Genomic DNA, 57,671 nt, shown 5'->3' with positions numbered 1-57,671 from the left:
CTGCCGGAGGACGCCTTGCCTCAAGGCCCAGCTCGACCTTGATGGAGTGGCCCTGATTGGCGCGTATGCGCTTGCCATCAGCGCTGAAGGAATAGCGTTGCTTGTTGTTGTCAGCCACCATGGTCTGCAAATCCACCAGACTGATGGGTCGACCGGAGCGTGCCAGGCAGGCCAGCAGCTCATCGGTCTGGGCCCAGCCCGCCTCGTCAAGCTTGAGTCCTATGGTCTCGGGACTGTGCCTGAGCACCAGGCTGAGGAACTTGCTGCGTGCGGTAGTGTTTTGGTTTTTCATTTTCTTTTTCTCTTGTTCTCTTTTTCTCTTTGTCTGAAGCCAGCCGACCTGGCTCATGACAGGCTCTAGCACGGCAGGGACCCGGCCTTGGCGTACTTTCCACGGTGCCAATACCTTGTGGCAAACCCAGACCAGGCTTTGTTGGCATGCGTCTGCATGCTTGGGCTGGGCTCCAGCTATAGGACATAAGTTGTATTGAGCAACTTATGAGAGTTGTACAATACAACTCAACATTCATCCAGTCAAGCCTGATTCATGACCGTTACACAGCGTCACTCCAAACCAGCGCCGGACTTTCCCCGTCCCTACACCACGGTGGATGTGGTGATCTTCACGATTGCCCAGGGCCGCCTGAATGTATTGCTGGTGCAACGCCCAAGCCATGAAGACGATCCGTTTCCCGGCCTCTGGGCCCTGCCCGGCGGATTTGTGAATGTGGATCTGGATGCCGATCTGCAGGCCTGCGCTGCGCGCAAGCTCAAGGAGAAGACGGGTGTGGACAGCCCCTATCTGGAGCAACTCGGCAGTTGGGGCGGCGCGGCGCGTGATCCGCGTGGCTGGTCGGCCACCCATGTGTACTTTGCGCTGATTCCCGCCCATGAGCTGCAACTGACCAAAGGCGCCAATGCGGCCGATGTGGCCTGGTTCGAAGTGGATGAATTGCTGCGCCGGCCCGCTCTGGCATTCGACCATGGCACCATATTGCAGGCGGCAGTGGAAAGACTGCGCAGCAAGGTCGAATACACCTCGCTGCCCGCTTTTTTGCTAAGCGAGCCCTTCACCCTGCCCCAGCTGCAGCAAGTCTATGAAACCGTGCTGGGGCGCAGCGTGGACAAAAGCGGCTTTCGCACCCGCATGCTGGCAGCGAACTTTCTGGTCGAGGCCGGCCATGTGGACGGTGTGTCGAACCGCCCCGCCATGGGCTACCGGTTGGCGGACCGCAGCGGGCCCGTGGTATTTCCGCGCACATTCAGCCCACGTGGCCATTGAGCAAGTCGATTACCCACCGCTGTGCCGAAACCGGGGCTTGCTGAGATAATCCTGCCCCTATGTCTCTCCTGCCCCACCAGCTCGAACTCCTGTCCCCGGCGCGTGATGCCGATATCGGCATCGAAGCCATCAACCATGGCGCGGATGCCGTCTACATCGGCGGCCCGGCCTTTGGTGCGCGCGCGACGGCAGGCAATGACATCCGCGATATGGAACGGCTCATCAAGCACGCCCATCGCTTTGGCAGCCGTATCTTCATCACGCTCAACACCATCCTGCGCGACGATGAACTCGAAGGCGCGCGCCAGATGGCCTGGGACATGTACAACCTGGGTGCCGATGCACTGATCGTTCAGGACATGGGCCTGCTGGAGCTGGATCTGCCACCCATCCAGTTGCACGCGTCCACCCAGACCGACATCCGCACGCCCGAAAAAGCACGCTTTCTGCAGGACGCTGGCCTGTCGCAAATCGTGGTGGCCCGCGAACTCGATCTGCAGCAGATCGCCGCCGTGCGCGCCGCCACGGACCCGGCCCGCACCACGATTGAATTCTTCGTACACGGCGCGCTGTGCGTGGCCTACTCGGGCCAGTGCTACATCACCCACGCCCATACCGGCCGCAGCGCCAACCGCGGCGACTGCAACCAGGCTTGCCGCCTGCCCTACGAGGTGATGGACGACAAGGGCCGCATCATTGCCCACGAAAAACATGTGCTGTCCATGAAGGACAACAACCAGAGCGACAATCTGCGCGCCCTGATCGATGCTGGCGTGCGCAGCTTCAAGATCGAGGGCCGCTACAAGGACATGGGTTATGTGAAGAACATCACCGCCCATTACCGCAAGCTGCTCGACGAAATCATCGAAGAGCGCGAGTTCTCCGAGCAGCCGCTGGCACGCTCGTCTTCGGGCCACACCACGTTCAACTTCGAGCCCGATCCCGACCAGAACTTCAACCGCGAGTTCACCGACTATTTCGTCAACGGCCGCAAAGACGACATCGGCGCCTTCGACACACCCAAGACTCCCGGCCGCTCCATTGGCTGGGTCACGCAAGTGGGCGACAAATGGTTCGAGATCGAAACCAGCGACAAGGCCACCGAACTGCACAACGGCGACGGCCTTTGCTACTACGACCTGCAAAAAGAACTGGTGGGCGTGCACATCAACCGCGTCGAATGCATGCATGCCAAGAAAGGCATCTGGCGCCTGTTCCCCAAGAACGAGATTGCCGAGTTCAAGGACTTGCGTAAAGGCCTGGAAATCAATCGCAACCGCGATATGGACTGGGTGCGCATGCTGGAGAAAAAATCCAGCGAGCGCCGCATCGGCCTGTGGGCCGAGTTCAAGCAAGCCGCCCAGGGCTTTGCGCTGACGCTGACCGATGAAGACGGTTTCAGCGCCACCGCATCCATCGCGCATGAGCACCAGCCAGCCACCGACGCGGCCAAGGCCGAAGCCACGCTGCGCGAGCAGCTGGGCCGCTTTGGTGCCAGCATCTTCTCGGTCAACGACATCAGCCTGCAGCTGTCCCAGCCCTGGTTTGTGCCGGCCTCGGCCCTGAACCAGCTGCGCCGCGATGCAGTGGCCGCATTGGAGCAGGCCCGCACTGACGGCTTTGTGCGCCTGCCCCGCGCCAAGCCCGTGGAGCCGCCCGCGCCTTTCCCTGAAGACACGTTGACCTATCTGGCCAATGTCTACAACCAGAAGGCCCATGACTTCTATGTGAAGCATGGCGTGAAGATCATCGACGCCGCCTACGAGAGCAAGGAAGAGGAAGGCGAAGTCTCGCTGATGATCACCAAGCACTGCGTGCGCTTTTCGATGAGCCTGTGTCCCAAGCAGGCCAAGGGCGTGATCGGCGTCAAGGGCACCATCAAGGCAGAGCCGCTGCAGCTGATCAACGGCAAGGAAAAGCTCACGCTGCGCTTTGACTGCAAGCCCTGCGAGATGCATGTGGTGGGCAAGATGAAGAAGTCAGTGCTCAACCAGCATGCCAAGGAAATGAAAGAGTCTCCCATGCAGTTCTACCGCACACGCCCCACGCCTCAGCAGCCTTCCTGAGCGCGCGCATGCCACCCCAAAAAGCCCGCCACCGGCAACGGTTGGCGGGCTTTTTTTACAGGCTGAGAACCACTGGTGAAAACCCTCGGTTTAATCCCTTCACGCAAATCGTCTATTTTTTAGGCAATCCGTGCAAAGCACCATCTGGCGCGGGTTTCAGGGCTTGAAAGCATAGTTTTCCACAAGAGCGTCCACATGATGCGGGGATAAAAACTGAGGCTTTCATCACACACAACTGTATGCATGAACAGTTGCGAGATTCAGGCCTGAGCAAGCCCCAAGGACTTGGCCTGGTGGAGCTTTGCACAAGCCTCTTCGAGCAACCTTGCCACCTCCGGCACCAGGGTGCTGAAGTTGGCAAACCCATGCAACATGCCTTGAGCCCGCAGGCAGGCCACCGGCACTCCGGCCTGCTCCAGCCGCAGACCAAAGGCCTCGCCCTCGTCACGCAATATGTCCAGCTCCGCAGTCACCAGCACCGCTGCTGGCAAACCAGCGAGATCGGGGTACTGCATGATGGAGGCCAGTGGATGTGCAGGCATGGCAGGGTGATAGTGGCGCCACATTGCGGCCATGGCTTCCGTGGTGAGAAACGGCATCTGCCCATAAAGTGCATGCGATGGCGCATCCATATGCGCATCGCAGACCGGATAGAGCAGCAGTTGCTGGGCTATGCCCCTCCAGCCGTCTTCTTTTGCGCGCAGGCAGGTGGCAATGGCCAGATTGCCCCCCGCGCTGTCACCCGCCACCAGCAGTTGCCGCGCATCGCAATGCAGCTCGGCCGCATGCAACGCCACCCAGCGCGTGGCAGCATAGGCGTCGTCCAGCGCGGCGGGAAAGACATGCTCGGGAGCCAGACGGTAATCGACCGACACAAGATTCATGCCGGTCAGGCGCGCCAGGTGGCGGCACAGGTTGTCATGCGTGTCCAGCGTGCCTATGCACCAGCCACCACCGTGAAAATAGACCATGACAGGCGCTGCCTGCGCGGTGCCGGGACGGTACAGGCGCAGCTTGAGCGGCTGGCCATCGCCACCGGGGATGTCGATCTCACGCACCTCATGCATGGGCAGGTCGGCAGGCGGGAAGGCCATGTGGTCCATGAGCTTGCGGATTTCGGGCACCGGAGTGGCCACAAAATCCATAGGTGGAGCATCCTTGAACTGCTCCAGCACGGCAGCCATTTCAGGGTGTATCTGCATTGGGACTCCTTGAAGTTGATGGAGCGCGCCCGACCAGGACGGGCGCGAGGTGGCACTCAGGCCACAAGCTCTTCGGTCTGGTGGTGGATATAGTCCTGCCACACCGGCGCACTCATCTCCTGCCTGAAGCGCGACTGCGACCAAGGCCAGGTGTTGGGCACACCGTTTCTGTCCAGATACCAGCTGTTGCAACCCGAGCCGAAGACCGAGCCTTTGGCGGCCTGCAAGCGCTCCTGGTCGTAGTGAGCCAGGGCTTCGGGACTGGCCGAAAGCCCTGCCACACCGGCTTGCTGGCCACGCTCTATCAGCTGCGAGATATAGCCCCACTGCATTTCCGAGGTATCGATCAACGAGAAGTTACCCACGGGAGAGGTCGGCCCGTTCATGAAGTAAAAGTTGGGAAAGCCCGGCACCGAGATGGACTTGTATGCCGTGGGCACATCGCTCCAGGCCTGCTCCAGCGTGGCTCCGTTCAGGCCCGTCACATTCATGGGGCGCACATAGCGGTCGGTCTTGAATCCCGTGGCCAGGACGATGACGTCCACCTCATGCAGCACACCGTCGCTGGTACGCACTCCCTTTTTCTCGACCTTGGCAATAGCTTCGGTGATCAACTCGGAATCGGGGTGCTGGATCGCCTTGTAGTAGTCGGGCGAGTAAATCAGGCGCTTGCAACCGGCCCGGTAATGCGGCTGTAGTTTTTCACGCAGGCCTGCGTCTGCAACAGAACCATCCAGGTTGTCCTGGCAGATTTTCTGAATTTCCTGAATCTGTTCCGAATTCGGATCCAGCACACCCTCGGTAAAGCGTTCAACATTGGCCACATAAGTGGGTTCGCGCTGCAGATAAACCAGCAGATCGCGGTTGCTGCGGAATTCGGCACGCTGCTCTTCGCTGAAAGCTGGATTCTCGACCGGGAAAATCCATTGGGCCGTGCGCTGAAAATGCCGCACCCTGGCACGCGACGCCAGTGCCGAGACAATTTGCACGCCCGTTGATCCGGTGCCGATGACGGCGATCCTTTTACCGTCCAGCGGTACCGAATGATCCCAGCGCGCACTGTGAATCGTGTTCCCCTCGAACTCCTCCAGGCCCTTGATCTGCGGATAGTTGGGGTGGTGCAGCACACCTGTGGCAGCAACCACCACCTTGCCCTGATATTGCTTGCCATGCTGATCCTGCAGCGTCCAGGCATCGCCCGTCCATTCGGCACGCGTGATTTCGGTGCCGAACCGCGAAAAATCGGCAATACCGTATTTCTGGAACACACCTTCGAAATACTGCTGAATCTCGGCTCCGGGCGGCAGCACCCGAGACCATTCGGGGTTGGGCTCGAAAGAATAGGTATAGGCGTGCGATGGCACATCGCAAGTCAGGCCTGGATAAGTATTATCCCGCCAGGTTCCTCCCAATGTCCCGGCCTTCTCCAGAATAATGAATTTCTTCCCGCTATTTTTCAGATGAATACCAGCCAGAATGCCGGACATTCCGCAACCAATCACTATGACATCATATTTCATTGGAATTCCTTAAATATTAATTACTTTGGCCGCAGAGAATCCACCATCCACTGGAAGATTGACCCCGGTAATAAATGAAGAAATATCGGAAAGCAAAAATGCCACGGCATTACCCACCTCTTGCGGCTTTCCGGCCCGCTTGAGCAAATGCATGGCCTCGAAAGCCTGGCCTACAGGCAGTTCATCAAGCATGGTGGTCATGGGCGTGTGGATATAGCCGGGGCTGATGCTGTTGACCCGCACACCGTAAGCACCGAGATCTGCTGCCAGACTGCGCACCATCTGGATCACCGCCCCCTTGGAGGTGCAATAGGCCAGATTGGTCGGGTTGCCCAGCATGCCGTTGATACTGGCGATGGTGACGATGGAGCCCTGACCGCGCTGCTTCATGTGGCTGGCCACGGCACGTGCACTGAGCATGGTCCCAGTCAAATTGACTTGCAGTACCTGCTCCCACTCCTGCAAGGGCATGCTCTGCAGATCACCCACGCGGGAAATGCCAGCCGAAGTCACCAGCCCATCAATCTGCCCATAGCGGTCCAGCATGTAAGCAACCAACTCATTGGTCAGCTTCTCGCTGCTCACGTCGAGCTTGCGAAATTCGCAGCCCTGCGGCAAATCCTGGCTTTGCTGCAGATCAGCGCACACCACCTTGGCTCCGCTGGAGGCCAGTGCCTGGGCACTGGCCAGGCCAATGCCAGAGGCACCACCTGTGACCAGAACCACTTTTCCTTCCAAACCACCGATGAATGAATTCATTTTCAAACCTCAATACTGACTGACCGCCACCAATTGGCGATGAGAATTGAGATTCTTTGCTCTTTTCAAATTCAAATCACTGTGACTTTTCCTCTTTACAAAATAAGTTTGTGTTTACAGTCCCTAGTGAAAACCATTAATCCATTCGGACGTACTGCGCCCAGGTTTTTTATATGTCAAGCAGGTATTTTTATTTAATAAATTAACAAAGACTGCAAACACCTTCAATAACTGTCAAGCGGGAATTCGTGAGAAATATAGATACGCTGGGAGTGCTTTAATTCATTCGTATTTAGCCAATGAGGAAATCATGAAAGTTGCAGTCATCACCGGCGCCGCCAGTGGAATTGGTGCAGGCCTTGCCAAAAAGGCAGTCTCTCTTGGAATGAAAGTCGTGGTTGCAGACCGCGACCAGACGGGCCTTGAAAAAGTCGCGCTGGAGCTGGGAGATCAGGCATTGGCCGTGGCCACCGATGTCACCAGCCAGGCGTCGCTGGATGCGCTGGCCGACAAGGCCTATGCAGCTTTCGGTCAGGTCGATCTGCTTTTCAACAACGCAGGCGTTCTCAGCACCGGCAATAGCTGGGAGATCAGCGATGCCAAGTGGCAGCAGGCCTGGCAGGTCAATGTCAACGGCATCGTCAATGGACTGCGCGCTTTTGTGCCGCGTCTGCTCAGGGCCAACCGGCCTGCCCGCATCATCAACACAGCATCGGTAGGCGGCTTTCTGCCCAGCGCCATGATGGCGCCCTACTCCGCCACCAAGTTCGCAGTGGTGGCGCTGACCGAAGGTCTGGCTGGCGAACTCGCGGCCATCAATCCGCAAATCAAGGTCTCGCTGCTGGCTCCTGGTCCTGTCAAGACCGCCATCTTCCGAGAAGCACCTGGCACAGCGTCGGCTCAGTTTCACGGCATGATGACCCATATGCTCGACGAAAACGGTATGGACACCGAGGAGTTCGCCAACCGCGTCTTTGCATCCATTGACCGTGGTGAATACTGGATCGTGCCTCAGCCGGAGATGCTGGACCCGCTGCTCAAGGCCCGCAACAAGCTCATCGAGACGCGCGCCGATCCGGTACTGTCCTGGACGCAAGAGACAGCAAAGTGAAACCAGGGCCTGCTTTTGCAGGCCCTGGCAGCATTTGCGGAGCAAGCCCGGATATCAGGTGCCCCAGAGCTCTCTGGCTACCTGCTCGAACTGGCGTCGCATCACGTTTTTCTGCACCTTACCCGTCGCCGTGGACGGGAAGGCCTCCACAAAATGGACCAGCTTGGGCACTTCAAAGCCGCTGAGATGATTGCGGCAATGGGCCAGTATCGCCTCCGAGTCCACTTGAGCCCCTGGCTTGCGCATGACAAAGGCACAGACCGCCTCGCTCCAGTGGGGGTGCGGTAGACCGAACACGGCAGCGGCAGCTACGTCCGGGTGAGCCAGCACGACGGCCTCAACCTTCACGCTTGCGACGTTCTCGCCGCCGGTCTTGATCATGTCCTTTTTGCGATCTATGAACTCCATGCGGCCCTGCTCGTCCCACATACCCAGGTCGCCGGTATGGTGCCAGCCAAACTTCTGTGCCTCGGCCGTCGCCTTGGGGTCCTTGAAATAACCCAGCATGGCATTGGGGCCACGATGCACGATCTCGCCGACCTGGCAGGATCCCAGCAGATTTCCATCGTCATCCATAACGGCGGTCTCGCAGGTGGTCAGAGAGCGCCCCCAGAAATTGGCATCGCATTCGGCATTGAGCAAGGGGTAGAAAGTCATGGTGGCCGGATATATCTCGGTCTGCCCTGTGGCTAGAGAGATATTGCGGCACATGCGCTGCGCAATCTGGGCAATCAAGGGTTTGGGAATGGGAGCCATGGCATAGATGCATTGCCGGATGGAGGTGGGCGCAAAGCCCGGATCGGCCAGCACCGCTGCATACATCAGGGGCAGCCCGACAAAGATCGTCACGCCTTCCTTCATCACCAGTTGCCCGACCTCCGCCGGCACAAACTGTCGCGTGAGCACGGTGCAAGCGCCTGCCGCCAGCGCAGTCTGCACCAGCGCATGCTGGGCGCAATGAAACAGAGGCAACCAGCCGCTGAGCACATCGGTTTCGCCATATTTCATCTCGTCGATATTGCCCTTGACCGCCGCATATACCGACAGATGGGAATGCACTACGCCTTTGGGATTGCCCGTGGTGCCGCTGGTGTACATGAGCAAGGCCGCCTGGTTGTCGTCAATATCAACCTCCGGCAAAGCATCGGACCGGCCGGCCTCGGCCTGTGTCAACGATATGCCCGGCAGTCCTTGCTGCACTTGCAGGCGCGTGATGATGAGCGGCACTTGCAATTGCTGCAGAATTTCAGCCAGTCCGGGCAGGGCCAGCAACTCCTGATCGAGCACCACTGCCGACACCTCGGCATGCCGCAGGATGTAGTCGATGCTCGATACCTCCAGCTTGATATTGACGGGCACCCACACCTGACCCGCTTTGTGAATGGCATTGCAGGCCACCACCATGTCTATGGAATTGGCGCACAACATGCCGATCTGCTTGCCCGTCCCCAGCGTCGACAGCAAATAATGCGCGAAGCGCGAGCTTCGCGCATCCAGCTCGGCATAGCTGATGCGCTCAGCACCATCGACCAGCGCCGTGCGGCTGCCAGACTTGCGCGCCGTGCGGTAGAGCAGGTCGCCCAGCGCAATGCGCCGGATGCGCCGTGCCTCCTTCGTCAGACTCATCTCGATCATGGTTTGTCTCCTTGATAATGTGCAACCCGGAACCCATAACCCACGCTTTTTCTTGTTGTGTCTCTAAGACTGCTGCGGCATTGCCATCGCCGCGGCGGCAACCATGGGCGAGAGCTGGCCCTGCGCACCGCCGTCGCAGGCAATGACCGTGCCGGAGATGTAGCTGGCCGCATCGCTGCCCAGAAACATCGCCAGCCGGGCAATATCCGCGGTCGTACCCATGCGCCCCAGCGGCACCATGCTGCGCACCAGAGCGTCTCCTTCTGTCCCCTGCGGGGCCAACCGGCGCATGCCTTCCGTGCCCTCGATGGGGCCGGGGGAAATGGCGTTCACACGAATGCCCCTGGCACCCCACTCCAGCGCCAGCACCCGCGCCAGATGGTCCACTCCAGCCTTGGCAGCGCAGACATGGGCCTGGTACATCATGGGCACGGTGGACTGCGGCGCGGTGATGAAGATCAGGCTCGCCCCGGGCTGCCGCAGGTGCACCAGAGCCTGACGCGCGACATGAAAGCTGCCCAGCAGATCGATGTCCACCACCACCTTGAAGGCGTTGGACGACATCTGCTCTACAGGTGCCAGGAAGTTGCCTGCCGCACCAGACACCAGCACGTCAAGCGGCCCATGGCAGGCTACGGCCTGCGCCAGCGCTGCGCCCACCGCTTGCTCATCGCGCACATCGGCCACCACGCCAAAGGCTTGCGCCCCCAGCGTCGCCAGGGCCGCATCCACATTGGCCTGCTTGCGACTGGCGACCGAGACCCTGGCACCTGCCATCGCGTAGTGCTGGGCAATGCCCAGGTTGATGCCTGTGGTGCCGCCAAACACCATCACATGGCGGCCCGAAAAATCAAATTGCACATTCATGAACAGCACTCCTCTGCTCGCAACAAGGCTTTCTGGATCTTTCCTGCCGGTGTCAACGGCAATTCGGTGCGAAACACCAGCTGGCGCGGCAGCTTGTAGTCAGCGAGCTGCTGGCGGCAATGCGCGAGCAGCTCCTCCTCGCTCACGCTGGCACCGGGTCTGATCACGATGTAATAGCGCCCCACCTCGCCCAGCACGGGGTCCGGCACGCCGATGCCGGCGACCATCAGCACGCCTGCATGACCGGCAATCACGCTCTCCACCTCGCTGGGATAGACGTTGAAGCCGCCCTGTATGAACATGTCTTTTTGCCGCCCCTTGAGGTGGACCAGGCCCCGCTCATCGACAAGCCCCAGATCCCCCGAATGCAGCCAGCCGCCGGCAAACGCCTCTTCGTCCCGCTGCTGCCCCACATAGGCTGGAATCGCCCCCGCACCGCGAAACCACAGCTCCCCCACCTCGCCACTCCTCAGCTCCTCTCCATCTGCCCCCGCCACGCGCAGCTGCGCCCCTTGCAGCGGCTTGCCTATGCTGTGCAGCAGGGCCTGCTGATCCGCCTGCCAGGGCGTCATCACGATGGCCCCCGAAGTCTCGGACAGACCGTAGAGATTCATGATGCTCACGCCTGGAAACTGCTGCTGCAGCCGCTGCAGCAACACCGGCTCCACATTTGATCCACCCACCACGATCAGGCGCAGCCGGCTCATATCAACCTCTGCCAGCAGCGGATGCATGAGCAGCAGCGTCAGCATGGTAGGCACGCCCACCAGCCAGGTCGGCGGATGCCGGCGCGCCATCTTCCAGACGGCCTCGGGGCTGAACATGGGCACCAGCTCGCAGCAGCCGCCCGCCAGCAGCATGGTCAGCACGCCGCAGGTAATACCGCCAACATGGTTGAGCGGCATGGCCAGCTGCACCATATCGTCCACCACAGCCTTCACATGCGCATGCTGCGCCAGCGCTGAGCCCAACTGGGAGCGATGCGTCAGACCCGCCGCCTTGGGCCTGCCCGTGGTGCCGGAGGTGTAGATGATCATCAGCAGGTCATCCGGTTCAGGACCGGTGCCTTCATACAAGGCTTTCGCGCCGGACCGCAGCGGTTGCTCGAATCCTTCATCCACCCACAGCAGGTGCTCCAGCGCCGCAAAACGCCGACGGGCCTGCGCCAGATAGCTCTGGTAGTCGAAACCGGCAAACTCGCGCGGCGCAAGCACGGCCTTGACCTGGCTGTCCTGCAGCATGAAGTCCAGCTCGGCGTCCCGGTATCGGACGCTGAGGCCCACCACGACCAGCCCCGTCTTCGCCGCTGCCAGATAGCTCAGCACCCAGGGCAGACCGTTGGGCAGGATGATGCCGATGCGTTCACCGGGCCGCAGGCCCAGCGAGGACAGATGGGCAGCCCAGGCGCTGGCCATGACATCCACCTGCTGCCAGCTGTAGCTGCGCCCCTGGTCGATATAGGCATCCCTGTGGGGATGGGCGGCCACGGTCTGCGCCAGCGCCTGAGCCACGGTCTGAGGAGGAGTGCAAGTGTTCATCTGCAACTTCTCCCCGATTCAGGCCGCCAGGTGCAGCATCTGCCTGGCCTCCCTGGGAGTGGCGACTTCACGGCCTACATCACGCGCATAGCGAGCCAGCTGCTCGATCAGCGGAGCGTTGGATGTGACCTTGCTGCCGTCCGGCAGATAGAAAGTGTCTTCCAGTCCGCTGCGCAAATGTCCGCCGAGCTCGGCCGTGCGCAGATGGGTGGGCCAAATCTCGCTGCGCCCGATCAGCGTGGTCTGCCATGGCGCATCCTTGATCTTGAGCCTGAGCAGGATAGGCAGCAGGTCGGGGTCTGCCGGCATGCCGGACTCCACACCCATCACGAAGTTGTATTCGGGCAGGCCTCGGTACATGCCGGTTTCCACATACATGCCCACGCAGCGCACAATGCCCACGTCAAAGCACTCGAACTCGGGCAGCGTGTGGGTCTCGGCCATCACATCGAGAAAGTCCTGCACCTTTGCGGGCTGGTTGTCGAACAGCATGGGCGGCCAGGCCCAGCTTCCATTGCTGCGGGTTTTGAGATAGTTGAGCGAGCCCGCATTGCAGGCCGCCATCTCGGGTCGCGTGGCACGCAGGCAATCCAGCGGTCCCTGGTAATCGGGGCCGACCACGCCGGTGGTCTGATTGATGATGAGTTCGGGGCAGGCTGCACGCATGGCATCCACGCAGGCCCTGGCCACTGCCGGATCCCAGCTGGGCAGATGACCCTTGCCCTCTTCCTGGCGCCTGAAGTGGACATGTACCACCGATGCGCCTGCGTCATAGGCTCGGCGTGCTTCCTGCGCCAGTTGCTCTGGCGTCACAGGCACATGATGCTGATTCGGGTCGGTCAGCACCCCGGTGATGGAACAGGTAATAATGGCTTTATCGGACATATTGCTCCTTAAATGGAAGCTGATAGCGCTTTACTCATAAGCGCTTCAGGCTGATCTCTGAAGTTCTCCTGCAAGGGCTGCCACAGATGCGCCCTAGATACGCCACTGGCGCGCGGCCAGCTCTTTCATGATTTCCTCGGTGCCGCCGCCAATCGTCAGCACCTTGACTTCCCGGTAAATGCGCTCGCTCAGCGTGCCGCGCATAAAGCCCATGCCGCCCAGAATCTGCACCGCCGTATCGGCGCAGAACTGCATGGTCTGGGTGGCGTGGTTCTTGAGCACGCAGACCTCTCCCACCCAGTCCGCACCGCTATCGCCACCATCGGCACGTGCGCAGACGGCGTTGATCCAGGCTTCGGTGCTGCGCAGGCGCTGCTGCATGTCCACCAGTTTGTGGCGTATGACCTGATGCTGATTGAGCGTCACGCCAAAGGTGTGGCGCTGCTGCGCCCAGGCCAGCGCCTCGTCATAGCAGGCCTGGGCAAAGCCCAGCGCAGCGCAGGCAATGCCCAGGCGCTCGCCGTTGAAGTTCTGCATGATGGCGCGAAAGCCCTCGCCCTCGACCCCGAGCAGATGACTGGCCGGCACGCGCACGCCATCAAAGAACAGATGGGCCGTATCCGAGCATTGCCAGCCCATTTTGTGCAGCTGGCTGCGGCGTAATCCCGCGCTGTCGCCGGGCACCAGGATCAGGGAGATGCCGGATGCACCTCTCTCCTCGCCCGTGCGCACTGCCACCGTGATCCAGTCGGCACGCATGCCCGAGGTGATGAAGGTCTTCTCGCCCTCGATCACATACTCGTGACCATCGCGCCTGGCCCTGGTACGAAGCCCCGCCACGTCCGATCCGCCGCCGGGCTCGGTAATCGCCAGCGCCGCGATCTTGCGGCCGGCCAGCACATCGGGCACCACCTGTTGCTTGAGCGCATCGCTGCCCAGAGCCACCACGGGCGGCAGGCCGATGTTGTGCGACAACAGGCTGGCCAGCACGCCGCCGCTGCCCCCGTAGCGGCACAACGCCAGCCACAGGGCGGCGCGCAGGCCGTGCGTGGCCGCAGTACCACCGAGCTCCTCGGGGTAGCCAACGCCGAGCAGCCCCAGCTCGGCGGCCTGGCGATAGAGCTGGCGCGGGAACTCGCCAGCTTCGTCCCAGGCCGTGACATGAGGAGCGATATGCTCGCGCGCAAAGCGGCGCACCATGTCATAGAGCATTTCACGCTCAGTGGCATCAGTCATGCAGTGCCTCCAGACATGGGCGCCAGTTTCAGCAGCACCTGACCCGGTGCCACCTGCTGACCGGCATTGACCAGCACGGCCTCCACCTGGCAGTCGGCCTTCACGCTCAGGCTGTGCTCCAGCTTCATGGATTCGATGACCACCACTACATCGCCGGCCTTGAGCGTCTGCCCGGCCACCACGTCCAGTTGCACCACACGGCCGTTGAACGGCGCACGCAGCTCTGCTGTCTGGCCCGCTGCAGCCGCATTTTCGGGCGGGGCATAGCTCACATCTTCGAGCCACCAGTCCACGTCGCCGGCCTGTAGATGCCAGCGCGAGCCGCCCTGCCCTGCGGGCAGTTGCACTGCCTGCACGGTTTGGGTCAGGCCCGCACATCTCGCTCGCCAGCCATAGGCCAGCAACTCGTCGACCTGCAGCAGCACAGGCTCAGCGCCGTGCCGGTGCAGCAGCCAGCTTTGGGCAGTCTCGGGCCGCAGCGCCAGCTCCTGCGTCCGGCCCCGGTGCTGCAGCTTGCGCAACTGGGCATAGCTGCAAGCCAGCGGCCCCGGCCTTTGGCCCACGACGCACAGCGCACCCCAGTGCTGGTGAGCCTGAGCTTCCTTTTCTCGCAGCAGCTGCTGCAAGCGTGGTGCATCGCCCGCCAGATAGGAGATCAGAGCCTGGCCCCGCCTGAACACCTCGTCGTTCAGGCATTCAATCAGAAAGGCACGGTTGGTCGGTAAGCCCAGCACCGTGAGCCGGCCCAGTGCATGAATCAGCCGGTCGATGGCTTGCTCTCGCGTTGGCGCATGGACAATCAGCTTGCCCAGCATGGCGTCGTAATAGGGAGTGACCTCGCTGCCGGTGTGCAATGCGTGGTCAAAACGCAGCGGTGCGCGGCTGAAGACAGCAGCCTCGGGGGCTGAGAAATGCCGCACCACACCGGCATGTGGCTGAAAGTTCTCGTCTTCGGCGCACAGCCGTACCTCGATGGCATGGCCGTCGAGCCGAACCTGCTGCTGCGTCAACGGCAAGGCCTCGCCGCGCGCCACGCGAATCTGCCACTCGACCAGATCAAGGCCCGTCAAGGCCTCGGTTACAGGATGCTCGACCTGCAGTCGGGTATTCATCTCCATCAGATAGAACTGCCGGCCTTCGACCAGAAACTCCACCGTACCCGCCCCCACATAGCCTGCGGCCTTGGCCAGGGCCACGGCACAGTTGCCCATGTGCTCGCGCTGCTCGGCGCTGACGGCCGGACTGGGGGCTTCCTCAATGATCTTTTGGTGGCGACGCTGAACCGAGCAGTCGCGCTCCCCCAGATGAATCACATGGCCATGCCCGTCGGCAAACACCTGCACTTCCACATGACGCGGGTGCATGACGGCACGCTCCACCAGCAAGTCACCGTTGCCGAAGCCAGCCACGGCTTCCGAACGTGCACTGTTCAGAGCTGCATGCAGATGTTGGGCACTTTCCACCAGCCGCATGCCGCGCCCGCCTCCACCGGCCACGGCCTTGACCATGACGGGGTAGCCAATCATGGCGGCTTCGTCGGCAAAGCGCGCATCGCTCTGGTCATCGCCCTCATAACCTGGCAGACAGGGAACGCCATGGGCCTTGGCCAGTTGCTTGGCGGCCGCCTTGCTGCCGAGCTGGCGAATCGCGGCCGGCGGCGGACCAATCCAGATCAGGCCCGCTTCCTGCACGGCCTGGGCAAAGCCGGCATCCTCGCTGAGAAAGCCGTAACCGGGATGAACGGCATCGGCCCCTGTTGCCTTGGCGGCCGTCAGCAGCTTGTGCATGTCCAGATAGCTCTGGGCCGATGTCAGCCCGCCCAGAGCATAGGCCTGTGTGGACTGTTGCACATGGAGGCTTCCCACATCCGCATCCGAGTACACCGCCACGGTCTCTATGCCCATGCGCCTGGCCGTAGCCATGATGCGCAGCGCAATCTCTCCACGATTGGCAATCAGAATGCGCTTCATGATGTGCCTCCTGCAATGCAGGTCCAGGGAGCGGGCTGCTTGCTGGCAAAGGCCTTGAGCCCCGCCCCCGCTTCAGCGCTGCGCAGTGCACTGGCAAAGGCCTGCGCGCCCTGGTTCAGCGACGCATCCAGGCTTTGCCCGCCAATGGCTGCCAGCAGCTTTTTGGTGGCTGCCACCGCCTGCGGTGCGGCTTGAGCGCAGATCTCGAGCTGCTGCTGCAGCTGGCTCTGCCAGTGGGCAGCGTCCGTAGCCTGGATCACGGCCTGCACCAGGCCGGCCTGCTGCGCCTGACTTGCGGACCAGCGCTGACCGCCCAGCAGCCATTGACGCGCAGAACCCTCGCCCAGCCTGCGCAGCACAAACGGCGCGATCTGCGCGGGCACAATGCCCAGCGTCACCTCGGGCGTGGCAAAGACGGCCTGCTGATCCGCCACCACCCAGTCGGCCACGCAGACCAGCCCCACACCGCCGCCCATGGCTGCGCCCTGCACGGCAGCGATCAGCAACTGGGGCAGCTCTGCCAGCTGCTGCAGCAGATGACCAAACTCGCGGTTGACCTCAACCAGCGGGTCCTGCGCACCCGCAGGCAGCGGCGAGCCTATGCTGCTGGCAAAGCCTCCCAGGCTCCCACCCGCACAGAAATGCCCGCCGTTCCCGCACAGCACGACCACGCGCAGCAGTGAATCCTTCTGCGCTCTTGTGGCCTGATCGCGCAAAGCCTGCACCACCTCATCGGTCAGCGCATTGCGGGTTTGCGGCGAGTTCAGTCGCCACCATTCCACAAAGCCGTTGCCCAAGGGAAGGCGTTCGATTTCAAGCAACTGGGTCATGCGCCGCTCCTCAGTGCGCCTGGCGCTTGATCAGCCCCATGGTCTTGCCGATGATGCCCAGCATGACCTCGTCGGCACCGCCGCCTATCGAGCCCAGACGCCCGTCGCGGTACAGGCGCGAGACACGGTTGTCCCAGGTAAAGCCCATGCCGCCCCAGAACTGCAGACAGGTATCGGCCACTTCACGCGTCAGCCGCCCCGACTTGAGCTTGGCCATGCTGGCCAGTTGCAGCGCATCCTGGCCCGCCATATATATCTGAGCGGCACGATAGGTCAGTGCTCGCAGCGCCTCGACTTCGGTCTGCAACTCGGCCAGCTTGAACTGCACCCATTGCTGATCGATCAGGGTGCTGCCGAACATCTGCCGCTGCTGTGCCCACTCAATGGTCTGCTGAATGCAGTCCTCCATGGCGAGCAGGCCGCTGGCCGAGGCCCAGAGCCGCTCCTCCTGAAACTGCTGCATCTGATAGATGAAGCCCTGCCCCTCCTGCCCAACCAGATAGCGCTGCGGCACGCGCACCTCGTCAAAGAACAGCAGGCCCGTGTCCGACGAGTTCATGCCGATCTTGCGCAGCTTCTGCGCGACTTCCACGCCCTTGGTCAGCTTGCCGCGCGGGCCGTCACGCAGCGGCACCATGATGAGACTTTTGTTCCTGTGCACCGGTCCATCACCGGTGTTAACCAGCATGCACATCCAGTCCGCCTGAATGCTGTTGGTGATCCACATCTTCTGCCCGCTGATGATGTAGTCATCGCCATCCTTGCGGGCATGGCTTTTGATGCCCGACACATCGCTGCCCGCACCGGGCTCGCTCACGCCTATGCAGCCCACCATATCGCCCGCGATGGAGGGCGCCAGAAACTGATCGCGCAAGGCGTCGCTGCCAAAGCGTGCCAGTGCGGGCGTGCACATATCGGTCTGCACGCCAATGGCCATGGGCACGCCGCCGCAGCGGATATGACCCAGTGTCTCGGCCATCATCAGGCTGTAGGAGTAGTCCAGCCCCGCACCGCCATAGGCTTCGGGCTTGGTCAGGCCCAGCAGGCCCAGATCTCCCAGACCCTTGAACACCTGATGCGCCGGGAAGATCTCCTCCTGCTCCCATTCATCGACATGAGGATTGATCTTCTCGTCGATATAGCGCTTGAGGGTCTTGCGCACTTCCAGATGTTCATGGGTCCATTGCATGGCTTGTCTCCGTCGGGTCCTGTTTGGAAGAAAAAGGGGGAAGAGGCGCGGCACTACATGCGCGCGACCCCGAACTGCATGGGGCGCAAGGTGCGCTGCTGCGCTTCGTGCAAGGTCTGCAGGCAAAACGAGAGCACTGCGCGGGTGTCGCGCGGATCGATCACGCCGTCGTCCAGCAGCAAGCCGCTGGTCACCAGCGCATCGGCCTGGGCTTCGAACATGGCCACGATCTGGTCGTACTGCTTTTGCATCAGCTCGGCATCGACAGGCAGGCCCTTGCGTGCCATGGCTGCCTCGGTGACCTGACGCATGGTGCTGGCCGCCTGCTCGCCGCCCATCACCGCCGTCTTGGCGCCGGGCCAGCTGAAAAGAAAGCGCGGCGCATAGCCTCGGCCGCACATGCCGTAGTTGCCTGCTCCGAAACTGGCGCCGCACTGGATGGTGATCTGCGGCACGGTGGCGTTGGTCACGGCCTGAATCATCTTGCTGCCGTGCTTGATCATGCCGGCCTGCTCGCTGTCCTTGCCCACCATATAGCCCGTGGTGTTCTGCAGATAGATGATGGGGTGGCCCAACTGGCACATCCATTGAATGAAGTGGGCGGCCTTGTTGGCACCTGCCACATCGATGGGGCCGTTGTTGGAGATCAGGCCCACGGCATGACCGCCGATATGCGCCTGCGCGCACAGCGTGGCCGCACCGTAGCCGGATTTGAACAGCAGCAGCTCGGAACCATCGACCAGCCGCGCCATGACTTCGTGCATATCCACCGGCTCGCGATGGTGCGCCGGCATCAGCCCCAAGAGCTCATCGGCGTCGTAACGCGGCTCGACGATTCCTGAATTAATAGCTTCCCGTGTAGATATATCAAGAGCTTCAGGCTTTTTCCATTGGGACAACTGAGACACTACGGTGCGTGCCAGGCCCAGGGCATGGCGGTCGTCCTCCGCCAGATACTCGCCCAGCCCCGAGATACTGGTATGCATTTCGGCACCACCCAGCTCTTCCTCGGTCGCGATCTCGCCGGTCGCCGCCTTGAGCAGGGGCGGCCCGGCCAGAAAGGCACGCGAGCGACTGCGCACCATGATGACTATGTCCGACAACCCTGGCATATAGGCTCCGCCGGCCGTGCCCGAGCCGTGCTGCACGGTGATGACCGGCAGACCTGCCGCGGACAACCGCGCCAGGTTGCGAAACAAGGCGCCACCCATCACAAAGCCCTCGACGTGGTAGCGCATGAGATTGGCACCCGCGCTCTCTACCAGATGGATGAAGGGCAGCTTGTTCTGCAACGCGATCTCCTGCACGCGCAGCATCTTGTCCAGGCCTTTTTCCTGGATGGCCCCGGCCTCGATGCCCGAGTCGCTGGCCACCACCATGCAGCGCACACCGCTGACAAAACCGATGCCCGCCAGCATTCCGCCTCCGGGAACCGACTTGGCAGGGTCTTCCTGGTCCAGCATGAAACCCGCCAGCGTGCAAAGCGGCAGCCATGGCGCTCCTGCATCCAGCAGCAAGGCCACTCTCTCTCGCGGCAGCAACTGGCCGCGCTTTTCAAACTGCGGCTTGGCCCGCTGCGATGCCTGGGCCGCCCGCTGCTCCAGCTCACGCAGCGCGGCGATGCGCGCCAGCGTGGCGGCCCGGCGCTGCTGCGCCTGCTCGCCAGCTGCATTCCATTGCGATGCAAAGACGCTCATGACTGAAAAACCTTGGGAGTCTGGTAGAGAGAAAATCCGTCAAATGCACGCACTGCGCCGCGTTGCTGCACCTCGGCACTGGCGGCCACCGGCCCCATGCCCATGCGCACCTGGGGACGGGCGCCGTCGACCCGCAAAACCGTTCCACTGATGAAGCTGGCCGCCGGACTGAGCAGAAAAACCACGGCGGCGGAGACTTCGGCCTCGTTCCCAAAGCGCCCTGCGGGCACGGTTTCCGGCATCTTGCGCAACATGACCGCAGCCTCGGGCGGGTAGTGGTCCATGCCGCTGGAGGCTATGTAGCCCGGCGCGATGGCATTGACGCGCACACCCTGGGCGGCCCATTCCACGGCTGCCGTTTCGGTAAAGCTGACCATGCCCGCCCGCGCAGCACCGCTATGTCCCATGCCCGGCATAGAGCCCCACATATCGGCCACCATGTTGACGATGGAGCCACCCTGCCGCGCCATGTGCTGTGCATAGCATTCGCGCGCCATGAGAAAGCCGCCGGTGAGATTGGTGTCCAGCACCGCTTGCCAGCCCTTGGCGCTGATGGACGCCAGAGGCGAGAGATACTGTCCGCCCGCGTTGTTGACCAAGGCGTGGATACGCCCGTGCTGGTTCAGTATCTCTTCGACCACGGCCTTGACGGCTGCCTCGTCGCGGATATCGCAGCTGTGACTGCTGGCTTGAGCTCCCTGCTGCGCCAGTTCATCCTGCACGCTCTGCAGCTTTTGCGCATCGCGCCCCACCAGTGCCACATGTGCGCCCAGCGTAGCCAGCTCATGCGCTATGCAGCGGCCTATCCCTGAGCCACCACCGGTCACCACCACCACTTGCCCGGCAAACAAATCCGGGCGAAAAACGGATTGGTACATCAGCTCTCTCCAATGAACAAGGCCAGAGATTGATCGGTCAGCGCATCCAGACTCAGGCTGCCGTCCTCGGAAAACCACTGCGCGGTCCAGTTCAGAGCGCCAAAGATCAGCAATCGCGCGATTTCGGGACGGGCCTTGAGCTTGCCCGTGCGCTGCAGCGCCTGCAACACGGGCATCCATTGCGCTTCGTAGGCATCCTTCTGTGCGCTCACATCCATGCGCTGCGCATCGCTGAGCAAGCGCCATTCGTAGAGCATCACGGGGATGAAGTCGCTCTCGCCGCCCACCATGATCTGCAGGTGATTACGTACCAGGGCGCGCAGTCGTTCCACTCCGTTGGCACGGGCCCCAAGCGCCTGCAGCGCGGCGTTCTGACTATCCGCAGCCTGGGCCATCCCATCCCGCATAACAGCATGCAGCATGGCTTCCTTACTCTCAAAAAAGTAAAAAATGGACCCCGGCTGCATGCCTGCAGCAGCGGCGATGTCGCGGGTACTGCTGCCATGAAAGCCTCGCAAGCGAAACTGCCTGGCTGCGACACGCACCAGCTCGCTGCGGCGCACGCTCTCATTGCGTTCCTCGGTGGACTTGGGCGGCCTGCCGCGTCCGCGTTTGACGGTCGGAATTTCTTCATGAACTGCTTGCATGAGATGCAGCATATCGACGTCTTATATTTTTACCAATCACTTGATTGGCAAAAATATTCAGTACTTTCACGCAAGGGTTTTCCGCAGCTCGAACGAACTACCGCGAGTGCACCCGAATACTGCTCATCTAAGCCGCTCTGACCCGGTATAGGCCCGGTGGGCTCCCAGTCCAGCCTTTGAAGGCACGCTGGAATGCAGCCGCATCGGCAAAGCCCAGATCCGCAGCCAGCGTGGCAAAGCTGACCGTGCTGGAGCCCAGACGGGAGATGGCGATATCGCGGCGCAGTCCATCCTTGATGACCTGAAACGAGGTGCCGGCCGCACTCAGCTTGCGTTGCAGGGTAGGGGCAGACATATGCAACGCCGCTGCCGTGGCCTCCAGCCCCACCCAGTGCGGGCGGCTTTGCTGCAGATAGGCATGCACCAGGGCAGCAACCTCATTGCCAGCGCGCGCAGGAATGACGGCTGCCGCAGGCCAGCTTGCGACAAAGCTGCGCAGAGCGCTCTCGTCGCGCCGGCACACACGCCGAAGCAGACCAGCCTCAAACCAGAACGCCGCTACCGTCTGCCCAAAGCACATGGGGGCTGGGAACGCCTCCCCATAGTCCCTGACGTAGTCGGGCCGTGCAAACACAAAATCAAACTGCCGCACCTTGAGCCCGCCCCCCATCAACCAGGAAGCAATACGCCACAGTATGCGCAGCAGGTACTCGTACAGAAAATTGGCCGGAGACTGGCTGCTCAGCGAACGCACGCAGATGGCGGCCTCATCTGCCCTTACCAGCAGACTCACTTCCACATCATCCTGCAGCAGATTGTGGACTTCGCACATGCGCTCCAGCGCCCCTTGCACCGTGTGCTCTGCAGAGGCCACACGCGCTATCAGCTCCAAACTGCCGCGCTTGAGCGGGCGCGAGAACAGGCCCAGCGCTTCGTCGTTGAGCGCCGAGATCACACGCCACATCAATGCGATGTATTGATCCGAGCTGACGCGCGCGCCCGCCTGCTCCAGCAGTTTTGGTGCTATGCCGGCCTGCAGCAGGAAAGTCTCCGGCGCATGGCCTTTGCGCTCGATGGATTGCACGATCCCTCGCACCAGCTCAATCGACACGGTATAGGGAATAGTCTTGCGGGTTTTCATTGAGTCATCATGAGGTCTTTTGACATGTCGACGATGTACTCCGCAATGGGCAAATGCAAGAGGTTTTCCTAGCATGGCTGCTGTACCAACCCTTTGCAGGAGCCCCATGAGTCGCGATGTGTTTGTTGCTGGTGTCGGCATGATTCCGTTTACCAAACCTGGCAAGAGCGATCCCTATTTCCAGATGGGCTCAACCGCGACGCAACTGGCGCTTGCCGATGCCGGCATTTCCTATGCCTCGCTGCAGCAAGCCTATGTGGGCTATGTGTACGGAGACTCCACTGCCGGCCAGCGCGCGCTGTACGAGCTCGGGATGAGCAGCATCCCCATCGTCAACGTCAACAACAACTGCTCCACCGGCTCCACCGCGCTGTTCCTCGCACGCCAGGCCGTCGCCAGCGGCGCTGCCGACTGTGTGCTGGCCCTGGGTTTCGAGCAGATGAATCCCGGCGCACTGGGCTCGGTCTACACCGACCGACCCAGCCCGTTTGACCGCTTCGATGAAGCCACGGACGCACTGGTCGGCAACGGCGAAGTGCCTCTGGCACTGCGTTATTTCGGAGGGGCAGGCAAGGCCCACATGGAGCAGTACGGCACCAAGCTGTCCACCTTTGCCAAGATTCGCGCCAAAGCCAGCCGCCATGCGGCACACAATCCATTGGCACTGTTCCGCACCGAGGTGTCGGAGGAGGAAGTCATGGCCGCGCCCATGATGTGGCAAGGCGTGATGACCCGCCTCATGGCCTGCCCGCCCACCTGCGGCGCAGCGGCCGCCATCGTGGTGTCCGAGGCCTATGCACGCAAGCACGGACTGGACCATAGCGTGCGCATTCGTGCCCAGGCCATGACCACCGATGGACCTGAAACCTTTGCAGCCCAGGATATGCGCGAAGTCGTGGGCTTCAGCATGGCCCGCAACGCGGCCCGACAAGTCTATGAGCAAGCCGGCATCGACCCTTCGGATGTGGATGTGGTGGAGCTGCACGACTGCTTTGCCCACAATGAACTGCTGACCTATGAGGCTCTGGGACTGTGCCCCGTCGGCGGGGCTGAGAAGTTTGTGCTCGATGGCGACAACACCTACGGCGGCAAATTCGTCACCAATCCTTCGGGCGGTCTGCTCTCAAAGGGCCACCCGCTGGGTGCCACGGGTCTGGCTCAGTGCACCGAACTGGTCCAGCAACTGCGCGGCAAGGCCGAGCAACGCCAAGTGCCAGAGGCACGCCTGGCCCTGCAGCACAACCTGGGCCTGGGTGGAGCCTGCGTGGTCACTCTGTATGAGCGCGTCTGAGGAAGACGGGACATGGTCGCCGAAACAAGGACCAGGCATGAGCTGCGTGCCACCGAATGCAGCCTGGACCGAAGCAAGAGCATGTGCGCTGCCAGCTTCATCGATTCACCCACATTGTCCAAAGTCGCAAGACGCCAAAGACCGTCTTGGCCTTCTTATGGACTCCATATGAAAGAAAGGTCGCCTGATGTCTGATCTGGTTCTCTGGGAGGTTCGCAACGGCGTAGGTCATGTGGTTCTGAACCAGCCCGAGCGGGGCAACGTGATCAGCACGGCCATGGCTCACGACCTGAAGGCAGTGGTACAGCAGGCCTGCAACGCAAATATCGGCGCCCTGCTCATTTCTGCAAGCGGTAAACAATTCTGCGTCGGAGGTGACATCAGTGAATTTGGCGTACATCGAGAGCGACTGGCACCGTTGATCGGCGCCATGCTGGATGTGCTCAATCCTGTCATGCATCAGCTGGCCAGCTTGCCGCTGCCGGTCATCAGTGCCGTGCAGGGCCCTGTCGGAGGCGGCGGCATCGGGCTCGCACTGTGTGCGGACCTGGTACTGGCCAGCCGTCACATGTTTTTACGCGGAGGGTATTCGGCCATCGGTCTGAGCCCGGATCTGGGTGTATCGAGCTATCTCACCCGCCGTGCCGGCGCTGCCAGAGCCAAATACATTCTGATGAGCAACCGAGCCATCGCGGCCGAGGACTGTCTGCGCATGGGCCTGGTCGACGAGCTGCACGAGCCCGAACAGCTGCTCACTGCGGCAACCGTACTGGCCGAGCAACTTGCCGGCGGCCCCACCAACTCCCTGGCGGACATCAAAAACCTCTGTGACTCGGCACATCGGCAGGACCTTCAGCAGCAACTGGGTGCCGAGCGCGAAGCCATGCTGGCCTGCGCCCGCTCCGGCAACAGCCTCGAAGGCGTGACTGCCTTTTTGCAAAAGCGCAAGCCCGTGTTTCAGCGCCGCTGAATCGATTGCCTGTTTTTTAGGCACAACATGCAAAGCCTTGCCAGTCAAGGCTTTGCGCATTTATTCCGATATTTACCCACAGGCCACACCACATGTTCTGGGGATAAGCACGAAGCTGGTGTGTAATCACCGGCATGCCCCGATTGATTGCACCCAGCAAGGACGAAAGTGCCCTGCTTCCGCCGTTTCTGGAATTGCCCGAACATGCAATCCACATTCCGCAGTCCGAAACCGAATTTGAAGCCGCCTTCAAGGCCATGAATGCCGAGCCCCTGCTCGGCTTTGACACGGAAAGCAAACCCATCTTCAATATCGGCCAGCAAGACAGTGGCCCTCATCTGGTGCAGCTCGCCACAGCCAGCCAGGTCTGGCTGCTGCAGCTGCACAAGCCCATGGCTCTGGAAGTGTCGCGCATGGTGCTGGCTGCAGAACATATCTGCAAGGTCGGCTTCGGGCTCGACAACGATAAACACTCCCTGCCCCGCAGGCTGGGAGCGCCGCTGATCAATATTCAGGATCTGGACAGCCGCTTCAAGCGGCTCGGCTATGGCCCATCAGTGGGAGTGCGTGCGGCCGCAGCGATGGTACTCCAGCAGAGCTTTCGCAAGTCCAAGCGCACTACCACCTCCAACTGGGCTGCCACAGAACTCAGCCCGGCCCAGCGGCGTTATGCCGCCAATGACGCCCATGCTCCGGTCGTGATCTATGCCCACCTGCCCGCCTGGGAAAGCACACAACCGGTCCTTCCCCGACGCGGCCCCTTGAGTCCGAGGTCGTGAACGTTCAGCCCTCAATCGCGAAAAGAAGCCAAATGGCAAAACACCATAGACTCTGCCCCCGACAGCAGGATTCAGGCAATCATTCCCCATTGCAGCTCGCTCTCGTCCTGCGCAGAGCTCATGACACAATCCCGCCCCGCCTTCTTGGCCTGGTATAGCAACGCATCGGCCCGAGCCAGTGCCTGCTCGAAATCCTGCGCGGAACTGAGTGCCGCAATGCCAAAACTGGCTGTCACCCTGAGTTGCGCAGCCAAACCTCCGAGCGCCTGGCTTTGCAAGCGCTCACGAACGCGCTCCACAACGGCTTGCGCTTCGAACAGCTGTACTCGCGAGAGCAGCAAGACAAACTCCTCTCCGCCGAAACGGGCAACCAGATCGCAGTCTCTGACCTGCTGAGTCAGCAACTGTGCCAGTTGCTGCAGCACCTGATCGCCGGCCGCATGGCCCCAGTTGTCGTTGATGTATTTGAAATGATCGATGTCCACGGCAACCACGGCCCAGGGCACCAGCCGCTGATCGGCCAGGCGCGACTCCGCGGCCTCCATGAAGGCGCGGCGATTGAGCAGGCGCGTCAAAGAGTCCCGGTTGCGCTCTTCGCGCAATGTCGTCATCACATCCCTGACCGAGCATGCCAGCAGTCCTACGGCAAACCACATCGCAAACAGAAGCGCTATAGCCTGCGTGAGCAGCCAGTATCCGGACCGGGTCAGCTCCTGCACTTCGTGCACAGGCAGCAGACTTACGGCCGCCGGCCTGAACAAGGCATAACAGACATTGAGCCCATAGGCCCAGCGCACTCCGCGCTCCAGCCAGTCCTTTGACGAATCGGCCTTGAGAAACGCCGGCATGGCCAGGGTCAGCTGCAAGGCCATGGCCAGAGCCAGGCACTGCACTCGGACCCACAAATCACTTTCGATCCGGGAAAAATAGAACAGCACGGACAAGGCGACGACGGCGACCAGAATGCCGCCCGGCACACTCGCCCCTGCAGACCCCAGTCGCAAGGAAACCCCTTGCGCCAACGACCAGGTCCCCAGCAGATACAGACATGCCGTGGCGATTGCAAACTGACTCAGCTGCGCATTGGTCATCAGGCTTTGCGCAGCCAGAGCCGTCGCGAGCAGCACATAACCGCCCACCAGCCAGAGCAGAAACAGCGCACGCGGCTGTCGGCGCTGCACATACCAGCAAGCCAGCAAGGCAAGCCCGAACAGCACCACGCAAGCTGGCGCAATCAAGGCAAAGTACAAATCTGCAGGCTGGCCCAAGTGAGGTTCTCCGCGCAGGAAACTGTGAATTCAACGTCATCCATTCTCCGGCGAGAAGTATCTCCAATATTCCAGTGCAGCGCTCGCTTTCGCTCTGGCATAAGCACATAGCCATTAGGTCGTTCGCCTGAGTCAGCGTCCTGCCCATAATCAATGACGCCAAAGCTCTGGCTGTGGCGTTCGAATAACTTGCCAAAGAGACACACACATGCGCATAGAGACACTCGCCGTACATGCCGGCTATTCCCCCGACCCCACCACCAAGGCTGCAGCCGTTCCCATCTACCAGACGGTGGCCTACGCGTTTGACAGCGCCCAGCATGGCGCCGATCTGTTTGATCTGAAGGTCCCGGGCAATATCTACACGCGCATCATGAATCCCACCACCGACGTGCTGGAAAAGCGCGTCGCGGCGCTCGAAGGCGGCATTGCCGCACTGGCCGTTGCATCAGGCATGGCTGCCATCACTGCCGCGATCCAGACCCTGGCCGAAACGGGTGACAACATCGTGTCTGCCAGCACGCTCTACGGCGGCACCTACAACCTGTTTGCCCACACCTTCCCGCAGCAGGGCATCGAAGTGCGCTTTGCAGATCCACGCGATCCGGCCAGCTTCGGCAAGCTGATCGACGCCAGGACCAAGGCGGTATTCATCGAATCCATCGGCAACCCGCTTGGCAATGTGACCGATATCCGTGCGTTGGCCGATGTGGCCCACCAGCATGGCGTGCCGCTGATCGTCGACAACACCGTGCCCTCTCCCTATCTGCTGCGCCCGTTTGAACATGGCGCAGACATCGTCGTACATTCGCTGACCAAATACCTGGGCGGCCACGGCACCAGCGTTGGCGGGGCGATCGTGGACAGCGGCAAGTTCCCCTGGGCGGAGCACAAGGCCCGCTTCAAGCGCCTGAACGAGCCCGACGTCAGCTATCACGGCGTGGTCTACACTGAAGCACTGGGCCCCGCCGCCTTCATCGGCCGCGCCCGCGTCGTTCCGCTGCGCAATATGGGCGCCGCCATCTCGCCGCAGAACGCCTTCCAGATCCTGCAAGGCATTGAAACCCTGGCCCTGCGTATGGACCGCATCTGCGAAAACACGCAGAAGATTGCAGAAACACTGCAACAACACCAAAAGGTGGAATGGGTGCGCTATGCAGGCCTGAAAGACCACCCCGACCATGCCATCGTGCAAAAACAGTCTGGCGGCCGCGCATCGGGCATTCTGTCGTTCAGCCTCAAGGGCAGCGAAGGTCGGGCTGCCGGAGCACGCTTCCTGGATGCCTTGCAGTTGTTCACGCGCCTGGTCAATATCGGCGATGCCAAGTCGCTGGCCACCCACCCCGCCTCAACCACCCACCGTCAGTTGGATGCGGACGAACTGGCCAAGGCCGGCGTGACCGAAGGCATGGTACGCCTGTCCGTTGGCATCGAGCATATTGACGATCTGCTGGCCGATCTCAACCAGGCGCTGGAACAGGTCTAAAACGAGTTTCAACTCTGGCGCGCGACTTCAGGCATCGCGCGCCAGGCGCAGCCCCGTCATCTGCCAGCGAGCCGTTGCGGGAAAGAAGTTGCGATAGGTCAGCCGCGCATGACCGGCAGGCGTGAGGCAGGAACCTCCGCGCAGCACATACTGGTTGACCATGAACTTGCCGTTGTACTCACCCACGGCACCCTCGGCCACACGAAAGCCCGGGTAGGCGGCATAGGACGAATGCGTCCACTCCCAGACCTGGCCGATTGCCGCTCCATGACAGCCGACCGTGGCCTCGGGATGCAGGCTGGCATGGCCCGCAGACAGGGACGCAGGCCATTCACGCAAGCTCATTGCCACCTCCCACTCCATCTCCGTCGGCAGGCGCGCACCGGCCCAGCGCGCATAGGCATCTGCCTCGAAATAGGAGATGTGACAGGCAGGCCTCAGCGCATGCAAAGCCATCACGCCATACAGGCTGAACTCCTGCCAGCCCGCATCACCCGCACCATCTTCAGCTTGCCTCCAGTACCAGGGGTGGCTCAGTTGCTGGGCCTGGCACCAGTCCCAGCCCTCGGCCAGCCACCATTGCGGCTGACTGTAGCCTCCATCCAGCACAAAACGCAGAAACTCGCCATTGTTCACGGGCCTTGATGTAATCTGCGCAGCTTGCACATATACGCTGTGCCTGGGCATTTCATTGTCAAACGCAAAGTTGCCACCGCCGTGACCTATGCTGTAGATGCCCGCCTCAAGTGGCTGCCATGTGAGATCGGCATAGGCCTGCACGGAATTCCCCTCTGCCCCCCCATCTGACGCATAAGCAGGCCAGAACGGATGACAAGAAAGCAAATGCTTGATGTCGGTGAGCATCAACTCCTGATGCTGCTGCTCGTGCTGCAAGCCCAATGTGACGAGCTGAGCAACGGCCTGCTGCGTCGTCGGGCTTTTGTCTTTCATGGCGGCCATCAGCGCCAGCATCTGCTCATCCACCACAGCGCGATAGGCCATGACCTGTGCCAGAGCCGGTCTGGTCAGCAAGCCCCGCTGGGCTCTGGGATGGCGTGCACCCACCTGCTGGTAATAGGAGTTGAACAGCATGCGAAAACTGCCGTCAAAAGCCTGATGCCCTGGCTGGTGCACGGCCAGTACAAAGGTTTCAAAGAACCAGCTGGTATGGGCCAGATGCCATTTGACAGGACTGGCGTCCGGCATGGATTGCACGCAGGCGTCTTCTGCAGACAAGGGCGCAGCCAGCTTTTGCGTACAGGCTCTCACGCGCTCGAACTGCTGCGCAAGTACCATCCAGTCCCAATCAGCAGATGCCATGAAAAAGGGCCGATCCATTGTTTCAGGCATGGGCATGAATGACGGCAAACCATTGCTGCTCATCGGTCCAGACCATGGGTTCGGCAAATCCCGCGCAAGCCAGCATGGAGAGGAAATCGGACAGCGGGTATTTGTAGCTGTTCTCCGTATGGATGGTCTCGCCCTGAGAAAAATAGCGCAGGCCCTGAGGCCAGCACACCATGACGGGGCGACGGGCGCGCAAGTGCATCTCTATGCGCGATGTCCGGCTGTCGAAGCGCGCCTCATGCGCCCAGTCCTGAAGATTGAAATCGCTGCCCAGCAGACGGTTCACATGATTGAGCACATTGAGATTGAATTCGGCTGTGACGCCCTGCTCATCGTCGTAAGCGGCTATTAGAACCGGTACCGGCTTGGGCAGATCAATGCCAATCAGCAGCCCGCCATCGCCCCCCAGAAGTGAATGCATATGTCTGAGCATATGCAAAGCCTGCTGCGTATCAAAGTTGCCGATCGAGGAGCCAGGGTAGAACAGCTCACGCCGCGTCAGTGGCACGCCTGACGGCAAATGCCAGTCTCCCGTGAAATCCGCCGCAACCGCACGAGCCGTAAGTCGCGGAAAGTCATGCTCCAGCCTGGCCACAGCGGCCTGCAGAAACTCGACCGCAATATCCACTCCCAGAAACTGCTGCGGCCCCACACTGCGACACAGGCGCCGCACCTTTTCGCAATTTCCCGCTCCCAGCTCTATCAACACCTGGCAACCCGCCATGGCCTGGGCGATCTCCAGGTCGTAGCGGGCCATGATGGCCGCCTCGGTTCTTGTGGGGTAGTACTCGGGCAGCTCGGTTATCTGCTCAAACAGGGCGCAGCCATGCGCGTCATATAGGAACTTGGGGGAAATCTGCGCCTGCTGCTGCATCAGCCCCTGTGCCAGCTCACAGCGCACATGCGTCGAGGGGCTATACACATCCATGAATGAGCTACTCTCGCCCTGAAGCGGTGGAGGTCTCAACGAGGACGCCAGAGGCAATGGAATGCGCCCTGCGCGTGATGCAAACTCTATCGATGCTCCTTGCCTGTCCGGTGTCGCGCGCATGCTGATCCTCCTGATGAGCCGATCGCGCGAGGCAGCCATTGCCCGCGCCATCACTGCCAAGCCTGCTTTAGAAGGTGCTTACGATTTCTACGCAGCCGCGTTGGAGCGCAAGGAGATCGTAAACACGTTCTGAGACCCTCAGCCTAGCGCGGCCGGCAATCGGCAGAAGTAGGACTGAAGCCAGCGAACCTTTTACTGCATGCGCATGCAGCAATGCTGACAAAGTCAATACTGGCCAAAGAATTCGGCAAAAAAAAATCGGTACCCCGCGCTGGCGGAATACCGATCTAAACATACACCCTAGCCTCCGAAGTCATCAGGCCATGCCGACCTGCTGACCCCGATGCACCGCAGAGCCTGCGGTGCGTGCCTCGCCTGCGGGAAGAAGGCCGCAGACAAGAACACTCTTTGCCGTGAAGCTATCAGAAGCGATAGCCCACGCCCACACCCACCAGCCATGGGTCAACCTTGAACTTGGTGTTTTCAAACACGCCTGCACCTGTGACCTTGGTACCCAGATACACCTTCTTGATGTCGAAGTTCAGCGACCAGTTCTTGTCCAGCGCATAGTCGAAGCCGACCTGCAGCGCGCCGCCAAAACTGTTCTTCTTCACGGTCACGGCACCATCCAGGATGTCAACGTTCGAGAAGCGCGTGTAGTTCACGCCTGCCCCCACATAAGGCTTGAAGGCCCCAAAGTTGGTGAAGTGATACTGCGCCAGCAAAGTGGGGGGCAGATGCTTGAGCGAACCGATCTTGCCGCCATTCAGGCGCACATCATGCTTTTGGGGATAGGTCAGCACCAGCTCTGCCGCGATGTTGGGCGTGAAGAAGTAGGACACGTCCAGTTCAGGCATCCACTTGTTGTTGATGCTCACGCCAGCGTCTCCGGCAGCGCCACCGTTGTCGCTATCCAGATGCAGCGCGCGCACGCGAACCTGCCAGGGGCTGGAGCCGTCAAACGAGGATTGGGCAAAAGCGGTACCGGCAGTCAGGGCGCTGGCAACAGCAGCAATCGCGATCAGAGTCTTTTTCATGGGTTCTTTCCTTGAAGAATTGGGTGAGTGCAATGCTTTGCATCCCTTGGCATCCATTGAAACAAAGCCATTGCCACACGGGTTTGTCCCATGTCAACCCGCACACCAACACCACAAAGAAAAAAGCGGACGTTGCCCATAGGCCACGTCCGCCCAAGATACTGATGAAGCGCAAAAAATTGCGTCACCAGTGATGGTATTTGTCAATTCGGATGAGCCACCTCGGCTGGTCGCAGCTTGTGCCACAACTCCACGCACACCACAACCGCACCGCCAATGACGGCCCCAACCAGCACATGCACCAACACCGGCCCCAGCGCTGCAACAATACCGCCCCTGGGCACAATCACCAGCTCTATCCAATGTTCAACAGGCTTTATGCCGTGCACCAGCAAGCTACCGCCTACCATGAACATGGCGGCCGTGCCCACGATGGACAGCCCGCGCATCAACCACGGGGTAAAAGCAATCAGACCACGGCCCATGGCCTTGGCAGCGCTGCTGCTCCTGGCCATCAGCCAGCCGCCCACATCATCCATGCGCACAATGCCGGCCACCAGTCCGTAGACGAACACGGTGATGCCCAGAGCCACGGCGATCAGCACCGCTGCCTGCTCCCAGATGGGCTTGGTCGCCACAGTGCCCAGCGCGATGGCCATGATTTCGGCCGACAGAATGAAGTCCGTGCGCACGGCGCCCTTGACCTTCTGCTTCTCGTACTCCATCGGGTCCATCTGCTTTTCGCGCGCAGCACGTACCGATGAGGGCGCAACGCCTTTATGGGCAGCCTCCTCGGCATCCACCACGGCGTCATGCGCATCATGCTTTTGATGCTTGCGAAACAGCTCCAGGATCTTCTCCACGCCTTCAAAGCACAGAAACGCGCCCCCGACCATCAGCAAGGGCGTGATCAGCCAAGGCACAAACGCGCTGATCAGCAGCGCTGCGGGCACCAAAATGGCCTTGTTCATTAACGAGCCCTTGGCCACAGCCCAGACCACGGGCAGCTCCCTGTTGGCCTTGACACCCGTGACCTGTTCGGCGTTGAGGGCCAGATCGTCGCCCAGCACGCCGGCCGTCTTCTGCACCGCCACCTTGGTCTGGGTGGCCACATCGTCGAGAATCGCCGTGCTCTTGCCTGCTGCCGTCTTGGTCATCAAGGCCACGTCGTCCAGCAAGCTAGCAATATCGTCTAGCAACATCAAAAGGCCGGCACCTGCCATCGCTTCTCCCGGTGGTTTGCAAAGTCACCATCATGCCTGCAAACCATGCAGAAGCTGCGACAGGAAATTGCCAATCAGCTGTGCGATCGGCGCGGCCCGGACTTTGCAGCGACAATGGGCACCCTCATCGAACGGAAACCCTGTGACTCAAGCCATCGCCCATGCCGAACTGATTGCCAGCTACCGCAAACTTGCCGCAGAGGCCGCCAAGAAGACCGAGCTGGTCAAGGCCGCTGCGGGCAAAGGCCCCAAGACCATTGCCACGGTCAGCGAAACCGCGGCCAAGGCCGCGCGCCGCCGCGATGTGATGGCCGCCAGGCTGGCCAAGCTCGGTATCGATCTGCCGGACTGAGCCCCAACAAGCAGCCTTCTTTCGGCAGCCTTCTTTCGGCAGCCTTCCTATTTGCTGGTCTTGAAGCCCTGCGTCGCGGCCCAGGCTGCCACATCGTCGCGACGGATGGCCGCTGCCATGAGCTGCGGAAAAGCATCGGGGGTGCAGGCAAACGAGGGCACGCCCAATGCCGCCAGCTTGGCCGCCAGCTCCGCATCATAGGCCGGTGCGCCCTCGTCGCTGAGCGCCAGCAGCGTTATGAACTGCACGCCGGCCTCGACCAGCTCGTTGGCGCGGCGCAGCAGGCCCGACTCCACACCGCCTTCGTAGAGGTCGGAGATCAGCACCAGAATGCTGTTGCGCGGCTCGCTGATCAGACCCTGGCAGTAACCGACCGCACCATTGATATCGGTGCCACCGCCCAGCTGCACGCCAAACAGCACATCGACGGGGTCGTCGAGTTTTTCCGTCAGATCGACCACGGCCGTATCGAACACCACCAGCTTGGTGGCCACGGCCGGCAGACTGGCCATCACCGCACCAAAGATGCTGGAATAGACCACCGAGTTGGCCATGGAGCCGCTCTGGTCAATGCACAGGATCACCTCGCGCTGCGGGCGGCGCGCCTTGCGCCCATAGCCAATCAACGTCTCTGGAACAATGGTTTTGTACTCGGGCTGCCAATGACGCAGGTTGGCGCGTATGGTGCGATTCCAGTCGATCTCGGCATGGCGCGGGCGGCGGTTGCGCTGGCTGCGGTCCAGTGCCCCGGCCACGGCACTGCGCATGGGCTCTTCGAGCTTTTTCATCAGCTCGTCCACAACCTTGCCCACCACCAGCCGCGCCGTGGCCTTGGTGTTCTGCGGAATCACCGAGCCCAGCGAAATCAGGTCCGCCACCAGGTGCACATCGGGCTGCACGTTCTCCAGCATCTCTGGCTGCAGCAGCAGCTCGCGCAGATTCAGGCGCTCCATGGCATCGCGCTGCATGACCTGCACGACCTGGCTCGGAAAGTACTTGCGGATATCGCCCAGCCAGCGCGATACCGAGGGCGAGGAGTTGCCGCGTCCGCCCTTGCGCGATGCCAGCTTGCTGTCTTCCTCATACAAGGCGGCCAGCGCCTGGTCCATCTCCTGCAAGCGGCCCGTCACACCGCCACAACTGGCGTCAGCGGGGCTGCCCAGCACCATGCGCCAGCGCTGCAGCCGCGTGGTGGGCAGCAGCTCTTCGGACTCCTGTTGCGGCTCGGTCGCCAAATTTGCTGTTTGCTTCATCGTCACACCTTGGCCGCGGCCGCATCAAAATCGGTAGCTGTCTGGGCTTGGCTTATTAGCGCCTGAGGCAGATTCAAGCCCAGCAACTCATTGAGCACGGGCAAGGCCAGCAAGGCACGCGACTCATCCCAGAGCGCGGCATCGTCCGCAGCGCCCATGGCAGGACCGGGTGCCGCAGCGCCCCCCACAGGCGTTCGCTTGACCTTGTCGCCCAGGCTTTGCCGCTCGTGATTGCTGAAGCTCGAGAAGCTGCGCCGCACCAGCGGCAAAATCTGTGCAAACTGCACCTCGCCCAAACCGCTGAGCCAGGCATCGACAGCACCCCAGATGGACTCGTCATGCAGCAGCACCAGCGCCTGCTGGTTCAGAAAGCCGTCCAGCCAGGCCGCCACATCCAAGGGCGCCGCACCCAGCGAAAGATTGCGGTTGAACTGACGCACGATCTCGGCGCTTTCCAGCAACTGCTCGTCGAGCAGCAAGCGGCAGGCCATGCCGCGCAGCAGTGCCGCTGCGGCATCCCCCATGGCCAGGCTGCGCAGTGCCAGGCGCCAGGCATCCACCGCCTGCTGGGCCTCGCCGTTGCTGGTGCGCAGCCGCAGTGCCTCGTGCGCCGCCAGCACCTTGGTCTTCATGGCGGCCGCAGCATCCTCATCCATGGCCATGCAGGCTACAGGCAGGCCGATGGCGGCGCGCAGCACCAGCGAATCGATCACGCCGGCCAGCAAGGCGGTATCGGTCTGGCGCACGCTGCCGTAGCGATAGACATTGGCCAGCGGCGGCAAGGCCTGCAGCAGTTGGGCCACATCGCCCGTGGTGGCTGCACGCTGTGCCAGCGTGGCGATCAGGGCCTCGACCAGCTGCGGCAAATCGGCCAGCAGTGCATCGTCGATGGCCTGCGCGATTTCGGGAAGCGAGGTCTCGGGCGTCAGGCTGGAGCGCAGCCTGGCCGTGGCGGCCTGGGCCACGGTCGCGCCATGCACGCTGGCCTCGATGATGCGCACCGCCAGCTCGGGCTCCCACTGCAGTTGCCAGCTTTCGCGGAAGGTGCCCCGGTTGCGCTGGGCATCGGTGGCGCGCACGCCCCAGTCAATGCCCAGCAAGCGCAGACGGTGCAGAAAATGGCTGCGTGCCAGATCGGTGTCCTTGCGCAAATCCAGCGCCAGCAGCCTGCTTGCCGCCTCGGGCTTGAGGCGCAGCGACTTCTGCTGCTGCTCGATATCACGCTGCAGCGGCACCTGAGGCACATCGGCGGGCACTTGGCCCAGCACATGACCGACGGTCAGTTCCTCGTCGATCAATAGGAGCGGTGCATCCTCGCCCATGCAGATCACGGTGACGATGGCCTCGTTGATTTCTTCCAGGCCGGGCATGGGCTGGCCACGCAGCGCCGCCAGACTCTCGGACAACCGCGTGGCCTCGATGATGTGAGCGCTGGAACAGTCCAGATCCTTGTCGCGCAGCAAATGGGCCACGCGCGTCAACCAGCCTGCCGTGCGCAGCGTGGCCGGAGCAACTGCGCTTTTGATAGCTGTTTTCGCTTCACCCTCAAGCGCTGGAGGTTGCTTTGACTCCAAACCGGGGGACTGCTGATAGCACTGCCACAGATGCTGGTACCAGCCCGGCGAAGTCACGCCCGCACCATAGCCGCTGCTACTGGCCAGGTTGCGATAAGTCCAGGGGGCCCAGGTCGCCATTACCTTGGCCTTGGGCAGGCCCTTCAGCAGGGCGCTGTCGGCCTTGGCCGTCACGCTGGCCCTGAGCGCTGGCACATGCCAGGCACCGCAGACCACGGCAATGCGCTGGTGACCGGCCTTGGTCGCCTCCCGAATGCACTGGCGCATATGGGCTTCGCGCAGTGCTTCTCGCTTCATGTATTCCTCGCCGCGCCAATGTTCGCCGTCCTTGGCCAGCTCTTCGCGGGCTGCCGTCATCACTTCGCCAATGCTTTCAAACAGTGCTTCGCTGTCGCCTCGCTCCTCGACCAGACGATTCCACCAGCTCTCGCCATCGTCAAAGCCTGCGGCATGGGCCAGCCAGTCCAGCGGATCGCGGTGCAGGTGTTGAGGAGCCGGTGCCGGGAGGTCCAGCTGCAGTTCATGCTCGTCGCCATCCTGCATATCGGCAAGCGTCGCGGCCTCCGCGACATCCGGTGCATCCTGCTCCGAGTCCGGGACAGCCGCCGACAGCACAGCCTCCTCGGCCTCCTGTGCGGCCTTCTTAAGTGCTTCGCGTCGCGCAAACTCGATGGCCATGCCATGGGTCTGCGGCAGGTCGATAAAGCGGGTTGCAACACCCCGGCGACTGGCCCACTGCAATGCCTGCCATTCGGGTGAGAACTCGGCAAACGGATAGAACGCGGCCTGGCTAGGCTCGTCCTGCATATAGACCAGCATGGCCACGGGCGGGCGCAGCTCAGTACTTTGCAACATGGGCAGCAGCGCCTCCCCCTCGGGCGGGCCTTCCACCAGCAGGCAATCGGGCTGCAAGGCCTCAAGCGCCTGCAGCAGACTGCGAGCGCAGCCCGGGCCGTGGTGGCGGATGCCGAAGAAATGGACGTTGTCAGCGGAAGTGGCCATGGGCTCGATCAGCAGTCACATGAGAAAGGAATGGGAAAGTCCCGAGAAGTACGTCAGATCTGCTCGCGGCAGGCGCGGTACAGATCCTTCCAGTCGCTGCGCTCCTTGACCACGGTTTCCAGATATTCCTTCCACACCACCGTGTCCTGCACCGGGTCCTTGATCACGGCTCCCAGCAGGCCCGAGGCCACATCGGCCGCGCGTAGCACGCCATCGCCGAAATGGCCGGCCAGCGCCATGCCGCTGTTGATGACCGAGATGGCCTCCGCCGTGGACAGCGTGGAGCTGGGCGACTTCACGCGCACGGTCTTGCCGTCCTCGGTCTGGCCGTGGCGCAGCTCGCGGAAGATCTGAACCACACGGCGCACCTCCTGCAGCGCAGGCGGCTCGGTTGGCAGCTGCAGCGCCCGCCCCTGCTCGGCCACGCGCTTGGTGACGATCTGCACCTCCTCGTCCTGCGAGGCCGGCACAGGCAGCACAACAGTGTTGAAGCGGCGCTTCAGGGCGCTGGACAGCTCGTTGACGCCCTTGTCGCGGTTGTTGGCCGTGGCAATGACCGAAAAGCCCTGCACGGCCTGGAACTCCATGGACAGCTCCGGCACAGGCAGCGTCTTTTCGGACAGCACCGTGATCAGCGTGTCCTGCACATCGGCGGGAATACGTGTGAGCTCCTCGATGCGTGCGATCTTGCCCAGCTTCATGGCATGGACCAGGGGGCTTGGAACCAGCGCCTTCTCGGACGGGCCATGGGCCAGCAACTGGGCATAGTTCCAGCCATAGCGCAGCTGTTCCTCGCTGGTGCCGGCCGTGCCCTGGATCAGCATGGTCGAATCGCCGCTCACGGCCGCCGACAGATGCTCGGACACCCAGGATTTGGCCGTGCCTGGCACGCCGTACAGCAGCAAGGCACGGTCGGTGGCCAGCGTGGACACGGCAATCTCCATCAGGCGCGCATTGCCGATGTATTTGGGGCTGAGCTCAAACCCGTTGCTGAGCTTGCCGCCCATCAGATACTGGAGCACGGCCCAGGGCGAGAGCTTCCAGTTGGGCGGGCGCGGACGGTCGTCCACCTTCTGCAGGGCATCGAGTTCTTCGGCAAATTGCGCCTCGGCGTGCTGACGTAGTACTTGGCTCATGATGACTTTCGGTTGAATGCAGAAAAATTCGAAGGCTTAGGCGCCTAGTGCGGCATGCAGGGCCAGGCGCAGATCGACGCTACGGTTGAGTTGCTCGAGCACGCGCTCGTCATCCCAGGGGCGCAGACGGGCGCGCTCCAGCCGCGCCTGCTGTTCGGGTGTCAGGGTGCTTTGCGCAGCCACTGCGGCGACCTCTTCGGCCGCATCGGCCACCTTGGATACCAGCTTTTTCCAGATCCCGCCCAGCCCTGACGGGGCTGCTGCCTCGGGTGGCTGCTGCGGCACGGCAAGTTCCTCAGCCTGTGGAGGCTGACGCCAGAGTCGCACAAAGCGCGGCAGAACGGCCGGATGCAGGCGGCGCGCGCAGGCCAGCACGGCCCGATCGGCCTGCCAACTATGCCAGCTGCCTGTGGCCTGCTTGCCACCCAGCGCCTTGTCCAGTGCGTCCATCAGTTGCTCAGACATGGATTGAGAAAACACGCCAACCACGGGCATGCTGCTCTCGATGGTGTTGATGCGGTCCACCAAGCTGCCCTTGGCTTGCTGCAACTGCGTCTGCCATAGCGCCTCGCGCTCCTGCTGGCTCAACCGGTCCAGCAGGGCCGGCAGCAGCGCTTCAGCCCGTGCATCGCGCTCCATGGTCTGCAACAGCGCAATCCAGCGCACATCGGGCTGATCGCGCAGGGCCGCCAGCCAGCCCTGGCGCAAAGCGGTCTTCCAGTCGCTGCGGCGGCTCCAGTCCCAGAGCTGCTCGGGCGTCATCTCCAGGGTCTGCAGCCAGAAATCGATGGACGCAAGCTCCACCATCTGCTGCAACCACCAGGCTTTCACGCCCTTGATATAGGCCGGCGGCTGCAGCGCAATGCCGTCGCGCTCCCAGTCCTTGCTCCCCTCCTCGGGCGGCTCGATCTGCCATTCTCCCTTGGCATTGCGGCTCAGCATGGACTGCAGCCAGCCCAGGACGCGCAGGCTGTGCGCGCTTTGCGGCAGACGCGACAGCAGACGGGCCGCGTTCTCACGCACCTCCTTGCTGCGATCGGTCAGCAGCTTTTCCAGCAGCGGCTCGTCCGCCATCGACAGCCCTACACCCAGAGCCAGCACCATGGGTGCACGCTCCTTGGCATTGAGCTCCTTCAAGCTGGCTTCCAGTCTGGCACGCGCCTGGTCGGCATCGGTCTCACGTTCGCTGTGCAGCAGCGCCACGCGCTGCTCGATGGAGCCCTCCTGCCAGATCAGCTCGGCATTGGCCGTCTCCTGCACGCCGCTGGCATAGCTCCACTGCGGGTTGAGCCCGGCCAGCCAGCGGCCTCGCTCGCCCAGCACCGGCGTCAGCCAGGTACGCAGCTCCACCGAACGGCGGCCTTCATTCAAAGCATCGACCAGGAGCGCATGAGGCAGGCGCTGTCCAGCCTGATCGAGGACATGGAACATGGGAGCCAGCATGCTCTCGGGCCCATGCTGCAGCACATCACGCATCAGGTCATGCAAGCGCTCATCCTCGGGCGCACGGCGAGACTCGTCAGCTGGCAATGCCGGAGAGCTCAAAGGTGCGCCGAGCCTAACCTGCGCACCGGGCTGCCAGCCCGCCCGCTCCAGGACGGCAGCGACGGCGCTGGCTCTGAGCAGCTGTGCCGCCGTTGATGCAGCCGGCTGCAGCCAGGCGGCTTGCATGGCTTGCAAACCGGGGCTGGCTGCGGCATCGACCTGCGCGGTCAACACCGCAGGCACGGCCAGCCTGTCCGACCCGACCAGACTTGACTGCTGCAGTGCAGCCCACAAATTGGCGCTGCTCATCGCATCTCTCCTTGGTTATGCCAGATGGGGGACAAGGCCTTGCTGTGAGCATCCTGCTGCCAGGCACTGAGCAAGCGCCAGCGCCCCAGTTGCGGCCCGGACTCCCACTCGCCAAACAGGGCCAGAGGCGTGCCGCCGCTCAGCGCCAGCAGCCGCCAGGCTTCGTCATCGGCAATCACCGCAGGCACGGGCGCCGCCTGGCTCTGCCCTGTGGGCCAGCCCACCAGCCATTGCCCCTCTACATACAGTAGTTGGGCATTCGCACACCACAGCGGCTGCACCGGCTGCAGCGCATTGGCCGCAATGCGCTCGCCCAGTTGCTGCAACGGTTCGCCCAAAGCCTTGGCCGTCAGGGCTGCGGCATCGCAGCTGTCGAGTGCTTCAACCCCATTGACCGCGACCGCCCGCAGGCTCGCCCTGCCAGGGTAGAAGCTCAAGGCTGTGCGATAAGCGCCGCCGCTCACCCAGGCCGTCTCGAACCCGCGCCCGCCCTGGGCATAGTCCAGGATCAGGGCTGCGCGGCCAGTATTGAGGCCCTGCAACCAGACGCGGCGCTCCAGCAGGCGGCCCTCGCGCTCGATCAGGCGCTGGCCCAGCACCCGCCAATCGTCGCTGATGGTCTCGCCACGGGCCTGTACTTCGGCCTTGTCCATGGGCCAGCCCAGGGCGGCCATGACGTCGGCCTTCACCTCGGGGCTCAGCGAGTCACGCCGCTGCACCGCATCCACCAGCAGCTGCCAATGGCCAAGCTGCACCAGCAGGTCACGCGGCCAGGTCGGGTGACTGTCCACCAGCTCCCAGGCTTCCCTGATACGCGCGGCCATACCCGTGGCCTGGGCATCCACCATGCGTGCCGCCATGGTGTTCCAGTGCTGGCGCGTTTGGCTGTCACCCGCCTGATTGGCCAGGCCGGTGCGCACCATGTCCTGCATCCATAGCGACAGCTCCTGCATGCCGCCAGCAACCTTGTCCCAGCGTTTGTCCTCGCGCTTGGCCTGTTGTCTGACCAGAGCCTCCTGATCCGCAACTGGCGCAGCGGCAATGGCCGCCGCCTTGGCCTCTTTCTGCTCGGCTTTTTGCAGACGACCACCCAGCCAGTTGCTGACCCATTCAGGGGGCTCGCCGCCCTCCGGCACCTGGCCGCCTGCGCGCAGCAGCATCAACGCCAGCCCGTGCTTGCAGGGGAACTTGCGGCTGGGGCAGGAGCACTTGAAGGCCGGCCCGCTCAGATCGACCTGAGTCTGATACGGCTTGCTGCCGCTGCCCTGGCATTCCCCCCACGCCGCAGCATCATTGCTGCCTGTGTTCGGCCATTTGCTCAGGGACTGCAGTCCCTTGGCCGCCTTGGATGACGCAGCATCCGGCGACAGTGCCAAAACTTCCGCTTCCGTTGCTAATACACGCGACACCAATGTCTCCCGTCCCGAATCGACGCAATATCTTGATAGTTCGAGGCGCTTACGCACCAAGGGCGAGTACCAGACTACCCTCGGAAAACCTCGTCCGCACTTTGCTGAAACGGTGCTTTCAGCGCGGCAAAAACTGTGGTTTGACAGACCGCGCAAACCGTTGCGCGCAATGCATCAGCCTATCATCGCCATGGCGCTGTGCCGATGAAAACGTGCAAAAAATCAGAACACAAAGAAGCCGTGCGACATGCATCAACCGGCTTCCTCGCCAAGCTGCGGCGCTGCTGTTCCCGACGAACATTCAGCCCGCCGACGCTGCTGCAGATGCAAGTACCGACTCCGCAGCAGCCAAGTCACGGCATCCTTGCTACTTTTGCTTACCAATAGTTCGACCCGGCGTAGATGCTCATGCCATTCAAGCTGCTTGCAGCTGCACCAGGCTACCCATGCGGCTGTCGAATGGATACTGCAGATCTGGCTTCTCTGGGTCCAACCGGCCAGGACGCCCGCGAGGCCACATGCACTGTGTCAAGGCCTTGGCAGTCGGCTGCGGGTCGGAGACTCGGCCACTGACGACACTTCATCTGAAAGGCCCGCTGTCAACAAAATAGAAGACTGCAAGAGATGCTGTCTGGCGGCCGAGGAACAGCGTCGAAAGTGATCCAGCAAAAGCTGTTCGCTGGCATCCTCCGCGGGCAAATCTGACTGACGCTGACCGCAGCACATCAACACCTGCTGCGGCAACCGCAGCAAGGTACTCGCTATCTGGCTTTCGTTCGTCTTTCTCATAGTGCAGTTGAGCCTGCAACCGGGCTCTGTGAAAGCCATGAGATATGAAAAAAGGCTCTGCAGAATGCAGAGCCTTTTGATTGCACTAGAAGTGCCAGGGAATCAACCCAGCCACTTGCGGGCGTTGCGCCAGACGCGCATCCAGGGGCTGAACTCGGACTTGTCGCCCGAGGTCCAGCTCATCTGCACATTGCGGAACACGCGCTCGGGGTGAGGCATCATCGCGGTGAAACGCCCATCGGCGGTCGTCACTGCAGTCAAGCCACCAGCCGAGCCGTTGGGGTTGAACGGATACTGCTCGGTCGGCTGGCCGTGGTTGTCCACATAGCGCATGGACTTGACCACCTGCTGGGCATTGCCACGGAACTGGAAGTTGGCAAAGCCCTCGCCATGCGCCACGGCGATGGGCAGACGGGAGCCGGCCATGCCTTGCAGGAACAGGCTGGGCGACTCCAGCACTTCCACCATGCTCAGACGCGCCTCGAAGCGGTTGCTCTGGTTTTGCGTGAAGCGCGGCCAATCCTGCGCACCGGGGATGATGTCGGCCAGTTCGGCGAACATCTGGCAGCCGTTGCAAACGCCCAGGCCGAAGGTGTCGCTGCGACCGAAGAAGGCCTGGAACTGCTCGGACAGACGGTCGTTGAAGGTGATGGAGCGTGCCCAGCCAATGCCCGCACCCAGGGTGTCGCCATAGCTGAAGCCGCCACAGGCCACCACACCGGCGAAGTCCTTGAGCTGCGCACGGCCGGACTGCAGGTCGCTCATGTGCACGTCCACCGCATCAAAGCCGGCTTCGGTGAAGGCGTAGGCCATTTCCACATGGGAGTTCACGCCCTGCTCGCGCAGCACCGCCACGCGAGGCTTGGCAGCCACGTTGATGAAGGGCGCTGCCACGTTCTCCTGAGGGTCGAACGTCAGATGCACATGCATGCCGGGGTCGGTGGGTTCACCCGCCGCAGCATGCTCGCTGTCGGCGCACACGGGGTTGTCGCGTTGCTGGGTGATCTTCCAGCTCACGGCATCCCAGACCTGGTGCAGATCGGACAGGGTTGCGCCGAACACCTTGTTCGCATCGCGCCACACCTGCAGCTCGCCCTTGCCGGCGTCCACAGCGGACGAAGCAGGACGGGTCTTGCCGATGACATGGCTGCACTGGATCAGGCCATGTTCGCGCAGCACCTGCAGCACTTCGGCACGGTCCTCGGTCCTGATCTGCAGCACGGCGCCCAGCTCTTCGTTGAACAGCGCGCGCAAGGTCAGGTCTTCGCGGCGACCGGAGACCTGCTTGCCCCAGTTCTTGCCTTCGCCGCTGTCCATGCGGCTGTCGGAGATGCCGTCGCCTTCGGTGATCAGCATGTCCACATTCAAGGCCACGCCCACATGGCCGGCAAAGGCCATTTCGGCGGCCGTGGCCAGCAGGCCGCCGTCGCCCCTGTCGTGGTAGGCCAGGATCAGTCCCTTGGCGCGCAATGAATTCACTGCGTCCACCATGGCGATCAGATCCTTGGGCTCGTCCAGATCCGGCACTTCGTTGCCCGACTGATTGAGCACCTGACCGATGATGGAGCCGCCCATGCGCATCTTGCCGCGACCCAGGTCGATCAGCACCAGGGTGCTGTCTTCCACCTCGGCGTCGAGCTGGGGCGTGAGCGTGCTGCGCACATCGTCGATGGCGGCAAAGCCGGTGATGATCAGGCTCACGGGCGAGGTGACCTTCTTGGTCTGGCCGTTCTCGCTCCACTGGGTACGCATGGACAGGGAGTCCTTGCCCACGGGAATCGAGATGTTCAGCGCGGGACACAGCTCCATGCCCACGGCCTTGACGGTGGCGTACAGCGCAGCGTCTTCGCCGGCTTCGCCGCAGGCGGCCATCCAGTTGGCCGACATCTTCACCTTGGACAGCTCGATGGGTGCGGCCAGCATATTGGTGATGGCTTCGGCCACGGCCATGCGGCCCGAGGCGGGCGCGTTGATGGCGGCCAGCGGTGTGCGCTCGCCCATGGCCATGGCTTCACCCTTGAAGCCCTTGTAATCTGCCAGGGTCACGGCCACGTCGGCCACCGGCACCTGCCAGGGACCGACCATTTGGTCGCGATGGGTCAGGCCGCCGACGGCGCGATCGCCGATGGTGATCAGGAAGCGCTTGGAAGCCACCGTGGGGTGGGCCAGCACTTCGATCACGGCCTTTTCCAGCGGCACGCCGGTCAGGTCCATGGCGGGCAGTTCGCGCTCCACGCTGGTCACATCCTTGTGCACCTTGGGCGGCTTGCCCAGTAGCACGTTCATGGGCATGTCCACGGGGAACTTCTGGTCGCCGGACTCGACCCCCGTGTCCTCCAGCACCAGCTGGCGTTCTTCGGTGGCCGTGCCGATCACGGCAAACGGGCAGCGCTCGCGCTCGCAGAAGGCCGTGAACTGCTCCAGCGATTCGGGAGCGATGGCCAGCACATAGCGCTCCTGCGATTCGTTGGACCAGATTTCCTTGGGCGACAGGCCGGACTCTTCGAGCTTGACTGCACGCAGGTCAAAGCGTGCACCGCGCCCGGCATCGTTGGTCAGCTCGGGGAAGGCATTGGAGATACCACCGGCACCCACGTCGTGGATGGCCAGGATGGGGTTCTCGGCGCCCTGCTGCCAGCAATGGTTGATGACTTCTTGCGCACGGCGCTCGATCTCGGGATTGCCGCGCTGCACCGAGTCGAAGTCCAGTTCGGCGGCATTGGTGCCCGAAGCCATGGAGCTGGCCGCCCCGCCGCCCATGCCGATGCGCATGCCGGGGCCGCCCAGCTGGATCAGCAGCGTGCCCGCCGGGAACTCGATCTTCTTGGTCAGCTCGGAATCGATCACGCCGAGGCCGCCGGCGATCATGATGGGCTTGTGGTAGCCGCGAGTGATGTCGCCGACCTGCAGTTCGTACTCGCGGAAATAGCCGGTCAGATTGGGACGACCGAACTCGTTGTTGAACGCCGCGCCGCCCAGAGGGCCTTCGATCATGATCTGCAGCGGGCTGGCGATGTGCTCGGGCTTGCCCACTTCGCTGCCCCAGAGCTTGGAGACGGTAAAGCCGGTCAGGCCGGCCTTGGGCTTGGAGCCACGGCCGGTTGCGCCTTCGTCACGGATTTCGCCGCCGTTGCCGGTCGATGCGCCGGGAAAGGGCGAAATCGCCGTAGGGTGGTTATGTGTTTCCACCTTCATGAGCACATGGTTGGTAGCCGCCTGCTTCTGATAGCTGGGAGCGCTGATTGCGTCTGCCTTGGCATCGAACTTGGCGACAAATCGCTCAACCTCATGGCCTTCCATGATGGAAGCGTTGTCGGCATAGGCCACCACGGTGTGCTGGGGCGAGCATGCTTCGGTGTTGCGGATCATGCCGAACAGCGACTTTTCCTGCTCCACGCCGTCGATGGTGAACTTGGCGTTGAAGATCTTGTGGCGGCAATGCTCGGAGTTCGCCTGCGCAAACATCATCAGCTCCACGTCCGTGGGATTGCGCTTGAGGTCGTTGAAAGCATTGACGAGATACTCGATCTCGTCTTCGGCCAGGGCAAGGCCCCATTGTTTGTTCGCTAATTCCAGCGCTGCGCGGCCACCGCCCAGCACGTCCACAAACTCCATGGGTTGTGCAGCCAGGGTGGTGAACAGTTGCTCGGCCTCTGCGCGTGTCGCAAACACGGACTCGGTCATGCGGTCGTGCAGCAAAGCGGCGACCTGAGCGGTTTGCTCTGTCGACAACTCGGGCTTGCCGCCCAGCAGGCCGGACTTCATTTCCACGCGATACTCGGTCATGCGCTCCACACGGAACACATTCAGGCCGCAGTTGCGGGCGATATCGGTCGCCTTGGAAGCCCAGGGAGAGATAGTGCCCAGACGGGGGGTAACGATGAAGGCCAAGCCGTCCGCACTGCCCTTATAGGGGTCACCATAAGTCAAGAGCGCCGACAGGCGCTCTTGCAATGCGGGCGCAACTGCGCCCTCGGTGGCAACCAGGTGCACAAAGCGTGCAGATACGCCGGTGATCTTGGGGTGGATGGCGACCAGATCGGTCAGAAGCTGTTGGGCGCGGAACGAGCTCAGGGCGTTTCCACCCTCAAACTGTGTCAGATGCAATGTCACGTGGCGGCCTGTTTATGTGAAGGCTGTTGAAAAGCGACCTGGCCAATCCCCTGCCTGAGGGGACCCGGCCAACTCGCTGAATTCGGTGAGCCTCGGATTTTACCGTGCCTCGGGGTTAGTCCGAATGCTCACACCCACAAGCCCTGCATGTTCAAGCGCGCAATGGGATAATTGCGGCCATGAGCATCACACTGAAGACTCCCGAAGACATCGAGCGCATGCGCGTTGCAGGCCGCTTTGCTTCGGATGTGCTGGACTACATCACCCCCCACATCAAGCCCGGCATCACCACCCAGCAGATCGACGATCTGTGCGCCAAGCGCATGGCCGAGCAAGGCACCAAGACCGCCTGCCTCGGCTATCAGCCCCCGGGCATGACGCCCTATCCGGCCTATGTCTGCACCTCGGTCAACCATGTGGTGTGCCACGGCATCCCCAACGACAAGCCTTTGAAGAAGGGCGATATCGTCAATGTCGACGTGACCATCATCACCGAAGACGGCTGGTATGGCGACAACAGCCGCATGTTCATCATCGGCGAAGGCACGATTGCCGCCAAGCGTCTGTCCAAGTTGACCTTCGAGGCCATGTGGAAGGGCATTGCCCAAGTCAAGCCCGGCGCCACGCTGGGCGATATCGGCCATGCCATCCAGACCTACGCTGAGGGCAACAATCTTTCAGTGGTGCGTGAATACTGCGGCCACGGCATCGGCAAGGTGTTCCACGACGAGCCCCAGGTGCTGCACTATGGCCGCCCCGGCGAAGGCGTGGTCCTGGAAGAAGGCATGGTCTTCACCATCGAGCCCATGCTGAATCTGGGCAAGCGCGACATCAAGGCCATGCCCGACGGCTGGACCGTGGTCACCAAGGATCGCAGCCTGACCGCCCAGTGGGAGCTGATGCTGGCCGTTACAAAGACCGGCTATGACGTGCTGACCTGGTCCGATGGCTCACCCACTCCGCCCGACTTCATCACGGCCATCCGCACCTGAGCGCGCTGCTGCCGCTGATCTGCATGCCGCATCCGGCCAAAGCTGGATGCGGCATATTTTTTGCTTGTAGACCTTGTGCTGCAAGCGCCATGCGCTCATCTTTTTGCCATCACAGGCCTCAAGCCCAAGTCAGTTGGGTTAAGGTGACGCTCAAGCACTTGCCCTGTTGAAACGCTTTTTTCTACTGCGCATGACCTCATCTGCCCACTCCTACGCCAACTCTGCCGACGCCTCCGACCTCTCCTCGCTACAGAGCCTGCGCGAGCAATACCGCGAGGCAAAGGCCCGGCAGATGGAGTTGCTGCGCAACCCCACGCTGGGCAGACGCAGCGTGCGCGGAGTGCTGCACCATTTCAGTGAACTCGCCGACGGTCTTCTGCGCACTCTCTGGCAGCGCGCGCAGATGCCGGAAGGTGCAGCCCTTCTGGCCGTGGGCGGATATGGGCGCGCCCAGCTCTTTCCCTATTCGGACATCGATGTGCTGGTGTTACTGCCCCAAAGCAGTGCACAGCCGGCTGCGGAATTGGCAGCCAGCATCGAGCAGTTCATCAGCAGTTGCTGGGATGCAGGCCTGGAAATCGGCTCCAGCGTGCGCAGCATTGCCGAATGCCTGCAGGAGGCTGCGCAGGACCTGACGGTGCAGACCGCCATGCTGGAGTCACGCCGCATCACGGGCAGCAAGGCCTTGTTTGCCGACTTCGAGCAGCAGTTCCGCGCGCAACTTGATCCCAAGGCTTTTGTCGAAGGCAAGCTGCTGGAAATGCGCCAGCGCCACGCCAAATACGACTTCACGCCCTATTCGCTCGAGCCCAACTGCAAGGAATCGCCCGGCGGGCTGCGCGATCTGCACACCATGCTCTGGCTGGCCAAGGCCGCAGGCTTCGGCAACAGCTGGCATGAGCTGGCTGAGCAAGACCTGATCACCCATTTCGAGGTCCAGCAGCTCGAATCCAACGAATCCCTGCTCAGCCTGATCCGTGCCCGCCTGCACGCCACCGCCGGCCGCCATGAGGACCGGCTGGTCTTTGACCTGCAGACCGCCGTGGCCGAAGCCTTTGGCTACCGCTCCACCACGCCGGAGGGCCGCAAGCTGGCCATGCGCGCTGGCGAGACCCTGATGCGCCACTATTACTGGGCCGCCAAGGCGGTGACCCAGCTGTGCCAGATCGTGCGCATGAGCATCGAAGAGCGCCTGAACCCCGGCTCGCACGAACTGATTCAACTCAATGATCGCTTCTGTGAGAAGGCCGGCACCATTGAGGTGGTCAGCGACGATCTGTACGAGCGCGATACGCATGCCATTCTCGAAACCTTTCTCATGTATGAACAGCATGAGGGATTGACGGGTCTGTCGACGCGAACCCTGAGAGCGCTGTATGCCAGCCGCAATGTGATGGACAGTGCTTTCCGTCGCGATCCGGTCAATCGCGCCACCTTCATGAAAATCCTGCAGCAGCCGCGCGGTATCACCCATGCCATCCGGTTGATGAATCAGACCTCGGTACTGGGCCGCTATCTCTGGCCCTTCCGCCGCATCGTGGGACAGATGCAGCATGATCTGTTCCACGTCTACACCGTGGACCAGCATATCCTGATGGTGCTGCGCAATGTGCGACGCTTCTTCATGGCCGAGCATGCCCATGAGTATCCGTTCTGCTCCCAGCTCGCCGCAGGCTGGGACAAGCCCTGGATTCTGTATCTGGCCGCCATCTTCCACGACATCGGCAAAGGCCGTGGCGGCGATCACTCCGTGATCGGTGCCGTCGAAGTCAAGCGCTTTTGCCGTGCCCACCAGATCGACAAGGCCGATGCGGAGCTGGTCGAGTTTCTGGTGCGCGAGCACCTGACCATGAGCCAGGTGGCCCAGAAACAGGATCTGTCCGACCCCGATGTGATTCGCGCCTTTGCCGAACGCGTCGGCAACGAGCGCAAGCTCACCGCCTTGTACCTGCTGACGGTGGCCGACATTCGCGGCACCAGCCCCAAGGTCTGGAGCGCCTGGAAAGGCAAGCTGCTGGAAGATACCTACCGCCTGACCCTGCGCGTGCTGGGTGGCCGCGCCCCGGATGCCGCCGCCGAAATCGAAGCCCGCAAGCGTGAGGCGCTGGTACAGCTGGCACTGTCCGCCCAGCCCTTCGAGTCCCACAAGAAACTCTGGGAAACACTGGATGTGAGCTACTTCATGCGCCATGAAGCGGCCGACATCGCCTGGCATACCCGCCATCTCTCACGCCATGTGGGTCAGGGTAAGCCCGTGGTACGCGCCCGGCGGTCGCTGGCCGGTGAAGGTCTGCAAGTGCTGGTCTACGCACCTGATCAGCCCGATCTGTTTGCCCGCATCTGCAGCTACTTCGACCGGGCCGGGTTTTCCATCCTCGATGCGCGGGTGCACACGGCCAACAACGATTACGCACTGGACACCTTCCAGGTCGTCGCACCCACCATGCAGGAGCAGTACCGCGAGCTCATGCACATGGTGGAAAGCGATCTGACCCAGACCCTGCTGCACGGCGGTCCTCTGCCCACGCCATCGCAAAGACGGCTGTCGCGCCGCGTCAAAAGCTTTCCGTTCGCTCCGCGCGTCATCCTGCGCCCCGATGAAAAAGCCCAGCACTGGCTGCTGTCCATCTCCGCGTCAGACCGCGCCGGCCTGCTCTACATCATTGCCCGCATCCTGGCCCAGCACCATATCAGCGTGCATCTGGCAAAGATCAGCACCCTGGGTGAGCGCGTGGAAGACACCTTCCTCATCGAAGGCCCTGAACTGCAGGACAACAACAGCCAGTTGCGCATGGAGACCGAGCTGCTCAAGGCCCTGGCCCAGCCCGGTTGAACCAGGCCCGGCAATTCGGGCTTTAGTTTGGTGATTCGCTGCCGATAAGCAGTCACCACTACTACGGAAAGCCCATGCAGCTCGCCTCCAATGAAGTTGCGGCATCGCCGCCCACCACACGCAGTGGCCTGTTTCATATGCCGTTGTTTCGCCCCGGCACCGAGGTCACTCAGAATGGCCGACGCGAAATCGTCAGCCATGTCATCTTGCGCAGACGCGAACTGATGGTCTACCTCCGAGGTCACGACGACCCGGTAAAACCCGATCGCCTGAGTCTTGCCCCCACAGTGTTCACCACCGAACGCAGGCCCGAGCCGCTGACCTGGTTTCTTTGATCCATCAAAACAAGAAAGCCGCTGAGCTCATGGCATCAGCGGCTTTTTCTATGAAACCCGGCTATCAGCCCAGCTTGATCTGGGCGTTGGCCATGACCTGACCCAGTTGCACCGGCGCCGCTGGCTGCCACTGCGGATTGAACTGCAGGCCTGCCGCTTGTGGAAACAGCATGACCACCGTGGAGCCAAGCTGAAAGCGGCCCATCTCCTCGCCGCTAGCCAGCGTCACTGCTTCGGCACCTTCGTAATTCCAGGTCTTGATATGGCCTGGGCGCGGCGGGTTGACCAGGCCGTGCCACACCGTGGCCATGCTGCCAACGATCGTCGCGCCCACCAGTACCAGCACGAAGGGGCCATGGTCGGTATCAAACACGCAGACCACGCGCTCATTGCGCGCGAACAAGCCGGGTACGCCACGTGCGGTAACCGGGTTCACCGAGAACAGATCCCCTGGCACATAGGTCATGCTGCGCAGCTTGCCGGCACAAGGCATATGAATGCGGTGATAGTCGCGCGGGCTCAGATAGATCGTGGCAAAGCTGCCGTTATCGAACTGACGGGCTAGAGCCGCATCGCCTCCCACCAGGGCGGTCGCACTGTATTGATGCCCCTTGGCTTGAAATATCTGCTCGCCTTCGATCCTGCCGAACTGGCTGATCGCACCATCTACCGGGCAAATCCAGTCCGCCTGCGCCAGAGGGCGAACGCCGTCCTTGAGCGCACGTGTAAAAAAGGCATTGAAAGTCTTGTAGGCGGCAGGATCGGGATTGGCGGCCTCGGCCATGTTCACCTGGTATCGCTGGATAAAGCGGCGAATGACCGCCGTCGTCAATCCGCCAGCCTCGGCTTGCGCCAGTTTTCCCATCAGCGCGGTCAGCGCCTGCTTGGGCAAGAAATATTGGGAAAGTACGGCAAGTCGATCAGACACAATGGAATTTTGCTATCAAAGTTATAGAGCTGTCGAACAGGATTCTAGCCAAGACCACGGCAGCGGCGGCTGTCTTTGAGGGCTACAGGCGTTTTCCCCCATCCAGGCCACCACCCGGGCACGACATCTCAATGATGCAAGCGTCATGACAAAGACCCATACCCCCGTCTCATCGCTGCGACGCTTTACCCATTTATGAGGGCATAAGCGAAGGCGAGACGCTACAATTCCAATGTTTAGCTGAATGCTGCTTCACAGCATAGCTTGATTGGATATCGGCCTTTTGTTCGGTCTGCGCAAACAGCGCAGCGCCCTTGCCACATTGAGGCCTGAGCACTTGTACTGCTCAGGCCTTTTCCGTGGTGATGACGAGCAAGCGCCGCAACTGACCTTTTCTGAGAGATTGAACAATGGCCAAGGAAGAACTGATTGAAATGCAAGGCTCCGTGACGGAAGTCCTGCCTGACTCGCGTTTTCGCGTCACGCTGGACAACGGTCACCAACTGATTGCCTATACCGGCGGCAAGATGCGCAAGCACCACATTCGCATTCTGGCCGGCGACAAAGTGTCTTTGGAAATGTCGCCCTACGACCTGACCAAGGGCCGCATTACCTTCCGCCACCTGGCCAACCGTGGCCCGGCCCCCACGACACCTCGTTCAAAATAAATAGCGCCTCGCCATTAAAAATTCGACACTTTCAAAAAATGAGCAATTTTTTGTAGTTAGAATAGAGGCTTCGGAGCGTAGCGCAGCCTGGTAGCGCATCTGCTTTGGGAGCAGAGGGTCGCGAGTTCGAATCCCGCCGCTCCGACCAAATGACAAGGGGTTAGATCGAAAGATCTAACCCCTTTTGTCTGTCTATGCTTTGCAACCTTGCCGACTTATACGCGCCATCATATTTATTTGTGGCTCGGCAGGCCAAGAACCGCCTTACCCCTCTAAGGCCAGCACGGAGCATTGATGCTTTGCGCCCTCATGGCAAGAAAACCGGCTGCCTCCGCAACTCCAGCTTCCACACCTTCGGCCAAAGGTGACACATGCAAGAGCTCTCCGTGAGCAATGAAGAAGCCCTCTCATCACCCGTGCGGCATGCCACCTGAGCGTAGCCTTGGCTGGCTCAAGGGAACAAGAAAAGCCGACGAGACAAAGCCCTGGCCGCAGCAACCAGCTCTCGGCTGGCAGAAGGCAAAAGAAAAAGCCCCGGCTGCTACAGCCAGGGCTTTGGAATTGGCGCCAGGGGTTAAGCCATCTTTCAGTGCTACAACCTGAACCTAGCGATGCGTATCTTGCTCTCGAAATATGACAGAAAGATGGCAAAAAAAGCCCTGACCGTTTCCGACCAGGGCTTTATTGGTTGCGAGGGCCGGATTTGAACCAACGACCTTCGGGTTATGAGCCCGACGAGCTACCAGACTGCTCCACCTCGCGATATTCCGCGTCGGGGGCCGACCACCATTCCTAGGCGCCAGCATGATTTCCCCGACGGTTGCATTGTAGCACACATGTATAAATTCACAGCATGAATAGATATTCAGTAATGAACCACGCCAGAAAGCAACACAAAAATCAGCTGGCTGGCCTAGCGGACTTTGCTCATTAGAGCTCGTGCAGCTTATTTTTTGCAACCTCTTGAATCGCTTCTTTCAGATCACCGACCTTCTTCCGAGCGGCACCTTCAACCTGCTTTGCGATCCCCCTGGCTTCTTGTTCAGGACTGTCTATGAGTTCACCAAATCTCTCCTGAACCCTACCTGCAGCATCCTTCAGCGCACCCTTGGCTTGATGAGTATTAATGATGCCCTCCCTATGAACAAAGCCGCGAAATGCGGCTTGGGTCAAAGTTAAGCGCAAGCGAGGCCTACGGCCGCGGGAGCAGCCAGGGCATCCATGCGGTACAAGCCCTTACACGTTATCAACGTGCCCACAACGGTAAACGCAGAAGGCGCCAGCGGATCATGCCTGGGACTTGGGCCACTCCGCTGACTACCGCCAGGCAACCAGGACATACGCCTCAGTGTCGCGATGAATGGCCACTATAGAGGCATGCCTTATCAGGATACGTCAGCAGCATACGAAATATCAACCAGAGGGAACGCAGACCATGGATTCGACATCATGCCAGCGCTGGCCAGGCGCCAGCGCACAGAGTTCAAGTGCTCCCTCTTCAGGGCACAGGCTACAAACAGCAAATGATGGAACTTCATGGACACGGCTTGCAGTGCAAGCTGAGCCTGTCTAGCGCCAGTCCGGAAATTGATGATTCATCTTCCAGCGGCAGAGACTGGTACCGTTCCTCGGCACTGACACATCGCAACCTCTTCCAACGCGCCTGAACCCAACACCCGTATCTATCCAGCAACTCTTGGAGCAATTCAGTTTCATGCCTCCAAGCATTGGCCCTTTCTTTCTATAGTCCTGAGAATCGCACGGTTATTTGCAAACGATTCTCAATTGCGTTTATGATTCATCTCATGGTGCAGCGAATCGCTGTACCGCCTCTTCATCGTGGGGCGCTGACAAGCGAGGGCTTGCAGCGTTTTAGCTAGCCAGCGGCCCTCTCCTATTAGCCAAGCCTTTTTTCCACGATCGAGCCAATCAAGTCGGCAACCACCGCAGCACAGCCAAACACCGTTGCGCAATCACAAGCCTGCCTCTCATCTGGAGCACAGGCCAGAGCTTCTCGACTGCGTCATCACGCGCCGCGCATGGCTGACAGAGTCCAGCACCAGATTGACTGCAAAGCATCCGGCAACAACCCGGCTATCGCCGCTACTGATACGCCGCCCTGCATTGCGGCGACGAGCCCGCAGAGGATGAAAAACCATGGCCAAACCGCTTGGCGCCATCGCGCTTGCTGTCTACCCTCCGCAGCAGCGATACGCTGATTTGCTGGCCCGGCTTGGGCGGATACCGACTTCAGCCCCCTGGCGGTGCGATCCGAGTCACTGCACGCGCTGCCTTTTTCTGCCCGGGCAGACAGCCTAATAACCGGACGACAGGACCGTACGATGCCTGCTTGAGAATCTGTAGGCACACCTCACGGCTTACATTCCTGTCAACGAACTGACACAGTCAAACGTTAAAAAGGGACACATCAGCTTCCATCCACCCTTCAAGGAGTAGCCATGACCTACCTGTACGCCGCCTATCCAGAACTCAAAGCGACGATTCAAGAGATCATGACGCCAATGCCTGACCCGCGCTCCCCCGAAGAAGTTCTGCGGATGCTGTCCCAGAACCCTCCCGAAGGCGAGTACAGCGTCGACGCTTTCTAAACAGTCTTCAGATAAACCAAGCCACCTCAAAGGTGGCTTTTTTGTGTTTCAGGCCTGGCGTCGACCGTTCCCACGTCCGCTGTGGCGCTTATGCCCGCGCGATGACCACCCAAGACCGATGACCATGATGCTTGTGGCCGTGTGGATGCCCGTAGAACCCATCATGGTAACGGTGCCCTTAACCATGTCCATGGTGTGCATGGCAGCCAGACAAGAACAGTGCGAATGCCGAGATTCCAAGCAACTTTTTCATAGCAATAGGTCTAGGTTATTCCATCGCTTACAGGTATTTGACGTGTAAGCAAGCGAAGCTCCTGCCCACACCTCGCCAGCCTTGAACTGGTTTTTTGTTTCTGTAGTCTCACATGAACCTGACTTTCTGACTTTGGTGAAGCACAACAGCCCCCTATCTCCAAAGACCAGGATGGCTGCAATACGAGTCCAGGAATGCAGCTTGAGCATCAGAAGCGCCTTATCGGCAGTGCCAATACCGTGTCGGAGCACAAGGGCTGGCACGTCTCGGGTATCAAGCCCTGAATGCAGGAGGACTCAAGGCATGCCCAAGAGTGGCGTTGCCGGATAGAGCAAAAGACACGTGGAGCAAAAAGCTGATGACAGATCCCCCCCGAGACGGCTATTCTGATTCCAGAAATCGAGAAGATGCTCGCCCGGAACCGAAACCCATTCACGTTGTGTTTGTGCTGGCTGATATGGCCACCGCACTCATCCGCCGGGTAGCCAGATACGACACCGAACCCATCAGATAGAGAGCCCTATAGAGCCTCGACCTCTTTATACAAAAGCAAAGGTAAAAGGCGAAAGGCCTGCTCGGCCAAATTTCAATCTCCAGAAATTGAGAAAATTCGACTGTCTGTAAACAGGGTTTACTCCCGTTTTTCCATATCATCACTGCGTGAAAAATAGAATGAAGATTCATTCTATTTTTACAATGCAAAAAGAAACCTGGACATTCTTTCCAAATGCCGGCTCCCGCCATATTCAAACGCTTAGCGTGGCTCTGAGGCTTTTTGTAAGGAATGGCTTCTTTAACACTTCAATCCAAGAGTTATGCACCGAGGCTGGAGTTTCTATCGGCTACTTCTACAACCATTTCACTGATAAAGAAGGCATTGCTCGGGAGCTGTATCGACACCTGCTCGCCCGCATGAATGTGCTGCTGGATGTCATTGAAGTGCAGTACGCAAGCAGCCGCGAACGCTGTGAAGCCGTACTGCGCATGTTGTTCGCTTTGACTGAAGCCGAGCCTGATGCAATGGGTTTTGTGGTCAACGCACGTCACCGCGAGTTCCTGCCAGAGGAGCAAGCGATCTGCTCCGCTTCTGCATTTGTCCGTATGCGTGGCTTTGTGTTCTCGGGCATGAAAGACGGCGAGATTCGCTCAATGGAACCCATGGTTGCGGCCAGTTTGATGTATGGCAGCGCAATTCGCATTATTTGCCTGCGTCTTGACGGACTGGTGGACACACCGCTCGCACAGCTCTTTGACTCGTTGTGGGAAGGAGTCTGGCGCTCACTTCGACCCGATTGAGCTTGGTTTCCCGAACCGGCACCTATCGGGGTCGGCCATTTTCCGACTGAACGTAAAAAGGAGTAGCAGGATGGCGCATCACATATTGATCATTGGCGGCGGCATTGGCGGAACCATGACAGCCAATCATCTAGTCATCAAGTTGTATCCAGAATTGCTGAGCGGCAAGGTGCGCATCACCATGCTCTCTAATTCTCCCTGGCACTATTACAAGCCAGCCTTTATGTATGTGGCTTTCAATGCATTCTTCCGGGACGAGCTGAGGCGTAAACAACGCGGACTGCTGAGGCCTGAAATCGACTTTCAAGTTGAGGAAGTGGAGAACTTCTATTTTGCGGCTCAATCAGTCCAATGCAAAAGCGGAAAGCGCTTTAATTACGACCATCTTGTGATATCCACAGGCTGCGTTCCTTCCCCAGAGCGCATTGCTGGCTTGGCCGAGGGCGGTGACCATTTCTACCAGCATGGACCTGCCCGCCAATTGGCCGACAAGCTGACTCGTATCGAGAAGGGCCGAATATTCATCACCGTGACCTTCCCCAAGACCCCGAACGTCCCCCACCAGTGTGGCATCGCACCAATCGAGACGACCCTGATGCTCGACGATCTGTTACGCCGCCGCGGAGTGCGAGACAAAGTGGAGATCATCTATACCTACCCCACGGTATCGCAACTGCTGCGCAACTGCCTGTTCCTTCAGAGGGATACCTGCGAGATCCTCCCGACAGTGTTCGAGCAGCGCGGCATACGTTATCAGCGCGGGTTCACGTTGTCGCACGTGGACCCCGACGCAAAGATCGCCTATTCGGAAGAGGGCGGGTCAGAAGACTTCGACATCCTCATGGCCACTCCACCCATTCGCGCAGTACAGGCCGTACGCGATAGCGGTATGTCCCAGGCACAGGATGGCGAAGGTTGGCTCCCCACCGACCACGAGACGATGCAAATGTTAGGCACTTCGAATGTCTACGTGCTCGGCGACACCGTGGATCTTCCTGTCAGCAAGGCCGGTGGCTCCTGCCACAGCCAGTCACCTGTTGTCGTCAACAACATCGCATCGCAGATCCGCTTCGACCGTACCTGCGACGCATACGACGGCCGAGTTGTAGCCATCGCACAGATGGGGCTCGATGACGGAATGCCTCTTTGGTATGACTACAAAGTAGATGTCAAGCCAACGCCTCCCACCAAGATCGGCGGAATGATGCGCAAGGGTTTCAATCGAGGCCTGTACTGGGCAGTAGCACGTGCTCTGGTCTAAGCCAGCTTCATGGATACACACAAGGAGATTCGCGATGAATAGCACTACCGATATTCCGATGGCCGAGCACGAATCTGCCATGAAACTCAGTGCAGGTCTGCTGAGCGACGATGCCGCTCTTCAGGGTTTGGCCGAACTCATGGCCAAACTCGAGCCTCTATTGGCAGGG

Annotated in this window: 45 protein-coding genes and 2 tRNA genes (1 of these 47 running past the window's edge); 17 read left to right on the top strand and 30 right to left on the bottom strand. The window is 61.1% G+C overall.

The genetic code is table 11. The features are described from left to right. A protein-coding gene (locus P353_RS11605) for an RNA 2'-phosphotransferase (protein WP_034369317.1) crosses the window boundary here: on the bottom strand, positions 1-292 show its 5' portion. Its footprint begins 260 nt before the window's first position; 292 of the gene's 552 nt are visible here — the first part of the coding sequence; it begins with the start codon at positions 290-292; its stop codon lies beyond the left edge, outside the window. 255 nt (positions 293-547) lie between these two features. Between P353_RS11605 and P353_RS11600 the strand changes: the two genes are divergently transcribed. Then, positions 548-1,282, top strand: coding sequence for an NUDIX hydrolase (locus P353_RS11600; RefSeq protein ID WP_034369314.1), 735 nt, complete (start codon positions 548-550; stop codon positions 1,280-1,282). Between the two features lie 59 nt (positions 1,283-1,341). Further along, positions 1,342-3,348, top strand: coding sequence for a peptidase U32 family protein (locus P353_RS11595; protein ID WP_034369311.1), 2,007 nt, complete (start codon positions 1,342-1,344; stop codon positions 3,346-3,348). Positions 3,349-3,608: 260 nt separating this feature from the next. Here the strand turns inward: P353_RS11595 and P353_RS11590 are convergent, their stop codons facing one another. The 3 genes from P353_RS11590 to P353_RS11580 are packed head-to-tail and all read right to left on the bottom strand — an operon-like array spanning position 3,609 to position 6,829. Further along, positions 3,609-4,550, bottom strand: a complete 942-nt coding sequence (locus P353_RS11590) for an alpha/beta hydrolase (protein ID WP_034369307.1) — start codon at positions 4,548-4,550, stop codon at positions 3,609-3,611. A gap of 56 nt (positions 4,551-4,606) precedes the next feature. After that, entirely contained in the window at positions 4,607-6,070 is a 1,464-nt protein-coding gene (locus P353_RS11585; RefSeq protein ID WP_034369305.1) for a flavin-containing monooxygenase, read from the bottom strand. Positions 6,071-6,079: 9 nt separating this feature from the next. Further along, positions 6,080-6,829, bottom strand: a complete 750-nt coding sequence (locus tag P353_RS11580; protein WP_034369303.1) for an SDR family NAD(P)-dependent oxidoreductase — start codon at positions 6,827-6,829, stop codon at positions 6,080-6,082. Between the two features lie 310 nt (positions 6,830-7,139). On the opposite strand from P353_RS11580, the gene P353_RS11575 reads away from it, so the two are divergent. After that, positions 7,140-7,940 carry an SDR family oxidoreductase gene (locus P353_RS11575; protein ID WP_034369301.1) on the top strand — a complete coding sequence of 267 codons (801 nt, stop codon included), beginning with the start codon at positions 7,140-7,142 and terminating at the stop codon, positions 7,938-7,940. 54 nt (positions 7,941-7,994) lie between these two features. Here the strand turns inward: P353_RS11575 and P353_RS11570 are convergent, their stop codons facing one another. The 12 genes from P353_RS11570 to P353_RS11515 all read right to left on the bottom strand — a co-directional run bounded on the left by P353_RS11570 (position 7,995) and on the right by P353_RS11515 (position 22,453). After that, positions 7,995-9,575, bottom strand: coding sequence for a class I adenylate-forming enzyme family protein (locus P353_RS11570; RefSeq protein ID WP_034369298.1), 1,581 nt, complete (start codon positions 9,573-9,575; stop codon positions 7,995-7,997). A 63-nt stretch (positions 9,576-9,638) separates the two neighbouring features. Next, entirely contained in the window at positions 9,639-10,442 is an 804-nt protein-coding gene (locus P353_RS11565) for an SDR family oxidoreductase (RefSeq protein ID WP_034369940.1), read from the bottom strand. Beyond that, the gene (locus P353_RS11560; RefSeq protein WP_034369296.1) at positions 10,439-11,980 is read right to left on the bottom strand and encodes a class I adenylate-forming enzyme family protein; all 1,542 of its coding nucleotides are present in this window, start codon (positions 11,978-11,980) and stop codon (positions 10,439-10,441) included. Before P353_RS11560 ends, P353_RS11565 begins: the two co-directional genes overlap by 4 nt. 18 nt (positions 11,981-11,998) lie before the next feature. Further along, entirely contained in the window at positions 11,999-12,865 is an 867-nt protein-coding gene (locus P353_RS11555) for a 3-keto-5-aminohexanoate cleavage protein (RefSeq protein WP_034369294.1), read from the bottom strand. A 93-nt stretch (positions 12,866-12,958) separates the two neighbouring features. Continuing rightward, complete coding sequence (locus P353_RS11550) at positions 12,959-14,101, bottom strand: acyl-CoA dehydrogenase family protein (protein ID WP_034369292.1); 1,143 nt, start codon at positions 14,099-14,101, stop codon at positions 12,959-12,961. Beyond that, on the bottom strand, positions 14,098-16,071 hold the full coding sequence (locus P353_RS11545) for an acetyl/propionyl/methylcrotonyl-CoA carboxylase subunit alpha (protein WP_034369289.1): 1,974 nt from the start codon (positions 16,069-16,071) through the stop codon (positions 14,098-14,100). The genes P353_RS11550 and P353_RS11545 overlap by 4 nt, the downstream gene beginning before the upstream one ends. Further along, a complete protein-coding gene (locus P353_RS11540) occupies positions 16,068-16,901 on the bottom strand; it encodes an enoyl-CoA hydratase/isomerase family protein (RefSeq protein WP_034369286.1) in 834 nt (277 codons plus the stop codon). The genes P353_RS11545 and P353_RS11540 overlap by 4 nt, the downstream gene beginning before the upstream one ends. A 10-nt stretch (positions 16,902-16,911) precedes the next feature. After that, positions 16,912-18,090 carry an acyl-CoA dehydrogenase family protein gene (locus P353_RS11535; protein WP_034369284.1) on the bottom strand — a complete coding sequence of 393 codons (1,179 nt, stop codon included), beginning with the start codon at positions 18,088-18,090 and terminating at the stop codon, positions 16,912-16,914. 53 nt (positions 18,091-18,143) lie between these two features. Continuing rightward, positions 18,144-19,787, bottom strand: a complete 1,644-nt coding sequence (locus P353_RS11530; protein WP_034369282.1) for an acyl-CoA carboxylase subunit beta — start codon at positions 19,785-19,787, stop codon at positions 18,144-18,146. Then, complete coding sequence (locus P353_RS11525) at positions 19,784-20,665, bottom strand: SDR family oxidoreductase (protein WP_034369281.1); 882 nt, start codon at positions 20,663-20,665, stop codon at positions 19,784-19,786. Before P353_RS11525 ends, P353_RS11530 begins: the two co-directional genes overlap by 4 nt. Beyond that, positions 20,665-21,312, bottom strand: a complete 648-nt coding sequence (locus P353_RS11520; RefSeq protein ID WP_232776426.1) for a TetR/AcrR family transcriptional regulator — start codon at positions 21,310-21,312, stop codon at positions 20,665-20,667. The genes P353_RS11525 and P353_RS11520 overlap by 1 nt, the downstream gene beginning before the upstream one ends. A gap of 127 nt (positions 21,313-21,439) precedes the next feature. Further along, on the bottom strand, positions 21,440-22,453 hold the full coding sequence (locus P353_RS11515) for an AraC family transcriptional regulator (RefSeq protein ID WP_034369276.1): 1,014 nt from the start codon (positions 22,451-22,453) through the stop codon (positions 21,440-21,442). A 106-nt stretch (positions 22,454-22,559) separates the two neighbouring features. On the opposite strand from P353_RS11515, the gene P353_RS11510 reads away from it, so the two are divergent. From P353_RS11510 to P353_RS11500, 3 genes are all read left to right on the top strand, one after another. Then, positions 22,560-23,744, top strand: a complete 1,185-nt coding sequence (locus P353_RS11510) for a lipid-transfer protein (RefSeq protein WP_034369274.1) — start codon at positions 22,560-22,562, stop codon at positions 23,742-23,744. A 187-nt stretch (positions 23,745-23,931) separates the two neighbouring features. Next, positions 23,932-24,714 carry an enoyl-CoA hydratase/isomerase family protein gene (locus P353_RS11505; RefSeq protein WP_034369271.1) on the top strand — a complete coding sequence of 261 codons (783 nt, stop codon included), beginning with the start codon at positions 23,932-23,934 and terminating at the stop codon, positions 24,712-24,714. Positions 24,715-24,848: 134 nt separating this feature from the next. Next, positions 24,849-25,493, top strand: a complete 645-nt coding sequence (locus P353_RS11500; protein ID WP_034369268.1) for a 3'-5' exonuclease — start codon at positions 24,849-24,851, stop codon at positions 25,491-25,493. Positions 25,494-25,564: 71 nt separating this feature from the next. Here P353_RS11500 and P353_RS11495 read toward each other — a convergent pair whose 3' ends face one another. Continuing rightward, positions 25,565-26,761: a sensor domain-containing diguanylate cyclase gene (locus tag P353_RS11495; RefSeq protein ID WP_034369265.1), complete on the bottom strand. Its 1,197-nt coding sequence runs from the start codon at positions 26,759-26,761 to the stop codon at positions 25,565-25,567. A gap of 208 nt (positions 26,762-26,969) precedes the next feature. Between P353_RS11495 and P353_RS11490 the strand changes: the two genes are divergently transcribed. Beyond that, positions 26,970-28,247 carry an O-acetylhomoserine aminocarboxypropyltransferase/cysteine synthase family protein gene (locus P353_RS11490; protein ID WP_034369263.1) on the top strand — a complete coding sequence of 426 codons (1,278 nt, stop codon included), beginning with the start codon at positions 26,970-26,972 and terminating at the stop codon, positions 28,245-28,247. 27 nt (positions 28,248-28,274) lie between these two features. On the opposite strand, the gene egtB is transcribed toward P353_RS11490, so the two are convergent. Together egtB and egtD are read right to left on the bottom strand one after the other, a co-directional pair. Next, positions 28,275-29,603 (bottom strand): ergothioneine biosynthesis protein EgtB, encoded by a 1,329-nt coding sequence (gene egtB / locus P353_RS11485; RefSeq protein WP_080750517.1) that lies wholly within the window; start codon positions 29,601-29,603, stop codon positions 28,275-28,277. Next, positions 29,590-30,645, bottom strand: a complete 1,056-nt coding sequence (gene egtD / locus P353_RS11480) for an L-histidine N(alpha)-methyltransferase (protein ID WP_419186617.1) — start codon at positions 30,643-30,645, stop codon at positions 29,590-29,592. Before egtD ends, egtB begins: the two co-directional genes overlap by 14 nt. On the opposite strand from egtD, the gene P353_RS30170 reads away from it, so the two are divergent. Beyond that, a complete protein-coding gene (locus P353_RS30170) occupies positions 30,644-30,778 on the top strand; it encodes a hypothetical protein (RefSeq protein WP_269799958.1) in 135 nt (44 codons plus the stop codon). The two genes, egtD and P353_RS30170, sit on opposite strands and share 2 nt — an antisense overlap. Positions 30,779-31,067: 289 nt before the next feature. On the opposite strand, the gene P353_RS11470 is transcribed toward P353_RS30170, so the two are convergent. After that, on the bottom strand, positions 31,068-31,682 hold the full coding sequence (locus tag P353_RS11470) for an OmpW/AlkL family protein (protein WP_003080665.1): 615 nt from the start codon (positions 31,680-31,682) through the stop codon (positions 31,068-31,070). A 203-nt stretch (positions 31,683-31,885) separates the two neighbouring features. Further along, entirely contained in the window at positions 31,886-32,905 is a 1,020-nt protein-coding gene (locus tag P353_RS11465; RefSeq protein ID WP_034369255.1) for a DUF808 domain-containing protein, read from the bottom strand. A gap of 142 nt (positions 32,906-33,047) precedes the next feature. Between P353_RS11465 and P353_RS11460 the strand changes: the two genes are divergently transcribed. Beyond that, positions 33,048-33,257 carry a hypothetical protein gene (locus P353_RS11460; RefSeq protein ID WP_034369252.1) on the top strand — a complete coding sequence of 70 codons (210 nt, stop codon included), beginning with the start codon at positions 33,048-33,050 and terminating at the stop codon, positions 33,255-33,257. 47 nt (positions 33,258-33,304) lie between these two features. Here P353_RS11460 and P353_RS11455 read toward each other — a convergent pair whose 3' ends face one another. The 6 genes from P353_RS11455 to purL form a co-directional block, all read right to left on the bottom strand. Next, positions 33,305-34,510, bottom strand: a complete 1,206-nt coding sequence (locus tag P353_RS11455; protein WP_034369248.1) for a VWA domain-containing protein — start codon at positions 34,508-34,510, stop codon at positions 33,305-33,307. Positions 34,511-34,512: 2 nt separating this feature from the next. Beyond that, positions 34,513-37,086: a DUF5682 family protein gene (locus tag P353_RS11450; RefSeq protein ID WP_034369245.1), complete on the bottom strand. Its 2,574-nt coding sequence runs from the start codon at positions 37,084-37,086 to the stop codon at positions 34,513-34,515. Positions 37,087-37,139: 53 nt separating this feature from the next. Continuing rightward, positions 37,140-38,222, bottom strand: coding sequence for an ATP-binding protein (locus P353_RS11445; RefSeq protein ID WP_034369241.1), 1,083 nt, complete (start codon positions 38,220-38,222; stop codon positions 37,140-37,142). Positions 38,223-38,258: 36 nt separating this feature from the next. Continuing rightward, positions 38,259-40,016, bottom strand: a complete 1,758-nt coding sequence (locus P353_RS11440) for a DUF5691 domain-containing protein (protein WP_034369238.1) — start codon at positions 40,014-40,016, stop codon at positions 38,259-38,261. Next, entirely contained in the window at positions 40,013-41,392 is a 1,380-nt protein-coding gene (locus P353_RS11435) for an SWIM zinc finger family protein (protein WP_080750516.1), read from the bottom strand. Before P353_RS11435 ends, P353_RS11440 begins: the two co-directional genes overlap by 4 nt. Before the next feature lie 924 nt (positions 41,393-42,316). After that, positions 42,317-46,327, bottom strand: coding sequence for a phosphoribosylformylglycinamidine synthase (gene purL / locus P353_RS11430; RefSeq protein ID WP_034369236.1), 4,011 nt, complete (start codon positions 46,325-46,327; stop codon positions 42,317-42,319). Positions 46,328-46,506: 179 nt separating this feature from the next. Between purL and map the strand changes: the two genes are divergently transcribed. The 3 genes from map (at position 46,507) to P353_RS11415 (ending at position 50,487) form a co-directional block, all read left to right on the top strand. Then, complete coding sequence (map, locus tag P353_RS11425; protein ID WP_034369233.1) at positions 46,507-47,319, top strand: type I methionyl aminopeptidase; 813 nt, start codon at positions 46,507-46,509, stop codon at positions 47,317-47,319. Positions 47,320-47,509: 190 nt separating this feature from the next. Then, positions 47,510-50,152, top strand: coding sequence for a [protein-PII] uridylyltransferase (locus P353_RS11420; RefSeq protein WP_052084834.1), 2,643 nt, complete (start codon positions 47,510-47,512; stop codon positions 50,150-50,152). A gap of 74 nt (positions 50,153-50,226) precedes the next feature. Then, on the top strand, positions 50,227-50,487 hold the full coding sequence (locus P353_RS11415; RefSeq protein ID WP_003056528.1) for a hypothetical protein: 261 nt from the start codon (positions 50,227-50,229) through the stop codon (positions 50,485-50,487). A 64-nt stretch (positions 50,488-50,551) separates the two neighbouring features. On the opposite strand, the gene asd is transcribed toward P353_RS11415, so the two are convergent. After that, positions 50,552-51,415 carry an archaetidylserine decarboxylase gene (asd, locus tag P353_RS11410; RefSeq protein ID WP_034350012.1) on the bottom strand — a complete coding sequence of 288 codons (864 nt, stop codon included), beginning with the start codon at positions 51,413-51,415 and terminating at the stop codon, positions 50,552-50,554. Positions 51,416-51,825: 410 nt separating this feature from the next. Between asd and infA the strand changes: the two genes are divergently transcribed. Together infA and P353_RS11400 are read left to right on the top strand one after the other, a co-directional pair. Then, complete coding sequence (gene infA / locus P353_RS11405) at positions 51,826-52,083, top strand: translation initiation factor IF-1 (protein ID WP_003056533.1); 258 nt, start codon at positions 51,826-51,828, stop codon at positions 52,081-52,083. 71 nt (positions 52,084-52,154) lie between these two features. Next, positions 52,155-52,231: transfer RNA gene (locus P353_RS11400), tRNA-Pro, on the top strand. 537 nt (positions 52,232-52,768) lie between these two features. On the opposite strand, the gene P353_RS11395 is transcribed toward P353_RS11400, so the two are convergent. Next, a tRNA-Met gene (locus tag P353_RS11395) sits at positions 52,769-52,845 on the bottom strand. A 168-nt stretch (positions 52,846-53,013) separates the two neighbouring features. Continuing rightward, complete coding sequence (locus P353_RS11390; RefSeq protein WP_034369934.1) at positions 53,014-53,211, bottom strand: CsbD family protein; 198 nt, start codon at positions 53,209-53,211, stop codon at positions 53,014-53,016. Positions 53,212-54,542: 1,331 nt separating this feature from the next. Here P353_RS11390 and P353_RS29530 point away from each other — a divergent pair. From P353_RS29530 to P353_RS11375, 3 genes are all read left to right on the top strand, one after another. Then, positions 54,543-54,692, top strand: coding sequence for a hypothetical protein (locus P353_RS29530; RefSeq protein ID WP_196354048.1), 150 nt, complete (start codon positions 54,543-54,545; stop codon positions 54,690-54,692). 925 nt (positions 54,693-55,617) lie between these two features. Then, on the top strand, positions 55,618-56,241 hold the full coding sequence (locus P353_RS11380) for a TetR/AcrR family transcriptional regulator (RefSeq protein WP_232776424.1): 624 nt from the start codon (positions 55,618-55,620) through the stop codon (positions 56,239-56,241). Between the two features lie 70 nt (positions 56,242-56,311). After that, positions 56,312-57,502, top strand: coding sequence for an NAD(P)/FAD-dependent oxidoreductase (locus P353_RS11375; protein WP_034369223.1), 1,191 nt, complete (start codon positions 56,312-56,314; stop codon positions 57,500-57,502). Positions 57,503-57,671: the final 169 nt, after the last annotated feature.

It is taken from the genome of Comamonas testosteroni (assembly GCF_000761245.1).
GTDB classification, from domain to species: Bacteria; Pseudomonadota; Gammaproteobacteria; order Burkholderiales; family Burkholderiaceae_C; genus Comamonas; species Comamonas testosteroni_C.
This window is presented reverse-complemented; position numbering and strand designations above follow the sequence as displayed.

What these genes read in the sequence shown, in the direction of transcription:
- P353_RS11510 (WP_034369274.1), top strand. Translation starts at nt 22,560, where the DNA reads ATGAGTCGCGATGTGTTTGTTGCTGGTGTCGGCATGATTCCGTTTACC.
- P353_RS11380 (WP_232776424.1), top strand. Translation starts at nt 55,618, where the DNA reads ATGAAGATTCATTCTATTTTTACAATGCAAAAAGAAACCTGGACATTC.
- P353_RS11570 (WP_034369298.1), bottom strand. Translation starts at nt 9,575, where the DNA reads ATGATCGAGATGAGTCTGACGAAGGAGGCACGGCGCATCCGGCGCATT.
- P353_RS11600 (WP_034369314.1), top strand. Translation starts at nt 548, where the DNA reads ATGACCGTTACACAGCGTCACTCCAAACCAGCGCCGGACTTTCCCCGT.
- P353_RS11470 (WP_003080665.1), bottom strand. Translation starts at nt 31,682, where the DNA reads ATGAAAAAGACTCTGATCGCGATTGCTGCTGTTGCCAGCGCCCTGACT.
- P353_RS11420 (WP_052084834.1), top strand. Translation starts at nt 47,510, where the DNA reads ATGACCTCATCTGCCCACTCCTACGCCAACTCTGCCGACGCCTCCGAC.
- P353_RS11550 (WP_034369292.1), bottom strand. Translation starts at nt 14,101, where the DNA reads ATGACTGATGCCACTGAGCGTGAAATGCTCTATGACATGGTGCGCCGC.
- P353_RS30170 (WP_269799958.1), top strand. Translation starts at nt 30,644, where the DNA reads ATGCTGATCCTCCTGATGAGCCGATCGCGCGAGGCAGCCATTGCCCGC.
- P353_RS11565 (WP_034369940.1), bottom strand. Translation starts at nt 10,442, where the DNA reads ATGAATGTGCAATTTGATTTTTCGGGCCGCCATGTGATGGTGTTTGGC.
- P353_RS11445 (WP_034369241.1), bottom strand. Translation starts at nt 38,222, where the DNA reads ATGAGCCAAGTACTACGTCAGCACGCCGAGGCGCAATTTGCCGAAGAA.
- P353_RS11500 (WP_034369268.1), top strand. Translation starts at nt 24,849, where the DNA reads ATGCCCCGATTGATTGCACCCAGCAAGGACGAAAGTGCCCTGCTTCCG.
- P353_RS11440 (WP_034369238.1), bottom strand. Translation starts at nt 40,016, where the DNA reads ATGAGCAGCGCCAATTTGTGGGCTGCACTGCAGCAGTCAAGTCTGGTC.
- P353_RS11490 (WP_034369263.1), top strand. Translation starts at nt 26,970, where the DNA reads ATGCGCATAGAGACACTCGCCGTACATGCCGGCTATTCCCCCGACCCC.
- P353_RS11580 (WP_034369303.1), bottom strand. Translation starts at nt 6,829, where the DNA reads ATGAATTCATTCATCGGTGGTTTGGAAGGAAAAGTGGTTCTGGTCACA.
- P353_RS11540 (WP_034369286.1), bottom strand. Translation starts at nt 16,901, where the DNA reads ATGACCCAGTTGCTTGAAATCGAACGCCTTCCCTTGGGCAACGGCTTT.
- P353_RS11530 (WP_034369282.1), bottom strand. Translation starts at nt 19,787, where the DNA reads ATGAGCGTCTTTGCATCGCAATGGAATGCAGCTGGCGAGCAGGCGCAG.
- P353_RS11375 (WP_034369223.1), top strand. Translation starts at nt 56,312, where the DNA reads ATGGCGCATCACATATTGATCATTGGCGGCGGCATTGGCGGAACCATG.
- P353_RS11585 (WP_034369305.1), bottom strand. Translation starts at nt 6,070, where the DNA reads ATGAAATATGATGTCATAGTGATTGGTTGCGGAATGTCCGGCATTCTG.
- P353_RS11595 (WP_034369311.1), top strand. Translation starts at nt 1,342, where the DNA reads ATGTCTCTCCTGCCCCACCAGCTCGAACTCCTGTCCCCGGCGCGTGAT.
- P353_RS11545 (WP_034369289.1), bottom strand. Translation starts at nt 16,071, where the DNA reads ATGAAGCGCATTCTGATTGCCAATCGTGGAGAGATTGCGCTGCGCATC.
- infA (WP_003056533.1), top strand. Translation starts at nt 51,826, where the DNA reads ATGGCCAAGGAAGAACTGATTGAAATGCAAGGCTCCGTGACGGAAGTC.
- egtD (WP_419186617.1), bottom strand. Translation starts at nt 30,645, where the DNA reads ATGCGCGCGACACCGGACAGGCAAGGAGCATCGATAGAGTTTGCATCA.
- P353_RS11555 (WP_034369294.1), bottom strand. Translation starts at nt 12,865, where the DNA reads ATGTCCGATAAAGCCATTATTACCTGTTCCATCACCGGGGTGCTGACC.
- P353_RS11455 (WP_034369248.1), bottom strand. Translation starts at nt 34,510, where the DNA reads ATGAAGCAAACAGCAAATTTGGCGACCGAGCCGCAACAGGAGTCCGAA.
- P353_RS11575 (WP_034369301.1), top strand. Translation starts at nt 7,140, where the DNA reads ATGAAAGTTGCAGTCATCACCGGCGCCGCCAGTGGAATTGGTGCAGGC.
- P353_RS11520 (WP_232776426.1), bottom strand. Translation starts at nt 21,312, where the DNA reads ATGCAAGCAGTTCATGAAGAAATTCCGACCGTCAAACGCGGACGCGGC.
- P353_RS11505 (WP_034369271.1), top strand. Translation starts at nt 23,932, where the DNA reads ATGTCTGATCTGGTTCTCTGGGAGGTTCGCAACGGCGTAGGTCATGTG.
- P353_RS11450 (WP_034369245.1), bottom strand. Translation starts at nt 37,086, where the DNA reads ATGGCCACTTCCGCTGACAACGTCCATTTCTTCGGCATCCGCCACCAC.
- P353_RS11525 (WP_034369281.1), bottom strand. Translation starts at nt 20,665, where the DNA reads ATGTACCAATCCGTTTTTCGCCCGGATTTGTTTGCCGGGCAAGTGGTG.
- P353_RS11560 (WP_034369296.1), bottom strand. Translation starts at nt 11,980, where the DNA reads ATGAACACTTGCACTCCTCCTCAGACCGTGGCTCAGGCGCTGGCGCAG.
- egtB (WP_080750517.1), bottom strand. Translation starts at nt 29,603, where the DNA reads ATGCCCATGCCTGAAACAATGGATCGGCCCTTTTTCATGGCATCTGCT.
- map (WP_034369233.1), top strand. Translation starts at nt 46,507, where the DNA reads ATGAGCATCACACTGAAGACTCCCGAAGACATCGAGCGCATGCGCGTT.
- P353_RS11535 (WP_034369284.1), bottom strand. Translation starts at nt 18,090, where the DNA reads ATGCAATGGACCCATGAACATCTGGAAGTGCGCAAGACCCTCAAGCGC.
- P353_RS11590 (WP_034369307.1), bottom strand. Translation starts at nt 4,550, where the DNA reads ATGCAGATACACCCTGAAATGGCTGCCGTGCTGGAGCAGTTCAAGGAT.
- P353_RS29530 (WP_196354048.1), top strand. Translation starts at nt 54,543, where the DNA reads ATGACCTACCTGTACGCCGCCTATCCAGAACTCAAAGCGACGATTCAA.
- P353_RS11515 (WP_034369276.1), bottom strand. Translation starts at nt 22,453, where the DNA reads ATGAAAACCCGCAAGACTATTCCCTATACCGTGTCGATTGAGCTGGTG.
- P353_RS11465 (WP_034369255.1), bottom strand. Translation starts at nt 32,905, where the DNA reads ATGGCAGGTGCCGGCCTTTTGATGTTGCTAGACGATATTGCTAGCTTG.
- P353_RS11415 (WP_003056528.1), top strand. Translation starts at nt 50,227, where the DNA reads ATGCAGCTCGCCTCCAATGAAGTTGCGGCATCGCCGCCCACCACACGC.